The organism is Salinicola peritrichatus, assembly GCF_003206715.1.
Lineage (GTDB): Bacteria > Pseudomonadota > Gammaproteobacteria > Pseudomonadales > Halomonadaceae > Salinicola > Salinicola peritrichatus.
The window spans coordinates 1-48519 of record NZ_PZJU01000081.1 but is presented as its reverse complement, the minus strand read 5'-3'; the positions used below and the strand labels follow the sequence as shown (position 1 = coordinate 48519).

Sequence of the window (48519 nt, the reverse complement as noted above, 5' to 3'; positions counted from 1 at the left end):
ATTAGACCACTACACCTTCTCCGCTACAGCCTTAACTTCATTGGGCGTTGGGTCGTCAATCGCTTCATACCCATCGCCGTCGGCATCGCAACCCACCATGGCTAGGCCACACAGTGCCGCTAGCAGCCATTTGCTCATACTGCCCCTCGCTTCAACTGCTACTAGGGTAAGGAATTACCAAGCTTCATGCACAGGGTTCTATGGCTGGCAGACGTAAACGATAACGCAGGTCACTACCAGTGAAGCGGATAACGACGATGACGAGCCAGATTGTTGACCAAGATGGCAACGAAGAGCATCAGTACGCACCCCGCCCCGACGGGAAAAAAGGCGTCCCCCCATCCCAAATGATGCAGTTCATCGGAGCCGATGACGGCTGTCAGCCGCGACGCGCTTTCGTCCGACCCGGCCCGAAGCCCGTCTTCATCCGGCACCGGCAAGCCAATTCCAACCTCTCGCCAGCTCGGGATACCTGGACGTTAGCTATCATGCCTAGCTACGGGGGATTTCGGAACCGTTATAGTCCTGGGTATCGTCCGGCTGCGACCCAGGCTCGTCAGAGGTATCGCGTTCGTAATTGCGTGCGGCCTCAATTGCCTGCGGCTCGGTGTCGTGCCGAGAGATCTCGCGTTTCCCATCAGGATCCGTGACGTCTACCACGCGCCAGCCAGACACAATAATACTCTCTTGAGTTTCTTCCTTGATGGGTTCGACACGTGCTGTACGGGTCATATAGCCTCCTGCTTGCCATGCAATCTGCTTCTCTGTATAGCTCACAACCACCCGGGTTGCGATGCTCGCCTTCCGTGAAAATGGCGACTTCGACATGACCCAGGCGGCCAAGCCGTTCGATGAGGACCCATAAAACTTCAGGCGCACCGCAGGGAATCAGCAATACATGGAAGCCTTGTGCGTAAATTTCACGGAAGAGGATTTAATGATCGTCAAAAAAGGCAACGGCGACCGGACTCGAAGCTCGCGGCATTCTTTACCCGCTGACCAGACGTGCCTGCCGTGGAGCCAATTGCTCTCCAAGGGGGGGAGAGCCAATAGGAAGAGTATTCAATAGATGCGGATGGTGCCGGCGGTCGGACTCGAACCGACACACTGTCTCCAGCGGCGGATTTTGAATCCGCTGCGTCTACCAATTCCGCCACGCCGGCAGCGGGAACGCATTATACGGACGCGCCGGTTGGCGTCAATCATCACGCTGACTTAATCCGGCGCGTGCTTTATGATGGCGCCCTCGCAACGAACGACACCGGGCGAAGAGCCCACCTCAGCCGATCCGTGACCCATACCATGCAGCGCGCCGACTTCCATTTCGATCTGCCCGACGAGTTGATCGCTCGTTACCCTTCAGAACAGCGCACCGATTGCCGCCTGCTATGCGTCGACGGCGAGGATGGCACGCTCGAGCATGCTCGCTTCCCCGACCTTCTGGATCGGCTGGAGCCCGGCGACGTGGTGGTGTTCAACGACACCCGCGTGATCCCGGCGCGCCTGTTCGGCCACAAGGCGAGCGGCGGCAAGGTCGAGATGCTGCTGGAGCGTCCGCTCGACGCCCACCGCGGTCTGGCACACCTGCGTTCGAGCAAGTCTCCCAAGCCGGGCACCGAACTGATCTTCGAAGGCGACGTGCGTGCCGTGGTGGAAGGTCGCCGCGATGCGCTGTTCGAACTGCGCTTTCTGGGCGAGACGCCACTGATCGAACTGCTCGAGCAACATGGCCACATGCCACTACCCCCTTACATTACCCGTGAGGATGAACTGGCGGACCGGGAGCGCTACCAGACCGTCTATGCGCGTCGCGAAGGTGCCGTTGCCGCGCCCACCGCCGGGCTGCACTTCGATGAGACGATGATGGCGGCCCTGCGCGACAAGGGCATCGAGACGGCGTTCGTCACCTTGCATGTCGGCGCCGGAACCTTCCAGCCGGTGCGCGTCGATAATATCCGCGAACACCCCATGCACAGCGAATGGCTGGAGGTGAACGCAAGCGTCTGCGATCAGGTCAACCGCGCCAAGGCCGCGGGCAAGCGTATCGTCGCCGTCGGCACCACCAGCGTGCGCTGTCTGGAGACCGCCAGCCAGAGCGAAAGCGGCGAACTCATGCCCTACCGCGGCGAAACCGACATTTTCATCTATCCCGGTTATCGCTGGCGCTGCGTCGACGCCTTGGTGACCAACTTCCATCTGCCTGAATCGACGCTGTTGATGCTGGTCTCCTCCTTCGCCGGCTTCGATACCGTAATGCACGCCTACCGCGAGGCCGTGGCTGCGAAGTACCGCTTCTTCAGCTATGGCGACGCGATGTTCTTGACCCGTCGGCCCAGCTGAGCCACCAACGCCTTGCGCGGCTTCGGGCGTGTTACAGGACAAGCGCTTTTCGCGCGGCTTCGGGCGCGTTATAGAGAGACACCATGCGAAACGAATGCTTCATGAAATTCGAGCGACTGGGCCAGGACGGCCGCGCTCGCCGTGGCCGCCTGACCTTCCCTCGCGGCACGGTGGAAACACCGGCCTTCATGCCGGTGGGCACCTACGGCACGGTCAAGGGCATGACGCCGCGGGACGTCGAGGCGATCGGCGCCGAGATCATCCTCGGCAATACCTTTCATCTGTGGCTGCGCCCCGGCACCGAGGTGATCGAGGCCCATGGCGACCTGCACGACTTCGCCCAGTGGCACAAGCCGATCCTGACCGATTCCGGCGGTTTCCAGGTGTTCTCGCTGGGTGCGATGCGCAAGATCACCGAAGCGGGCGTTCACTTCCGCTCGCCGGTGGATGGCGCCAAGGTGTTCATGGGCCCGGAGGAGTCGATGGCGGTGCAGCGCTCGCTGGGTTCCGACATCGTGATGATCTTCGACGAGTGCACGCCCTATCCCGCCACCGAAGCGGAGGCCGAGAAATCGATGGCGCTGTCGCTGCGCTGGGCAGAGCGCTCACGCGCGGCCCATGGCGAGTCTCCCTCGGCGCTGTTCGGTATCGTTCAGGGCGGCATGTATCCCGAACTGCGCGAACGCTCGCTCAAGGGCCTGCTCGAGATCGGCTTCGATGGGCTGGCGATCGGCGGGCTTTCGGTGGGCGAGCCGAAAGATGAGATGCTCGGCGTGCTGGACTATCTGCCGACCTGGATGCCGGAAGACAAGCCGCGTTATCTGATGGGCGTCGGCAAGCCGGAAGATCTGGTCGAAGGCGTGCGCCGCGGTATCGACATGTTCGACTGCGTGATGCCGACGCGCAACGCCCGCAACGGTCATCTGTTCACTGCCGAAGGCACGGTCAAGATCCGCAACGCGGTGCATCGCTTCGACACCCGCCCGCTGGAGGACGAATGCGACTGCTATACCTGTCGCCATTTTTCTCGCGGCTACCTGCATCATCTGGATCGGTGCGGCGAAATGCTTGGATCGATGCTCAACACGATCCACAATCTGCGCTACTACCAACGCCTGATGGCAGGTTTGCGTGGGGCTATCGAAGCGGGTACATTGGCCGACTTCGTAGCACAATTCTATCGGCGGCGCGGACTCCCCGTGCCGCCCGGGGTCGACTGATACGATTCGAACCGGCCGTCGGGCAGAATCACCGACGAGCCGGTCCAGCCAGTCTCATTACGCAACCTTTTGGAGAGTCATCTCATGCTGGACTTTTTCATCCCCGCGGCTCACGCCCAGGATGCGGCAGCTCCTGCCGGTGGTGGTATTGCCCAGATCATCATGCTGGTCGGTTTCGTGTTGATCTTCTACTTCCTGCTGTGGCGTCCGCAGTCCAAGCGCGCCAAGGAGCACAAGAAGCTGATCTCGAACCTGTCCAAGGGTGACGAAATCGTGATCGGTGGCGGGCTGCTCGGCCGCATCACCGAAGTCACCGATGACTTCATCAGCATGGAGATCGCCGAAGGCACCGTGGTCAACGTTCAAAAGAGCGCCGTCGCCTCGGTTCTCCCCAAAGGCACACTGAAGTCGCTGTAACTCTCCCGGCTGTCGATACCAATCGGCAGCCGCTTTTTCCTCCGCGACAGTCATAGCCACGACAGTCATAGAAAGGACAGGGCTTCCATGCTCAATCGTTACCCCCTGTGGAAGTATCTGCTGATACTCATCGTTTTCGTTGTCGGCGTCATTTACGCGTTACCCAATCTTTATCCGCAGGATCCCGCCGTTCAGATCAGCACCACCAATGGCACCCTGGACAGCCAGCAACTCGACCGAGTGACCCAAGCCCTCGCCGATGATGGCATTGCCGTCAAATCGGCCGCCATGACCGGCAACAACAATGCCCTGATTCGGCTCGACGATGCCGAACAGCAGCTTCCCGCCCGCGATGTGATCGACGACATCCTCGATAACGACTACACCGTGGCGCTCAACCTGGCCGACTCCACGCCTGACTGGCTGACCAGCCTGGGCGCGACGCCGATGAAGCTCGGTCTCGACCTGCGCGGCGGAGTACATTTCCTGCTCGAAGTCGATATGGACGCCGCCGTCCAGCAGCGTCTCGAGGCCACCGCCAGCGCCATCCGCGCCGATCTGCGCGACGAGCGGATCCGTTACCGCAATACCCAGGTCGACGACAATGCGTTGCATATCGAATTCGCCAACGCCGAGGAGCGTGACGCGGCCCGCGACCAGATTCGCCAGAGTTTCACCGAATTTCAGATCCAGAGTCGCGAGGAAGGCCGCCGCGCCTTCCTCGACATGACCCTGACCGAGCAGTCGATTCGGGATATTCAGGACTACGCGGTCAAGCAGAACCTGACCACGATCCGCAACCGCGTCAACGAACTCGGCGTGTCCGAACCGCTGGTTCAGCGCCAGGGACCCAACCGCATCGTGGTCGAACTGCCCGGCGTGCAGGATACCGCCGAAGCCAAGCGCATCGTCGGCGCCACCGCCAATCTCGAATTCCGCCTCGAGGCGCGCCCGGACGCACCGGCTTCCGAGACCGAAACCTTCCCGTTCCGCAACAATCCGCAGCGCACGGCGGACTTGTCGCGTGACGTCATCATCACCGGTGACCGGGTCTCCAGTGCCAGCCAGAGCTTCGACGAGAACGGCCGTCCGCAGGTCAATATCAACCTCGACGGTACCGGCGGCTCGCTGATGAACCAGGCGACCCGGACCAATATCGGCCGCAACATGGCGGTGCTCTATATCGAGCACAACACTCAGACCCGCACGGTGATGGAAGACGGCCAGCAGGTCGAACAGCGCATTCCGACCACCGAGCGCAGCATCATCAGCCTGGCAACGGTCCAGAGCGCTCTGAGCAACCGTTTCCGCATCACCGGCCTGGACTCCCCCACCGAGGCCAGCGAATTGGCATTGCTGTTGCGCTCCGGCTCGCTCGCCGCGCCGATCTATTTCGTTCAGGAGAGCACCATCGGGCCGAGTCTCGGCGCCCAGAACATCGAGCGCGGCATCTTCTCGGTCATCGTTGGCGGCCTGCTGGTGGTGGCCTTCATGCTGATCCGCTACAAGGCCTTCGGTGTGATCGCCAACGTGGCCTTGTGCGTCAACCTGGTCCTGCTGTCGGCCGCGATGTCGCTGCTGGGGGCCACCCTGACGCTGCCCGGCATCGCCGGTATCGTGCTGACACTGGGCATGGCCGTCGATGCCAATGTTCTGATCTACGAGCGCATACGCGAAGAGCTGAGGCGGCACACGCCGGCGCAGCAGGCGATCCATGCCGGTTACGGGCGTGCCTTCACCTCGATCGTCGACGCCAACCTGACCACGCTGCTGGTCGCCGTCGTGCTGTTCTCGATCGGCACCGGGCCGGTCAAAGGCTTCGCCGTGACGCTGTCGCTCGGCATCCTGACCTCGATGTTCACCGGCATCCTGGTGTCGCGTGCCCTCGTCAATCTCTCCATCGGCGGCAAGCCGGTGAAGAAACTCTGGATCTAGGAGACGCGAGCAATGCGCCAATTCGACTTCATGGGCAAGCGTCGCATCGCCTTCATCGTCTCGATCGTGTTGACGATCGTGTCGATCGCGGCCCTCGCCCTTCTCCATCTCAGTCTCGGTCTCGACTTCACCGGCGGCACGGTGGTCGAGCTCCATTACGCCACGGCGCCGTCGCTGGACGACGTACGCGCCCTGCTTGCGGGCCAGGGTTTCGAGAACTTCTCGGTCCAGACCTTCGGCGCCGCCAACGAAATACTGGTGCGCCTGCAGCAGAGCTTCGACAACAACGTTGGCAACCAGGTGGTTTCGGCCTTGAACGCCGGCGGCGCCCAGGTCGACCTGGTCCGCGCCGAGTTCGTCGGCGCCCAGGTCGGCGACCAGCTACGCGACCAGAGCGGTCTTGGCATGCTGGTCGCCATGGCGGGCGTTGCGATCTACGTCGCCTTCCGCTTCCAGTACAAGTTCGCCCTGTGCGCGCTGATCTCGCTGGCTCACGACGTACTGATCGTGCTGGGGCTGTTCGCGCTGTTCCAGTGGGAGTTCGACCTCACCGTGCTGGCCGGCATCATGGCGGTGATCGGCTATTCGTTGAACGACACCATCATCGTCTATGACCGCATTCGCGAGAACATTCGTCTATCTCGCAGCGATGACATGGCGCAGATCTTCAACGACGCCATCAACCAGACGCTGTCGCGGACCTTGGCGACCTCGGGTACCACCTTGCTGGTACTGTTCGCGCTGTTCTTCCTCGGCGGCGACATGATCCACAATTTCTCGATCTCCTTGATCCTGGGCATCGTCGCGGGAACCTTCTCCTCGATCTACGTCGCCGCCGCGTTGCTGCTGGTGTTCAAGCTCGAGCGCCAGGATCTGATTCCGGCCAAGAAAGAGAACGTGGAAGAAGAGCTGCCCTGATTCCGACCAGGCGATTCATCCAGGCTTCTCCATCGCGGGAGGCCTTTTTCGTTGCATGGCGACCTTGGATCAGGAATTGAGCCCAATGCCGTGACGCTTGAGCTTGCGCACCACGCTGGGCTGGCTGATCCCGAGTCGCTCGGCCAGGGCATAGGTGGTGCGATGGGTCGCCGCCAACGAAACCAGAATCTGGCGTTCGCAGGCATCCAGCGCCGCCTTCAACCCTTGCCCCGGGGCGAGCGCATCGGGCTCGGTTTGCGGCGCAACCGTTCCTTGCCCGGCTTCGGATGCTGACGGCCTCGTCATTGTCGGCGCCGACATGGCCGGGGCACCGATGAGTGCCTCGTCGGCGGACAACCAGGCGCGCTCCAGCCAGTTTTCCAATTCCCTGACGTTGCCGGGCCAGTCGTTGCTCATCAGCTCGGACAGTACCCGGGGATGCAGCATCTTTTCGCCGCCGTAGCGCCGGTTGAGCCGCGCCAACTGGCGTTCGGCCAGCCCGGGAATGTCCTCACGGCGCTCGCGCAGCGGTGGCAGCGTGACCGGGATCACGTTGAGACGGTAGTAGAGATCGAGCCGGAAACGCCCCTCCTCGACCCGCTTGGCTAGGTCCTGGTTGGTCGCCACCACCAGCCGGAAATCGACTCGCCTCGTCCTGGTGTCGCCAAGCCGGGTCAGCGAGCCATCCTGAATCACCTTGAGTAGCTTGGACTGCATTGCCAGCGGCAGCTCGCCGATCTCGTCGAGAAACAGCGTGCCCTTGTGTGCCTGTTCCAGCAGGCCGGCCTTGCCCTGTCGGGCCGCGCCGCTGAAGGCGCCGGGCTGATAGCCGAACATTTCGGATTCGAACAGCGACTCCGGAATCGCCGCGCAGTTGACGTCGACGAAGGCGCCGTCGGCCCGCCGGCTCCAGCGATGCAACTGGCGGGCGAAGGCGGTCTTGCCGACGCCGGACTCGCCCAGCATCAGCACGGTGGCGTCGGTGACCGCAACCCGCTCCAGCAACTGGGCGACTTCCCGCATCACCTGGCTGCGCACTTCCAGGTCCTCGAGTCCTGCCGCCGGTTCCGGCGTCGCGCCGCCACGCGCCAGATGCTCGCTGAAGCGCCGCTGCAGCAGCGCGTACTCGTCCTGCAGCAAGCGCACGTCGGTCATGTCCATCGAGCGACTGACGATACACTTGAGCCTGCCCTGCCAGTAGACCGGGTGCGCCTCGGCGACCACCTGGCGCCCGGTGGCGGTGCGTTGCAGCAACTGCGCCGAGCGTCCGGTACGCATCACTTCCATCGACACCGAGGGGGTCAGCACCCCTTGGGACTCCAGCGCCTGGACCGTGGTCGCGCACAGTTCTTCGCGGCTCATGCCGTAGACCGCTGCACTGCTGGGGCTGACCGCCAGGATTCGCCCGCTCTCGTCGACGATGAACAGGTGATCCTGGGCCGTCTGTATCAGTGTCTCCAGAATCCGCTGTTCGAGAGTCTCCTGCACATCGATACGGTTTTGCATCATCGATACCAAAATGAATCATTGTCGGTCCAGTTTGATCCATTAATGGATCGAAAAGAAGCCCGTACGACGATTCCCGCCCCTGAAAGCGCCAGATCACGCGCTGACGGCAGTTGGCACGCTTTCTGCTTTAGTCGTAGAGGCGAGACGCCGACCATGACAACCACAATGACAGGAATCCAAGCCATGGCCGACCAGCCCTTCGAGCTGGAAATCTTCCGTACCCTGTGGGGTTTTCAGGGTCGCTGGCAGCAAGCCTGCGACGAGCTGAGAGCCGCCGGTTTTGACGGCATCGAGGCGCGCCTGCCGGCCGACGCCGGGACGCGAACCGCGCTGGCCGATTTCCTCCAGGCCGAGCGCCTGCCCTACATCTGCATCCTGTTCACCTCCGCTCCGGTGTTGCCACGGCAGAGCGATACTCCCGCCGATCATCTCGACGATTTCGCCCGCCAGTTGGCCTGGTCCCATGAACTCGCACCGCGTTTCGTCAACGTGCTGGCCGGCAACGACCGCTGGCCGCTGTCGAGCCAGGTCGAGTTCTTCGGCCGCGCCCTGGAGATCGCCGCCGACAGCGGCCTTACCTGCGTATTCGAAACCCATCGCGCACGCTCGCTCTACAGTCCGTGGGTGACACTCGAATTGATCCGCCAACTGCCCGAGTTGCGCTTTACCAGTGACATCAGCCACTGGGTGGTTACCTGCGAGCGCCTGCTCGACGATCCGGCGGACGATCTCACCGCGTTCATCGAACGCGTCCACCACATCCAGGCCCGGGTCGGCTACGACCAGGGGCCGCAGGTGCCGCACCCGGCCGCACCGGAGCACGCCGAAGCCCTGGCTTTTCATCAGCGCCACTGGGCCGCGATCTGGGAAGCCCAGCGCGCCCAGGGCCGCGAGATCACTACCCTGACGCCGGAATTCGGCGCCGATGGCTACCTGCATCATCTGCCTTTCACCGATGTACCCGTCGCTAACCTGTGGCAACTCAACCGCTGGATGGCCGACTGCGAACGCCGCCACTTCGATCGGTGGTCCACTCACCAGCCCCTATCCATGGAGCCATGAGCATGCCTGACAACGACAACATCAAGCGCTTCACCGAGATCCCCGTGATCGACATCGGCGGGCTCTTCAGCGACCGTCTGGAAGACCGCCAAGCGGTCGCCGAGGCGCTGGGCCGCGCCGCCCGCGAGGTCGGCTTCCTGCACATCGTCGGCCATGGTATCGACCCGGCGCTGATCGAAGGGCTACATGAGGCCGCACGGGCCTATTTCGCCCAGCCGCTGGCAGCCAAGATGCGCCAGTACATCGGCGACTCCCGCAGCCACAAGGGCTTCGTCCCGGAAGGCGAGGAAGTCTATTCCAAGAAGACCGACCACAAGGAAGCCTTCGACGTTGGCTTCGAGGTCGCCGAGGATCACCCGCTCTATGTCGCCGGGACGCCGCTGATCGGCCCCAACGAGTGGCCCGATCTGCCCGGTTTTCGGGCAGCGGTCAAAGCCTATTACGACGCCGTCTTCGCCCTCGGCCGCCGGCTGTTTCACGGTTTCGCCCTGGCCTTGGGGCTGCCGGAGACCTATTTCGACGCGCTGGTCACCGCGCCGCCCTCCAAACTGCGCCTGATCCACTACCCGTTCGACGACGAGGCCCGGGACGCACCCGGCATCGGCGCCCATACCGACTACGAATGCTTCACCATTCTCTACTCGCGCAAGCCGGGACTCGAGGTGATGAACGACCTCGGCGAGTGGATCGATGCATCGCCGGTCGCAGGAGGCTTCGTCGTCAACATCGGTGACATGCTGGAGGTGATGACCGACGGCGCCTTCGTCGCCACTGCTCACCGTGTGCGCAGCGTTCAGGAGGAGCGCTACTCCTTCCCGCTGTTCTATGCCTGCGATTACCACACCCAGGTCAAGCCGCTGCCTCAGTTCGCCAGCAGCGAGCCCCACTACGAGGCGATCGCCGTCGGCGATCACATGTGGGGTCAGGCCCTGCAGACCTATCGCTATCTTCAGCGCAAGGTCGAGGCCGGCGAACTGGCATTGCCGGATGGCGCCCGCAAGCCATCCAGCTTCGGCCATCTGAAGCATGCACAAGAGCAAGACTGAAACGTTGCCCACGACAACCCAGAACAAACCCAACAGGAACGACCGACATGACCTTCAACGTCCGCAAGATCGCTGCTTCCACCCTGACCGCCACCGGTCTGTTCGGTCTGATGGCCGTCCAGCCTAGCCAGGCGGTCGAGACGCCGCCAACGCTCAACGAAGGCGTGCTGACGGTGGGCATGGAGATCGCCTATCCGCCCTTCGAATCCTATGACGGCGACAAGGTCGTCGGCTTCGACCCGGATGTCGCCAGCGCGCTGGCCGAGCGCATGGGACTCGAGGTCGACTACTTCGATACTCGCTTCCCCAATCTCATCCTGGGGCTCAACAGCGGCCGTTTCGATACCATCATCTCCGGCATGTACATTCTGCCCGACCGCCTCAAGCAGGCCGACGCCATCCCCTATGCCCAGACCGGAGCCGCGATCATGGTCACCGCCGACAGCAAAGTGATGCCCAAGGAGCCAGAGGATCTCTGCGGCCTGACCGTCGGCCTGCAGCAGGGCACTTCCTGGGTGGCCAAGCTCAACGACCTCTCCACCAGCTACTGCGAGGCCAATGGCAAGGGCGCGATCACCCTGCGCGAATTCCCGACCACGTCCGAAACCTCGCAGGCGCTGCTCTCCGGCAACATCCAGGCGCACATGGAGATCGTCAGCGCCTCGCAGTCGATCGCCGACAAGTCGCGTGGACGCATCGTCATCAGCTCCGAGCACGCGCTCTATCCGGAAACCCTGGGCATCTACGTCAAGAAGGGTAACGAGGCGCTGTTCCAGGCGCTCGAGGCGGCGGTGAACGAATTCAAGCAGACCGACGAGTATCAAGCGCTGCTGGACGAGTACAGCCTCGAGGCCGCCTGATCCGGCGTGTTCGCCCAACCCTGACGCTGTTCATGCGCCCAACGCCGGCGCTTCCGGCACCGCCTGAATGCAGCAGGCGGTAGCCGGCTCCCGGACATTCCGACGCTGCCCGAGGTCGCTGATGCCATTCGACTGGCCCTATTTCTTCTCGCTGTTCTCGGTGGGCGCGTTCTGGCGCGCCTGCCTGACGGTCATCCAGTTGAGCCTGCTCTCCTGGCTCATCGGCATGGCCATCGGTTTTCTGCTGGCCCTGGCCAAGCAGTCCTCCCACGCCTGGCTGCGCTGGCCGGTATCGATCTATGTCTGGTTCTTCCGCAGCGTGCCGTTGCTGGTGCTGCTGATCTTCTTCTACAACCTACCGCAGCTGGTGCCATCGCTGCGCTGGCTGTTGTCGCAATCCTTCTATGCCGGCCTGATCTCGCTGATCCTGACCGAAGCTGCCTACATGGCGGAGATCCATCGTGGCGGGCTGCTGTCGGTGCCCCAAGGCCAGCGCGAAGCCGCCCGGGCGCTCGGTATTCGCCTGATCGGTACCCAGCGCCTGGTGGTGCTGCCACAGGCATTCCGCATCGCCCTGCCGACGCTGACCAATGAGTACATCACCATCGTCAAGCTGACCTCGCTGGTGTCGGTGATCTCGCTGACCGAGATCCTGCTGGTTGGGCAGCGTCTCTACGCCTCCAACTTCCTGGTGCTGGAGACCCTCGCCGCGGTGGCGATCTACTACGTGATGATCGTCACCCTGTTCGGCTGGCTGCTGCAGTGGCTGGAACGCCGGCTCGATCTGCAACGCCGTCGCGCGGCGACACTGACTGACGACGAGGTCGCCGATATCCGCCGCCGGTTGCCGCCACCTCCGACCCCGGCCCGCGCAGTCCAGGTTCCCGGCCAGCCGCCGGCACTGCAACTGCGTGATATCCACAAGCGCTACGGCGACCATGAGGTTTTGAAGGGAATCGATCTCAAGGTGGCCAGTGGCGAGGTCATCGTCATCATCGGCCCCTCCGGCAGTGGCAAGACCTCGCTGATCCGTACTGTCAACGGCCTGGAGACGCTGAACCAGGGCGAGATCGTGCTGTTCGGCGAGAGCTTCCTGCGCGCCGGCGAGCGCCAGTCCGCCGCCTTCCACGCCGGCATCCACCGCATCGGCATGGTGTTCCAGAGCTTCAATCTGTTCCCTCATCGCACCATCGTCGACAACGTGCTGATGGGGCCGCGTTACCACGCTCTCGGCGACGGCGCGGCAGAGCGCCCGGCAGCGCTGGCACTGCTCGACAAGGTCGGCCTGCTGGCCCATGCCAACAAATATCCGCACCAGCTCTCCGGCGGCCAGCAGCAGCGTGTGGCGATCGCCCGGGCATTGGCGATGCGCCCCGAGATCATGCTGTTCGACGAGCCGACCTCGGCGCTCGATCCAGAACTGGTCGGCGACGTGCTCAAGGTGATCCGGGATCTCGCTGACGAGGGCATGACGATGCTGATCGTGACCCACGAGATGGAGTTCGCGATGTCGATCGCCGACCGGGTGGTGTTCATGGAACACGGCCATATCCAGGCCGACGCCTCGCCGGCAACCATTCGCGCCGGTGGCGACGAACGCCTGAAACGCTTTATCGGCCTGTCGCCGGAGCCGCCCCAGGGCTGAGCGCTTACATGGCCGACATCGCAAGAAACGGCATCCCGGATGCCGCTACCCAGCAAAAGAAGGAGCATCTGATATGGATACGCCACACGCTCTCAACCCGCCGCTCAACCAGCCCCTCGGCGGCAATGAGATGCCACGTTTCGGCGGCCCCGCCACCATGATGCGCCTGCCCACGCAGCAGAGCGCCGCCGGGCTGGACGCCTGCTTCGTCGGCATCCCGATGGATATCGGCACCTCCAACCGCCCCGGTACCCGCTTCGGGCCGCGCCAGATCCGCGACGAGTCGCGCATGCTGCGACCCTACAACATGGCCACCCGCGCCGCGCCCTTCGAAAGCCTGCAGATAGCCGACATCGGCGACGTGCCGATCAACACCTTCGATCTCAAGAAGAGTGTCGACATCATCGAGCGCTATTACGACGAACTGCTGACCCATGATGTGATCCCGCTGACCCTGGGCGGCGATCACACCATCGCGCTGCCGATCCTGCGCGCCATGGCCAAGAAGCATGGGCCGGTGGGGCTGATCCATGTCGATGCCCACGCCGACATCAACGAGCACATGTTCGGAGAAGCCATCGCGCATGGAACGCCGTTCCGTCGCGCGGTGGAAGAAGGCCTGCTCGACGGCAACCGCGTGGCCCAGATCGGCCTGCGCGGCACCGGCTACTCCGCCGAGGAGTTCGACTGGGGTCGCGCACAGGGCTTTCGCGTGGTGCCCGCCGAGGAGTGCTGGCACAAGAGCCTGACGCCCTTGATGGCCGAGATTCGAGAAAAGGTCGGCGGTGGCCCGGTCTATCTGAGCTACGACATCGACAGCCTCGACCCGGCCTATGCCCCGGGCACCGGCACGGTGGAGATCGGCGGGCTGACCATTCCCCAGGCGCTGGAGATCATTCGCGGCGCCCACGGGCTCGACATCGTCGGCTGCGACCTGGTCGAAGTCTCGCCGCCCTATGACGCCCACGGCCAGACCGCGGTGGTCGCCGCCAACCTGCTGTTCGAGATGCTTTGCATACTACCAGGGGTGAAGCGCCACGCCTGAGCGACGGCGGTGCGTCGATATGCGCACCGCCAACCGAACCCCCGCTATCGACAATCGTCGCCATCGAACAAGAGGAACAACCATGGCTCACCTCGATACCTCAACGGCTTTCGGCCAGGATGCTCTCGACGATAATGTCGAGCGCAGCCTGGGCCTGTCCGGTACCTTCGCCCTGTGGCTGGGCGCCAACGTCGTCGTCACCACCGTGCTGACCGGCATGCTGCTGGTACCGGCACTCTCCTTCGTCACGGCGATGTGGCTGGTATTTCTAGGCTCAGCCATCGGCATCGTGCCACTGGTACTGATCGGCGTGATGGGCTCCCGCACCGGCATGACCACCATGGTGCTGGCGCGCGCCGCCTTCGGTCGCATGGGCGCCGGTGTTCCGGCCTGGGTCAATCTACTGGCGCTGATCGCCTGGAGCTGGATCCAGGCACGTCTGGCCGGCATGAGTCTCGACTACGCAGTGAACTATCTCACCAGCTACTCCAATGTGGCGTTGTTCACGGTGATCTGCGAAACCCTCGTGGTGGCGATCGCGTTGCGCGGCCATCTAGGCATCGAACGCGCCGAGAAGTGGGCGGCGATTCTGATGCTGGCTCTGGCGGTGGTAGTGCTCTATGCCCTTGGGCGCTACTACGACCTCCCCAGCCTGCTCGAGGTAGCGCCACAAGGCGACATGACCCCGGGTGGCGCCTTCGATATCGTCATCGCCACCGCCTTCTCCTGGATCCCGCTGGCCGCCGACTACAACCGCCATTGCAAGAGCAATCGAGTGGCCATGATCGGTACTTGGAGTGGTTATGTTGCCGCCACCATGATTGCCATGGGGCTGGGTGCCGCGGTGGCCGGGCTATCGGTTGCCCACGGCATGACTGCCACCTACGACCCAACCCAGTTGCTCAGCCAGTTCGGCTTCGGCCTGCCCGCCGCCCTGGTGATCTTCTTCTCGGTGCTTACCACCAATGTCATGTGCGTCTATAGCGCCACGCTCTCCTACATGAGCGCACGACGCCGTTCAACCTTCTGGAAACCGGCACTGGTGATCGGCGTGATCACCGTATTCGGATCGCTGATTCCCGGCATTCTCGATAGTTTCCAGACCTTCCTGCTGATCATCGGTAGCGTCTTCATCCCGGCCTTCGCGCTGATGATCGTCGACTACTACCTGCTCGGCGACCGCCATGCTCGCTACACTTCCGAGTCGCTACTCGGCGAGCAGTCAGCACTCCCCGGGATCAATTGGCAGGCGGTAGCGGCCTATGCTATCGGCGCCGTGCTGGCCTACTACTGGAACTGGGTCGCGCCGCTGTCGATCGGCGCTTCGCTGCCTGTGTTCGTACTCACCGGCGCACTCTACTGGGTGGTGGCACGGGCCAGCCATGCAACCCGTCGCACCGCTACCGGGAACCGGGCATGATCCGTTTCTGTCACCGACCGCTTGAGGAGTTCCCTTGCAACGTTTGATCCAGCAGTTTATCGACAACCGGTGGGTCGCGAGCCATGGATCACGCTGCCTGCCGGTCCTGGACCCTTACCGCCAATGGCAGATCGCGGAGGTTACCGCCGGCGCCCCCGCCGATGTCGAGGCCGCCGTCACGGCCGCCCGTCGTGCACTGCCCGCCTGGCAGGCCCTCGGCGGCGAGGCGCGCGCCAGCTATCTCGAGGCCTTCGCCAGCGCACTGTCCGAGCGACGCGAGACGCTGATGCATCTGTCATCCATCAACAACGGCAAGACACTGGCCGAAGCCGCCATCGACCTGGACGACGCCATCGCCTGCTACCGTTACTATGCCGGACAAGCGCGAGCGCTCGAAGCCCGCCAAGGGCGCCTGGTGGAACACGACGTGGACGGTGTCGCGGCGCGTATCTACGAAGACCCGGCAGGCGTGGTCGGGCTGATCACGCCCTGGAATTTCCCGCTGGTGACCAGCGCCTGGAAGATTGCTCCGGCGTTGGCCGCCGGTTGTACCGTGGTGTTCAAGCCTTCGGAAGTGGTGCCACTGCCGGAGCTGGCGCTGACCGAGATCGCGCTGGAGATCGGATTGCCACCGGGGGTGTTCAATCTGGTGCTCGGTGATGGCGAAGGCATTGGCGCCCCGCTGTGCGCCCATGCTGGTATCAACAAGCTATCGTTCACCGGCAGCAACGCCGTGGGCGAGCGTGTCATGCAGGCCGCTGCCGAGGGGAGTCGTGGCGTTTCGCTGGAGCTCGGCGGAAAGTCGCCGATCCTGGTGCTGGACGACGCCGAGATCGACCAGGCCGCCGACTGGGTGATGGCGGGCATCTACTTCAATAGCGGGCAGATTTGCTCGGCGACCTCGCGACTGATCGTCCATCATTCGTTGGCCGAGCCTCTCTATGCGGCTCTCGGTCAACGGATCGACGCCTTGCGCCTGGGCGACCCCCTAGCCGATGACACCGACATGGGGCCGATGACCAGCGTCCGCCAGCGCGAAAACGTGGAACGTTATCTCGCCATCGCCACCGAGGAAGGCTTGACCGCCGTTCGCGATGCCCGGCATCGCAAGTTGCCCGCGCAGGGCGAGTTCGTCGCCCCCACGCTCTACCGCGACGTGCCCCACGATAGCCGGCTGTGGCGCGAGGAGATCTTCGGGCCTGTCCTCTGCGCACGCAGCGTGGTCAGCGAGGAGGAAGCCATCGAACTGGCCAACGACTCCGACTTCGGGCTCGCTGCCACCGTGATCTCGGGCGACACCGAACGCGCCCGCCGTGTCGGCCGGGCGCTACGGGCCGGCAGCGTGTGGTTCAACAGCGAACAGGTGGTGATGCCGGAGGCCAGTTGGGGCGGTTTCGGGCGCAGCAGCATCGGACGCGAACTCGGCCCCTGGGGACTCTCCGCTTACCTGGAAATGAAGCACTTGATTGGACCGGCCTGAGCATCGTCGACCAACGCAAAACGCCCTGCCGGCAGCGAGCCGACAGGGCGTTTGAAGTTCAGCGCGGAGACGTCGTTCAGAGCCCGCTCACGATCTCGCGAGCTAGAGTCAAACTAGGCGAAAACGGCTTAGGACACGGAGTTTACATCGGGGTAAATGAGTATTCCTCAGTCGTTTTATTCGCGTTGCTCACCCTACGGGCCAGCCTTCGGCTGTTGTCTCCGCTGCGCTCCGGCTCAACAACGTTTGGCCGACGCGCAGCAGATTGTGAGCAGGCTCTCAGACGCCGGCCTTGAGCTGCTGCGCCAGCACCTTGTACAGACGCGGACCGGCGGCCATCAGCGTGCCGCCCGCTTCGATGCTGGGCGAACCGTCGATGGCACCGGAGAGCGCGCCGGCCTCCTTGAGCAGCAGCGAGCCGACCAGGCGATCCTGCTCCTCGAGGCCGAGCACGAAGGCGGCATCGGTACGTCCGGCGGCGAACTCGACCAGATCCAGCAGCGTACAGCCGCTGCCGACCAGGGTATCGATCTGCGGGCCGAGGCGCTCGACCACGCGGAGGTATTGCGGCAGCCAGCGTGCACGGTACTCCTCGCCGGGCCAGGCGAGCGCGATACGCGCGCCGTTGACACCGGTCGCCTTGGAGACGCGCATGCGCTTGCCGTTGCCCTGGGCGCCACGGCCACGGCTGACGAGGAATTCGTCGTCGCTGAACGGCGAGACGATCACCGCATGTTCGGGACGCCCCTTGACCAGACAGACCATCGAGAGGGCGAACTGACGACTCCCCACGCCGAGGTTGGACTCGCCGTGGAAGGGCTCGATGTGCCATACGGTATCGTGTTCGTCGCCCTTGCCTTCGCGGTAAGGCGTGAAACGACCGGAGACGCCGTGTTGCGGATAACCGCGCGAGAGCTGATGCACGATCAGCGTTTCCGCGTTGCGCGCGGTGTCCTGGAGCAGGCTGGCGGTGGCCTGCTCGTCGTGACTGACCTCGAGACGGTCACGGATACGAACGAACTGCTCTGCGGCGCTGCGAGCGGCGCGCAGCGCGAATTGAACCATCGGGTGCATGGATCGGGCCCTAGGGAAGTCGAAAGCTGTTAAAGAACGCCGCGCAGTCTAGCAGAAGCCTGTCTGGCCAGCCATGCTAGACTACGCGTTTTCCCGCTTTCGCCAGACGCTTTCAGCAGACCAGCAGACGCTCATGCTCGACCGTATCCGTATCGTATTCATCGGCACCAGCCATCCCGGCAACATCGGCGGTGCCGCCCGCGCCATGCGCAACATGGGCCTGGACGACCTCGCGCTGGTGTCGCCGCGCTGCGAACCGCACGACAGCGAGGCCTACGCCCGCGCCTCCGGCGCCGACACCATCGTCGATCGTGCCGCTATCTTCGAAACGCTGGAGGACGCTGTCGGTGACTGCACGCTGGTGGTCGGCGCCAGTGCCCGCTCGCGCCATCTGCCCTGGCCGCTGATCGCCCCGCGCCCGCTGGCTCAAAGCCTGCCGCAACTGCTGGCGGCCGAACAGTCCCGCGTGGCGCTGGTGTTCGGACGCGAGGACACCGGCCTGACCAATGCCGAGCTGCAGCGCTGCCATCGCCACGTGCATATCCCGACCAACCCCGAGTTCAGTTCGCTCAATCTCGCCGCCGCGGTCCAGGTACTGGCCTATGAGTGTCGCCAGGCCTTCCTCGAGGCCGCAGAGAGCCCCTCCACGGCGGAAAATGACGATTCCCGGCCGTTTGGCGTGACCTGGGACAATCCCCCCGCGACCCACGCCGACATGGAACGCTTCTTCGCCCATCTGGAAAGCACGCTGACCACCCTCGAGTTCCACGACCCGGACAACCCGCGCCAGTTGATGGCGCGCCTGCGCCGGCTGTTCATGCGTGCCCATCTCGACACCATGGAGATGAATATCCTGCGCGGCATCCTGGGCACCATCGACAAACGACTCGGGGACAGATCCTGAACCGCCACGTCATGGCATAGACACATGAATGACATAGGCAGAGAGATAGCGTCTCTCCCACGCTGCTGTCGCCGCGGCGGAATGGTTGACCACGATACTCGGTTTTTCCATAATGCCGGCAACCTCGCGACCGCCGAACTCCGCCGATGCGTCTGACCACCAAGGGCCGCTATGCTGTCACTGCCATGCTCGATCTGGCGCTCAATGCCGATCAGGGGCCGGTTTGTCTGGCGGATATCTCCAAGCGCCAGGACATTTCGCTCTCTTATCTCGAGCAGTTGTTCGCACGCCTGCGCCGGGCCAAGCTGGTGACCAGCGTGCGCGGTCCCGGCGGTGGCTACCGGCTGGGACGTGAGCCGGCGGCGATCTCGGTCGCCGGGGTCATCGACGCGGTCAACGAATCGGTGGATGCGACTCGTTGTCACGGCCAGGCGGACTGTCAGCAGGGCAGCAAGTGCATCACGCATCATCTGTGGTGCGATCTTTCCGACGAAATCCAGCGTTTCCTGAGCGATATCAGCCTGCAGGAACTGGTGCGGCGGGAAGAGGTTCGCACCATCGCCCAGCGTCAGCGCAAAGCCGAACTCCCCACGCTCGAGGATGATCCCGCCACCATCACGGTATCGTCGCACTGAGCAGCTACGCTATAGGATGAGCCACGTCATAGAGTGGCGCAGCGCCTCCTATTTCGATCGACTTTCAGAGACCTTTACGTGCCATGAGCGCTCCAATCTATCTCGATTACGCCGCCACGACGCCCGCCGATCCTCGAGTGGTCGAGCAGATGGTGCGTCATCTGACACTCGATGGCGTCTACGCCAATCCGGCCTCGCGCAGCCACATGCCCGGCTGGCTGGCCGAGCAGGCGGTCGAAAACGCCCGGCGTCAGGTCGCCGACCTGATCGGCGCCGATCCGCGCGAGATCGTCTGGACCTCGGGCGCCACCGAGGCGGACAATCTTGCCCTGACCGGCTTCATGCGTGCCAATCGTGCCCGCGGGCGCCACCTGGTGACCTCGATCATCGAGCACAAGGCGATCGTGGATACCGCCATCGCCCTGGAAGCCGAGGGTTTCGAGGTGACCTGGCTGACACCGGGACCCGACGGGCGCGTCACGCCCGAGCAACTGCGCGAGGCGATGCGCGAGGACACCGTGCTGGTATCGCTGATGGCGGTCAACAACGAGCTCGGCAGCGTCAACGATCTCACCGCGCTCTCCGCCGTCGCGCATGAATTCGGCGCTCGTTTTCATACCGATGCGGTGCAGGCTGCCGGCCGGCTGGCGCTCGATGTCGAGGCCATGGGTATCGATCTGATGTCGGTTTCAGGACACAAGGTCTATGGTCCCAAGGGCATCGGCGTGCTCTACGTGCGCCGCGATCCCGATCTGCGTATCGAAGCGCTGATCCACGGCGGTGGCCACGAGCGCGGCATGCGCTCGGGGACGCTAGCGACGCATCAGATCGTCGGCATGGGCGAAGCGTTCGCGCTGGCCCTCGATCAGCGCGAGGCCGACGGCGAGCACGCCCATGCTTTGCGGCAGCGTTTTCTGGATGGCCTGTCGGCTTGCGACGGTATCCACATCCATTCGCCGCTCGAGCAGGCCGTGCCCAATATCGTCAATCTGGCCTTCGATGGCGTGGATGGTGAATCGCTGCTGATAGCACTGCGCGGACTGGCGGTTTCCACCGGTTCCGCCTGCAACTCCGCCAGCGTCGAGCCTTCCTACGTGCTCAAGGGAATCGGCGTACCCCATTCGCAGGCGCTGGCGTCGATCCGCTTTAGTTTCGGCCGTTTCACCACCATTGAAGAGATAGACGGCGCGGTCGAGGAAATCCGCCGCGCGCTGAGCGGATTGCGCCAACCGGCCGAGGCCACCATGAATCATCGTTGAGATGAAGGCTCCATTGCCCTTCATCCACGGCAGGGAGAAATGCCATGCAAAACATCACCATCAGTGAAGCCGCCGCCAATCAGATCCGTCACGTGCTCGAGGAGCGCGGCAGCGGCCTGGGGCTACGCGTCGCGGTCAAGCCCAGCGGCTGTTCCGGCTACAGTTACGTGCTCGACATCGCCGACGAGGCGCGCGAGGACGATGTCGCTTTCGAGGAGCGCGGCGTGAAGGTGCTGGTCGACAAGGATGCCCTGGCGATCCTCGACGGCACCGAGGTCGACTACGTCAGCGAAGGGCTCAATCGCTTCTTCCGCTTCAATAACCCCAACGTGACCGACGAATGCGGCTGCGGCGAGAGCTTTAGCGTCTGATAAGCTTCAGCGTCTGAACGCAGCCCCACGGCTTCGCCGCGCGAGATGCGTCGGCTGCGGGCTTGCGCTACAATGGCGCGATTTTTCGGCCGGGGCCGATCCTACTCGGCACCGGCCAGCGATGACTCCGGACGACGCGCCACTCCTTCGTGGCGCGTCGTCTCGCATCACCCGTTCGAATTCCGACTGCCAATCGCAGTCGTTTCACCATTATCAGCCAGGAGACCGAAGTCATGGCCACCGAGCGCACGCTTTCCATCATCAAACCCGATGCCGTTGCCAAAAACGTGATCGGCGATATCTACAGCCGCTTCGAGAAAGCCGGTCTGCGCATCGTCGCGGCCAAGATGCTGCACCTCTCCAAGGAGCAGGCCGAAGGCTTCTATGCCGAGCACAAAGAGCGCGGCTTCTTCAACGACCTGGTCGCTTTCATGACCTCCGGTCCGGTGATGGTTCAGGTCCTCGAAGGTGAAAGCGCCATCGCCAAGAACCGCGAACTGATGGGCGCGACCAACCCGCAGGAAGCCGCGCCGGGCACCATCCGCGCCGACTTCGCGTCGTCCATCGACGCCAACGCCGTGCACGGCTCCGACGCGCCCGAATCCGCCGCGCGCGAGGTCAGCTATTTCTTCAGCGACGACGAAATCTGCCCGCGCGGCTGATGCGTCATCCGACCGGCCAATCCGGCCGGTCGGGGCCTTCCTTCCACTCACAGATACCCATCCTCGAGCCGACTCCGTTGCCATGAGCGTTGCCACCGCCACTCCCCGCACCAATCTCCTGGGGCTCTCTCGCGAGCAGATGGAGGCGTTTTTCGTCTCCTTGGGCGAGAAGAAGTTTCGCGCCGCCCAGGTCATGAAGTGGATTCATCAGGAAGGTTGTGACGATTTCGAGTCGATGACCAACCTCTCCAAGCCGCTGCGCGCGCGTCTGGCCGAACACGCCGAGATCCGCGGGCCGGGCGTGGTCTATGAAGGCACCTCCAGCGACGGCACGCGCAAATGGGTACTGGAAGTGGAGGATGGCAGCTACGTCGAGACGGTATTGATTCCCGCCGACAACGGTACCCGGCGCACGCTGTGCGTGTCGTCGCAGGTGGGCTGTTCGCTCGATTGCAGCTTCTGCTCCACCGGCAAGCAGGGCTTCCAGCGCAATCTGACCAGTGCCGAGATCATCGGCCAGGTCTGGGTCGCCCAGCAGCGCGCCGGTGGCCGCATGAGCGCCGCCGATGGACGCAAGGCGATCACCAACGTGGTGATGATGGGCATGGGCGAGCCCCTGCTCAACTACGACAACGTAGTGCCGTCGATGAAGCTGATGCTCGACGACAACGCCTACGGCCTGTCCAAGCGACGCGTCACGCTGTCGACCTCCGGCGTGGTGCCGATGATCGACAAGCTCGGCGACGAACTCGACGTCAGCCTGGCGATCTCGCTGCACGCCGCCAACGACGAGCTGCGCAACGAGCTGGTCCCGCTCAACCGCAAGTACAACATCCGCAAGCTGCTCGATGCCTGCCAGCGCTATCTCGAGAAGTGCGGCGACACCCGCCACATCACCATCGAGTACACCCTGATCAAGGACGTCAACGATCAGCAGGAACATGCCCGGCAACTGGCGACACTGCTCGATGAGCTGCCCTGCAAGGTCAACCTGATTCCGTTCAATCCGTTCCCGCATTCGGGTTACGAAAAGCCGTCGCGCAATCAGGTCATGCGTTTCCAGCGCTGGCTCTATGAACTGGGTTACACCGCTCCCGTGCGCACGACCCGTGGCGACGACATCGATGCGGCCTGCGGCCAGCTGGTCGGGCGCGTCAAGGACCGGACCCGGCGGCATGAACGCTACATTCAATCTATCCAGCTCGATGCCGATTGAACCAGAGGATGGCAGGACACTTACCGAGGCTGATGTTGAGCCGCCATGTCTCGCGGCGGTTGCCTTGACTTCAACCCGGCGCGGCGCTTTGATGGGAGCCCCAAAACCGCTTCATTTTCAGCCGTTCGGGGTTCGATCGGCCAAACATCGACAGCCCAAGCCCTGGGAGAGCCGTACATGACCCGCCAACCCCGTCCCTACCCGATACGTGCGCTGTGTATCGCTATGGGCATGGCGTGTCTGCTGAGCGGCTGTGCCACGCCCGTGGCCTCCAACGGGCCGTCCCGAAGCGATCCCGAAGACGCGGCGGCAGCGTATACGCGTCTCGGCAAGGCCTATCTCGCCGAGAACAACCTGCCACGCGCCCAGCAGGCGCTGGAACATGCCCTCGAGCTCGATGCCAAGGACAGCGACGCGCTCGAGGGATTGGCGCTGCTGTATCAGCGTCAGAACGAACTCGATCTGGCCGAGACTTTCTTCCAACGAGCACTGCAAGCGGATCCCGCAGCGACCCGGATTCGCAACAATTATGCCGCCCTGCTCTATCAGCGCGAGCGCTACGCGCAGGCCTGCGAGCAGTTGGAACTCGCCAGCCGGGACATCACCTATACCAATAGAGCCCAGCTGTTCGCGAATCTGGGCCAGTGTAAAACGGCCACGGGCGACACGAGTGCGGCTCGAGCGCACTATCAGCGGGCACTCGATATCGATCCGCGCAATGCGCGCAGCCTGCTGGCCCTGGCACGAATCGATCATACGCAGGGTAACGACCAACGCGCCTGGGAGCGTCTACAGCGCTATTTCACCGTGGCTGGCACGAATCCCGAGAGCCTGCGCCTGGCGAGCGAGATCGCCGCGGCTCAGGGAGACTCGACGCGTGCCGCCTTTTACCGTCAACAGCTTGGCGCTCCCAAGGTGAACTGACCCTAGAATTCAGAAGGATTTTCGCTCATGAGCGAAATGGACCAGCAGCAGCCGAAGCATCAAGAAGCACCACGGACGCCAAACGAACCGGCAGGCGTCATGTTACGTCGCGAACGCGAGCGTCAGGGCCTGAGTCTCGAAGACGTCGCGCTGCAGCTCAATCTGCGCCCGACGGTCGTCGCCGGACTCGAGGAGGACCGCTTCGACCAGGTGCCGATCGCCGCCTATCGGCGCGGCTACGTGCGCGCCTATGCGCGCCTGATGGGGATGGACGAGACGGCCGTCGTCAACGCCTATGATGCCACCCATGGCCGGGCGGACATCGAACGCAAACTGGTGCCGGTCAACACCGCCAAGCCCCCCTCCCGGGTGGGTGCGTGGCTATTCCGGCTCTTTACCCTGCTGGTGATCATCGGTCTGGTCGCGCTGACCCTGTTGTGGTGGCAAAGCCGTGAAGGCAACGATGTCTTCGGTGGTGGCGACGATGCCCCCGTCGCCGTCGACTCGTTCAACGACGACGACACCACCGGCAGCGACGACAACGGCCTGGAACCCAATGCCGACACCGTCCTACCTCCGGTGCCGACCCGACAGAATACGCCGCAGGTCGACAACGAAGCCTCCTTGCCGGCCGACGACACCGCCTCCGACGCTGCCAACAGCGACGGCGTCTCGGCCTCGGCGGAAACCTCGACGCCCGATGCCGACGAGCGACAGGCCCAACAAGTCGCCACCCTGGCGAATACTGTCGAGCCATCTTCCGAGACGCCGCCGAACACCGATTCGGCAACCTCCGATTCGGCTGCCGCGAGCGATGACACGACCTTGTCGCTGACCTTCAGCGAAGAGTCATGGACCGAAATCTATGATGCCAACGACGATCGGATCTTCAGCGGCCTGCAGCCCGCCGGCAGTCAGGCAACCGCGGAAGGCGAGCCGCCCTTCCGCCTGACCATCGGCAACGCCAGCGGCGTGACGCTGGACTACCGCGGCGAGCCGATCGACCTGAGTCAATACACGGGCGGCAACAACGTTGCCCGCTTCACATTGGGAGACTGAGAGCGCCATGCATACGCCATCTCCGATCACCCGCCGTCCCTCTCGACAGATCCATGTCGGTAACGTGCCTGTCGGCGGCGGTGCGCCCATCGCCGTGCAGAGCATGACCAATACCGACACCAACGATGTCGCTGCCACCGTCGCGCAGATCCAGCGTCTGCAGCTGGCCGGCGCCGACATCGTGCGCGTCTCGGTGCCCGACATGGATGCCGCCGAAGCCTTCGGCAAGATCAAGCGTCAGGTCAGCGTCCCGCTGGTCGCCGACATTCACTTCGACTACAAGATCGCGTTGCGCGTCGCCGAACTCGGCGTCGATTGTCTGCGCATCAACCCCGGCAACATCGGCCGCGAGGATCGCGTGCGCGCCGTGGTCGATGCCGCGCGCCATCACGGCATTCCGATCCGCATCGGCGTCAACGCCGGCTCGCTCGAGAAGGATCTGCAGAAGAAGTACGGCGAACCGACGCCGGAAGCGCTGGTCGAATCGGCCATGCGCCACATCGATCACCTCGACCGCCTCGACTTTCCCGATTTCAAGGTCAGCGTCAAGGCCAGCGACGTCTTCATGGCCGTCGCCGCCTATCGCCTGCTGGCCAAGCAGATCGAGCAACCGCTGCACCTCGGCATCACCGAGGCCGGCGGCCTGCGCTCGGGTACGGTCAAGTCGTCGATCGGGCTGGGCATGCTGCTGATGGACGGCATCGGCGACACCATCCGTGTCTCGCTCGCCGCCGATCCGGTCGAAGAGGTCAAGGTCGGCTATGACATGCTCAAGAGCCTGCGGCTGCGCTCGAAAGGCATCAATTTCATCGCCTGCCCCAGCTGTTCGCGCCAGAATTTCGACGTCATCGGCACCATGAACGCGCTCGAGGAGCGCCTCGACGACATCATGACGCCGCTCGACGTTTCGGTGATCGGCTGCGTGGTCAACGGCCCCGGTGAAGCCAAGGAAACCGACATCGGTCTCACCGGTGGCAGTCCGGCCAACCTGGTCTACATCGACGGCAAACCGGCCAGCAAGCTGCGCAACGATCATCTGATCGACGATCTCGAGGCGTTGATCCGCGAAAAGGCGCGCGAGAAAGAGAATCGCGACGACGCCGTCATCGCCCGCGAGGCTTGATGACGCCTCGGCACCCGCATCCAGAGTAACCGACGAACGCCCGGGCCGCCCGCCCGTGGCGCTTCGCTATAGGCAGGAGTGTCAGTTGAGCAACAAGATACAAGCCATTCGCGGCATGAACGATCTGCTGCCGGATCAATCGCCGGTGTGGCAATACGTCGAGCGCCAGTTGCGCTCGCTGATGGATCGCTACGATTACCGCGAGATCCGTACCCCGATCGTCGAACAGACCGCGCTGTTCGCACGCTCTATCGGCGAGGCTACCGACGTGGTCGAGAAGGAGATGTACACCTTCGACGACCGTAACGGCGAGAGCCTGACACTGCGCCCCGAGAACACCGCCGCGGTGGTACGCGCAGCCATGCAGCATGGCCTGCTGCACAACCAGACGCAGCGACTGTGGTACATGGGGCCGATGTTCCGCTACGAGCGCCCGCAGAAGGGGCGTTATCGTCAGTTCCATCAGATCGGGATCGAAGCCTACGGCATGACCGGGCCGGACATCGACGCCGAGATCATCCTCCTCTCCGCCCGCCTGTGGCGCCAACTCGGCATGGCCGAGCACGTCACGCTCGAGCTCAACTCGCTGGGTTCGCCGGAGGCCCGCGCGGCTTACCGGCAAGCGCTGGTAGCCTATTTCGAGACCCATCGCGAGGTGCTCGACGAGGATTCCCGGCGCCGCCTGATCAGCAATCCGCTGCGCATTCTCGACTCCAAGAACCCGGAGATGGCCGACATGCTGGCCGGCGCTCCGCAGTTGCTGGATCATCTCGACGAGGCGTCCCGCGATCACTTCGAGCAGCTCAAGGCCACGCTGGACGCCGCCGGCATCGGCTATCGCATCAACCCGCGGCTGGTGCGCGGTCTCGACTACTACTCGCGTACCGTGTTCGAGTGGACCACCACCGCACTCGGCAGCCAGGGCACGGTCTGCGGTGGCGGTCGCTACGACGGCCTGGTCGAACAGCTTGGCGGCAAGCCGACGCCCGGCGTCGGTTTCGCCATCGGCCTCGAACGCCTCATGCTGCTGCTGGAAACCCTCGAGCTGATTCCCGAGGAAGCCAAGGGCGGCGCCGATGCCTACCTGCTGGCCATGGGCGAAGCGGCCGAGCGTGAAGCCCTGCTGCTCGGCGAGCGCCTGCGCGACGCTCTGCCCGCGCTGCGTCTTCAGGTACACTGCGGCGGCGGCAGCTTCAAGAGTCAGATTCGGCGCGCCGATCGCAGTGGCGCCAAGGTCGCGCTGATTCTCGGCGAGGACGAAATCGCCAATGGCCGCCTGACGCTGAAACCGCTGCGTGACGATGGCGACCAGCAGACGCTAGCGCTGGACGACGCCATCGCCTGGCTCGCACGGCTTTTATAGCGACCCGATTACAGCGCCCCGAAGCCGGCGCTAACCGCGTAGCTCGTAGCGGCTTTTTACAGCGCCCCGAAGCCGGCGCCAGTCGTAAGCAATAGTGCAAGGAGACCGCCCGTGGCGGAGCTGAGAACCGAAGAAGAGCAGTTGGATGCGATCAAGCAGTGGTGGAAATCCAACGGCACCGCCCTGCTGGTCGGCGTGGCCATTGCCGTGGCCGGCGTGTTTGGCTGGCAGGCGTGGCAACGCTATCAGAATACTCAGGCCGCCGAAGCCTCGGTGACCTATCAGCAACTGATCGCCATCGCCGGCAGTGACAACATCGACGACAACGCCCGTCAGCAGGCGTTCACCTTCGCCGACAAGTTGCAGAGCGATCACGGCGGCTCACTGTACGGCGATCTGGCCGGGCTCATCGAAGCCAGGCTGGCCGTCGACAGCAGCGACAACGAGCGTGCCCGGCAAGCCCTGAACGAGATCGTCGAGAATAGCGACCGCCCCTATATACAAGGTCTCGCCCGCCTCGATCTGGCTCGGCTGCAGATCGCCGACGGCGATCCCGACGCGGCGTTGAAGACGCTCGACCAGACGATACCCAGTGCGCTCGAGGCGCAGCGACAGGACGTTCGCGGTGACGCTTTCGCCGCCCTTGAACGCCCCGACGATGCGCGCGAAGCCTACCAGCAGGCCCAGACTCTGGCGCAGGACGCGGACCAGACGATCTACGGCCTTCAGCTCAAGCTTGACGATCTCGGTGTGGAGGACGCCACCTGATGAAATTGATCCGCCTACTCCTGCCCCTCGGGTTGACCACGACGCTGCTGGCCGGCTGCGCCGGTAGCGTCGAGCCGCAGTATCCCCCCAAGGAGCTCAAGGACTTCACACCGAAGGTCGAGCTCGACGAGCGCTGGGACCAGAGCATCGGCGAAGGCCTGGGACGTGCGCAGTATCCGCTGACGCCGATCGTCGACGACGGCACCATTTACGCCGTCGACCAGACCGGCGATCTGCGCGCGATCGACACCGACAGCGGCGACACCGAATGGGAAGTCGAACTGGGTACGCCGATCTCCAGCGGCATCGGTGCGGATACCAGCCGTCTCTATATCGGCACCCGCAACGGCGAAGTGCTGGCGGTGGATCGCGAGGACGGCAGCATCGACTGGCGCTCGCGGGTCTCCAGCGAAGTACTGGCGCCGCCGCAGGTCAACAGCCAGCTGGTCGTGGTACAGAGCGTCGATGGCGCCGTGACCGCCCTCGACCGGCTCGACGGCAACGAACAGTGGGTTTACACCAGCGCGCAGCCGGCGCTGACGCTACGCGGCACCGGCGCGCCGAGGGTGATCGAACCGGTCTCGTTCGCCGGATTCGCCAATGGCCGCCTGGTCACGCTGGACAACCGCAGCGGTCAGACCCTGTGGGACATGCGTGTCGCCGTGCCCAAGGGGCGCACCGAGGTCGACCAGTTGGTGGACCTCGACGGCCAGCCGGTACTGACCCAGGACGGCCGCCTGTTCGTGACCAGTTACAACGGTCGCCTGCTGGCGCTGGAGGCGACTTCCGGCAAGATCCTGTGGGAGCGTGAGGAGTCGAGCTATCTGACGCCGCTGGTGGTGGGCAACTATCTGTTCACGGTCAACGATGCCAGCCATGTTCTCGCCATCGAAGCCGATACCGGCCGCGTGATGTGGGATTCCGATACCCTGGAAGGTCGCTGGCTGACCGCGCCCTCGTTCGTCGACGGCAACATCGCCGTGGGCGACTACGAGGGCTATGTGCATCTGCTCGACGCCTCCACCGGCGAGATGAGTGGCCGCGTCCATGTCGATGACAGCGGCCTGACGCTGCCGCTGCTGACCGGCAACCAGCGGCTCTATGCGCTGACCAACGACGGCACCCTGGTTGCCTACGACCTGAAGGATGTCGCCGACTGATCGCCAGTCTTCGACAGCGACACGCTTCTCATCGGCCCCGCTCCGGCGGGGCTGATGGCGTTTACGGGAATGTTCGGACTTCCCCGCTTTCGCATGCTAGAATGCCGCGCTACTATCTCCGGTCACATCGGGCGTCGGCCACATCGGGCCTATCGCCGCACTCTTCGATCGTCTCCCTTGCCACCGCCTTTTTCTGCGAATCGCCATGACCCCCGTTATCGCCCTGGTTGGCCGACCCAACGTCGGCAAGTCGACACTTTTCAACCGCCTGACCCGCTCCCGCGATGCGTTGGTGGCCGATTTCCCCGGCCTGACTCGTGACCGCAAGTACGGCAATGGCCAGTTGGGCGATAAAGCCTATACCGTCATCGATACCGGCGGTATCAGCGGCGACGAACACGGCATCGACGCCGCCATGGCGGAGCAGTCGCTGACCGCCATCGACGAGGCCGATATCGTGCTGTTCATGGTCGATGGTCGCGCCGGCCTGACCAGCGCCGATGAGGCGATCGCCAATCATCTGCGGGTCAATCAGAAGAAGACCTATCTGGTGGTCAACAAGACCGACGGACTCGACGAGCACGCCGCGATGGCCGATTTCTGGGCTCTCGGCCTGGGCGACCCGCGCCCGATCGCCGCCGCCCATGGGCGCAACGTCACCGCGCTGATCGACGAGGTCCTGGCCCCCTTCCCCGAGCGCGACCCGCATGCCGGGCCGGCCGGCGACTACCCAGGCGTGCACATCGGCGTGATCGGCCGCCCCAACGTGGGCAAGTCGACGCTGGTCAACCGCATGCTGGGCGAGGACCGGGTGGTGGTGTTCGACGAAGCCGGCACCACCCGCGACGCCATCGAGATTCCCTTCGAGCGCCGCGGCAAGCCCTACGTGCTGGTCGACACCGCGGGCATCCGGCGGCGCAAGAACGTCAGCCTGACCGCCGAGAAGTTCTCGATCATCAAGACCCTGGAAGCGATCAAGGAGTGCCATGTCGCGATCATGGTGCTCGACGCCCGCAGCGGCCTGGTGGAGCAGGATCTGCACCTGCTCGATTACGTGCTCAGCAGCGGTCGCGCGCTGGTGCTGGCGGTCAACAAGTGGGACGGCCTGGAAAGCGAAGTGCGCGAGAAGATGCGTGCCGACATCAAGCGCCGCCTGGGCTTCGCCGATTACGCCGATCTGCACTTCATTTCGGCACTGCACGGCACCGGCGTCGGCGATCTCTACAAGTCGGTCGACAAGGCCTTCGACAGCGCCAACAGCCACTGGTCGACCAACCGCCTGACCACGATCCTGCAGGACGCGGTCAGCGAGCACCAGCCACCGCTGATCCACGGCCGCCGGATCAAGCTGCGCATGGCCCACCAGGGCGGCAGCAACCCACCGATCATCGTCGTGCATGGCAACCAGACCGCGTCGCTGCCGGAAGCCTACAAGCGTTATCTCACCAACACCTTCCGCAAGGTGCTCAAGGTACGCGGCACGCCGATCCGCTTCGAATTCCGCTCCGGCCACAATCCCTACGACAGCAACGCCGGCGCCAGCGACCGCGAGAAGGCCCGCGCCCGCCAGCTCGATCGCACCCGCGAGGCACGCAAGAACCGCCGCTAGCGATCTTGGTTCGAGATCGCGCGAGACCCCACCCAATGGCAGGCAAACTGCCATGCCGCACGACCGCTGCGCACGCCCCGCAGCGTGGCGTAGCGAATTGCCTCGGCTCTCGCGGCCTCGCTCCAGGCCGATTCGCCGGCAAGATGCACCACCCAGTGACGACAGGTCTCGAGATAGGACTGCTGATCGAACGGATGAAAGGCCAGCCACAGGCCGAAACGGTCCGACAGCGAGATCTTCTCTTCCACCGCGTCGCCGTGATGCAGCTCGCCTTCCACCAGCCTCGTTTCCTGGTTGTCGGACATCGATTCCGGCAGCAGGTGACGGCGATTGGAAGTCGCATAGAGCAGCACGTTTTCCGGCGGGCCGGTCAAGGTGCCGTCGAGCACGCTCTTGAGCGCCTTGTAGGCATCGTCGCTGCCCTCAAAGGAGAGGTCGTCGCAGTAGACGACGAAACGCTGGGACTGATCGCGCAGGCGCTGAACCAGCACCGGCAGCGCTACCAGGTCGTGGCGGTCGACCTGGATCAGGCGCAAGCCCTCATCGGCCAGGGTATTGAGCAGCGCGCGGACCATCGACGATTTGCCACTGCCGCGCGCCCCCCACAGCAGCGCATGGTTGGCGGGATGCCCTTGCAGAAAGGCGCGAGTGTTCTCGAGCAGCGCGCGCTTCTGGCGTTCGACGCCGATCAGATCCTCCAGCCGTACCGCGTCGCGGGGCGAAACCGGCACCAGTTGCCCGCCGAGCGGATGCGACTGCCACAGGGCTGCGATGTCACGATTCCAGTCCACGGCTGCCGGCTGGTCGGGCAGCCAGGCTTCGACACGGTCCAGCAGGCGATTCAGGCGTTGAGCCAGATCTCCATCCATCTTCGATTCTCCTCGGGTTGACGCATGATGCACTCGGCGATGACAGGAATGGCGAATAGCCGGAATGGCGTATCTTGGGCTCCTTGAACCGGCGGGTCCAGCATTGCACCTTCGCCTCATGCACGGCACGCTTGATACCCAGCGGAAAACCCCGACCACGAGACACAACGATCCGGAGACCACCATGTCAGGAAGACCCTCCCGCCGCGTGCTCGGCATCCTCGGCGCGGCCGCGCTGCTCAGTGCTTGCAGCACTTCGCCGTTGGGCCGCAACCAGCTGGCTTTCTATTCCGATGACGAGTTGGCGCAAATGGGCCAGCAGAGCTTCGAACAGTACCAGCAGGAGTTGCCTAGCGTCAGCGGCGCCCAGGCGAACTACGTACAGTGCGTGGCCAAGGCCATCACTGCCGAGGTGCCTGCCAGCGAGGGTATCGGAGAGTGGCAGGTGAAGCTGTTCAAGGACGACACCGCCAACGCCTTCGCCCTGCCGGGGGGTTATATCGGCGTCAATACCGGTTTGCTGGACGTCGCCACCAACCAGGACCAGCTCGCCGCGGTCATCGGTCACGAGGTAGGGCACGTGCTGGCGCATCACGCCAACGAGCGCGTCTCGACACAGGCCGCAACGCAAAGCGGTCTCTCGGTGCTACAGACCGTGGCCGGACTGCAGGGGGCCGGTGGTGAACAGGTCATGGGCCTGCTCGGCGCCGGTGCGCAGTACGGCGTGATCCTGCCCTTCTCGCGCAAGCAGGAATCGGAAGCGGATCTGGTCGGGCTGGACCTGATGGCCGATGCCGGCTTCGATCCGCGCGCGAGCCTCGACCTATGGGAAAACATGGCCGCCAACAGCCAGGGCGAGCCGCCGGCGTGGATGTCCACCCACCCCAGCAACAGCCAGCGCATGGCAGGCTTGCGCGATCGCCTCGACGAAGCCGTGCCGCGCTACGAGCAGGCCAGGGCCGAGGGCAAGCAGCCCAACTGCAAGGCTTAAATGCCTCTGCTTGCCAGCATTTTCAGGACAGGTTGCTGGCAGGTAGCACCGATGGGCTTGAATCCGCCACCCTAATGACGCCTTCCAGACGGCGCTGGACGACGATCGCCCGTGCCGGGTCTTGCAACAGGGATGTTGCAAGAGGCGCGTTGGGCAGGATGCCCTTTCGCGCCGACCCGAGCGCGGGCGATTGGCGTTCAGGGTTTCGCCGTCTGTGGCGTCAAAAAGGGGAGCGCGAGGGGCTTGCCCCTCGCAATCACGAGCAAGAGGGTCGTTGAGACTCAGTCAGTAGTAAGCTGATTCTGCTGGAATTCGTTGCCTTGCCGAACCCCAAGTTACAACTCCCGCCGCAATATCTCCCGCAGCGGCGCCGTCTCGGGTCGCACCTGACGCCAGAGCCAGAACGACTCGGCGGCCTGCTCGATCAGCATGCCGAGCCCGTCGACGGTACGTGCCCCCCTTTCGGCCGCCCAACGCAGGAAAACGGTCGGTTCGGCGGCGTACATCATGTCGTAGGCGAGGCCATCAGCGGCAAACAGGTCGTCCGGCAACGGCGGCAAATCGCCAGTTAGGCTGGCGCTGGTGGCGTTGATCACCAGATCGAACGGCCCCGCCACATCATCGAAGCCGCATCCGGACACCTCGCCCTTTCCGGCAAACAGCACGGCCAGCTCCTCGGCCTTGGCGACGGTGCGATTGGCGATCGTCAGCGAGCCGGCACCGGCTTCCAGCAGCGGCTCGATCACGCCCCGCGACGCACCGCCAGCGCCGAGCAGCAGCACACGGGCACTCCGCAGCGGCGCGGCGTGGGCTTCCAGGTCACGCACCAATCCCACGCCATCGGTGGTGTCGCCATAAAGCCTGCCATCACGACCGACCATCAGCGTGTTGACCGCCCCGGCCAGTCTGGCCCGTGGGGAGAGAACCTCCGCCAGCGCGAACGCCTCCTGCTTGAACGGCACGGTGACGTTGGCACCCTTGCCGCCCGCTGCGACGAAGGCACGCCAGGCGCCGGCGAAATCCGACCTGGGTGCCTCGATCGCTTCGTAGCGCAGCGATTCGCCGGTCTGCTCGGCGAAGGCGGCATGAATGCGCGGCGATTTCGAGTGGCCGATGGGATTGCCGAAAACGGCGTAACGGTCGGTCATGTCGGCAGTGGCTCCTGGGCTGTGTTCAACCAGTCGCGGGGTTGGAGATAAGCATTCAAGCGCGCCTCAATGCTGTCGGCTTGCGGCGCCCACTGATATTGCCAGCGCGCCAGTGGCGGCATCGACATCAGAATCGACTCGGTGCGTCCACCGCTCTGCAGGCCGAACAGAGTACCGCGATCCCACACCAGGTTGAACTCGACGTAGCGCCCGCGCCGGTAGGCCTGGAAATCCCGCTCGCGCTCGCCGTAGGCATGATCGCGGCGACGCTCGGCGATCGGCCGATAGGCATCGAGAAAACTGTCGCCGACGGCCTGCTGGAACGCGAAGCAGCGCTCGAACGGCCACTCGTTGAGGTCGTCGAAGAACAGCCCGCCGACACCGCGGGCCTCGTTACGATGCTTGAGATAGAAATAGTCGTCGCACCACGCCTTGAAGCGCGGATAGACGTCTTCGCCGAACGGCCCGCAGGCGCGTCTGGCAACGCCGTGCCAGAGCTTGACGTCGTCGAGATAGGGATAGTAAGGCGTCAGATCGTAACCGCCGCCAAACCACCAGACCGGTTCCTCGCCGGCCTTGTCGGCGAGGAAGAAGCGCACGTTGCCATGCACCGTGGGCACGTGCGGATTGCGTGGATGCAGCACCCAGGAGACGCCGACGGCATGAAAGCTGCGCCCGGCGAGTTCGGGACGGGCGGCACTGGCCGATGCCGGCAGTTGCTCGCCGTAGACATGGGAGAAGTTGACCCCGCCCTTCTCGAACAGCGCACCCTCTTCGATCACCCGCGAGCGACCGCCGCCGCCTTCCGGTCGGTCCCAGACGTCTTCGCGGAACCGCTGCTCGCCATCCAGCGCCGCGAGTCCGTCGCACAGCGTGTCCTGTAGCGTGAGCAGATAAGCCTTGACGCGTTCGAGATGGGGATGTGCCACGGTCGGACTCCTTCTAACGATGGACGGGGCTGCAGTGCGCATTCAGGCGCGCAGGATTCGGTTGGTCATCAGATCGCGAATGGTGCTGGGCCGGTCGCGTCCGCCCAGCGGCCCCTCGACGATGGCGTCGATGGCATCGCCGAAGGTTTCGCGAACCGCGTCGGCGCTCATCGCCGGCGCCTCGCCGGCGCGATTGGCCGAGGTCGAGACCAGCGGGCCGCCCCAGCTTCCGCACAGTTCCTGCACCAGCGGATGGTCGCTGACGCGCACGGCAAGCGTCGGATGGCTGCCGCGCAGCAGCGGTTTGGCGCGCCCGTTGTCGGGCACCAGCCAGGTATTGGGGCCCGGCCAACTGGCATCGAGACGCGCCATCGATGCCTCGTCGAGGCCCTCGAGCCATGGGCCGAGCTGCTCGATCGTCCCGGCGATCAGGATCAAGCCCTTGTCGCTGGCGCGCCCCTTGAGCGCGATCAGCGCCGCCAGCGCCCGTTCATCGTCCGGATCGCAGCCCAGCCCCCATACGCCCTCGGTGGGGTAAGCAATCACTCCGCCGCGCTCGAGTGCCGCCATGGCGTTCGCCCATTTGTGCATAACCCAGAACCTTCCTGGCGGAGAATCCGCCGTCTCACGATGGACGAATTCTATCACGCCGCCTGGACCGCGAGCCGTGCCCAAGCGTCGCACCCGCTGGCGCGCACCGGACTGGCGAAGCCGAGCGTCGCCGGCCATAGTGACTCGTCGGGAACATTCATCGACAGAGACTCGACAATGAAACGTTCATTGCTATCCCCCTTGCCACTGATCTGTGCCATCGGACTCACCGCCTGCGCCCAGCAGCCCGCGCAACCGCCCGAGCCGCAAGCGTCGCTTGCCGATGAGTTGGTGATGGCGACGCTCTGGATGCAGTCTTCCGGCGAATACGCCGCACTCAGCCATCAAGCGTTCAATCTCGCACGCATGAATCTCGACCGGGCACTGGCCGCACCGGAAGGCAGCGATCGACGCCCGCCGGCGATCATCGTCGACGTCGACGAAACCGTGCTGGACAACACACCCTACGAGGCATGGCTGATCGCCAATGACGAGAACTACGCCAGCGACAGCTGGGCTGCATGGGTCGACAAGGCCAGCGCCGTGGCGATGCCGGGCGCCAAGGCATTTCTCGATCATGCGGCCTCGCGGGGAGTCGAAGTGTTCTACGTCACCAACCGGGACGACGATCAGCGCGATGCCACCTTGCGCAATCTCGCCCGGGTGGGCTTTCCCGACGCCGACAGCGAGCATCTCATGCCGCGCACCGACGCCAGCGACAAGACAGCCCGCCGCCAGCAGGTGGCGCAATCGCACTGGATCATTTTGCTGATGGGCGACAACCTGGGCGACTTCTCCAGCGGTTTCGATCGCGCAACCGCCCAGGCGCGGCGGGCCGCGGTCAATGCCCAGGCCAACGCCTTCGGCAGCCGCTACATCATGCTGCCCAACCCGGCCTATGGTGACTGGGAAGGCGCGCTCTATGGCGGCGACTGGAGCCTCAGCGACGAGGAAAAATCCCGCGCCCGCCGCAACCATCTGCAAGTCTGGGGCGGACCGGCAACGCACTGAGTCGTCGCAAGCGAATCAAAGCCCCGCCCGGAATGAACTGCGTGGAGACATTCACTGTCCCCGCCGCACCCAGCCGCCGGCGGCTTGCGCCACCTGGCCTTCGAGCTCCAGCTCCAACAGCGCCAGTTGCAGCTCGGCCACCGATTGCCCGGTGATCTCGACCAGCAGATCCAGGGGCGTCGGTGCGTCGCTGAGCGCGGCCAGCAACGGGGAATCCGGTGGCCTAGCGGGCGACACTGTCGTGGAAACTTGCGCCGGGGCCCGGTCGTCGGCGGGAGCGGCCTGCCAGTGGCCGAGTTCGGCGAGCATGTCGTCGACATGGCGCACCAGCGCCGCCTCGCCCTGCTGGATCAATCGCAGGCAGCCGCTCGCTTGTGGATTGTGGATCGACCCGGGCAACGCGAATACTTCACGCCCCTGCTCCAACCCCAGCCGCGCGCTGATCAACGAGCCGCTCTTTTCGGCGGCCTCGACTACCAGCACGCCCAATGACAGACCGGTAATCAGTCGATTGCGGCGCGGAAAGAAACGCGGGTGAGCGCGTGTATTCGCCGGATGTTCGGCAAGCAGCAGGCCATTGCCCGCCAGCAACTCGCGGTAGAGCCCGGCGTGACGCGGCGGATAGACCACATCCACCCCGCAGCCGAGCACACCGATGGTCGCCCCGCCGGCCTTGAGCGCGGCGCGTTGCGCGGCGCCATCGATCCCCAGCGCCATGCCGCTGACCACGCAGAAGCCGCGCTCGACCAGACCCCGGGCGAAATACCCCGCGTTGTCCTGGCCTTCGCGGGTCGGCCGCCGCGTGCCGACCATGGCCATGGCCGGCAACGCCAGCGTCCCAATCTCGCCCTTGGCCCACAATACCGTCGGCGGATCGGGAAGCTGATCGAGCAACGCCGGCCACGCCGGATGGCCGGGATAGAGCAAGTGGTGACGATCGTTCGACGCTTCCCACGCCAGCGCGGCGTCGACCTTGGCGGCGAGCGGGCTGCGCGCGGGGTGATCGAGCCACAGCCGCAGCGGCTGAGCGAGATTCGCCGGCAGCGCGGCCAGCCAGCCCTGAGGCCAACTCGGCTCTCCGGACTCACGCCAATGCCGGAGCAGCGGTGCGAGTTTTCCCGGCCCCAGACCGGGCAGCGCCTGCAGCGCGAGCCAGTCGCGAACGCCCGGCATCATCGGCCGGCTCCGACGCGGCCAGCAGCGCTCAACGGCTGCTCCCGCGGGTCACTACCTCGCGCAGGTCTCGCGGCACGACCAGCCGGTCGCCCACCGCCAGCGTCTGGGACGCTCGCATCACCAGGGCGTAGCTGACATGGTCGAAAACCCGAAACACCATGACCGCACCGGCTTGCGTGTCCGGCAGCGTCACCCAGGCATCGTGCAGATCGTCGCGGACGCGCTCGCCCTGGCGCATGACCTGGAGGACATGGCCGGTTTCGAGCCCGTCGGCACTGCCGCGGTCGATCGCGATCACATCGAAACGGCCGATGAAACGCACGCCCTCCGGCACCGAGAGAATCGTGGCGACCACCGGCGTCTCCGGCGCCCGCGGCATGAACTGCGTCGCGATGCCGCCCTCGTCGAGGGCCAGCAGATAGTCGCCGTTGCGAATTTCCTGGACCGCATCGAGTACCGTGAGTTCGCCCACCTCGCCCACGTTGCGGCGTACCCGCACGTGCCCCAGGCGCTGCAACTCCAGGCCGAGGGACTCGTCGGCTTCGGGGGAGCGATAATCGGTACCCGGACGGTAGACGCCGAGGGTGGTCCCGGCGGCGGGCAGATTGCCGTGGGCATACAGCGTGTCGCCCGGCCCGCTCAGCAGGCGCTGGGCATCGCCGGCAATCACCGTCGGCGCGCCCTCGAGCACGCCGGGGTCGACGATCCGATAGGCCTCGAGAAAGACCTTGATCCTATCCAGCGGCAGGCTTGGCACGGCGTCCCGGGCCGGCGCGCGACGCACGCTGGGCGAAAGTCGCACCGTTTGTCCCCGTGCCCGCTCCAGCGAGATCCGCGGCGCGCCATTTCCGGGTCCGCCGAGCACGATGACGTCGCCCGGGTAGAGCCGCTCGGGCGCCGCCACTTGCGGATTCTGCCGCCATAGCTCGCGCCACTGCCAGGGTTGGTCGAGAAAGCGCGCGGCGATGCCCCACAGCGTATCGCCGGCGCTGACGGTATAGCGCGCCGGCGCGTCGGGCTTGAGCGTGAGTGCGCTTGCCGGCATGGCGATGAGCGCCAGCCATATCAGGCCGGCGCCGAGGAGCGGCGTCCGCCGGGCAGCGCCTGCTCCCGACCGGCGCCCGCTGCGCCGAGACAGGGTTCGAATCATCGCCATCTTCGGTTTCCAACAGGAGATCTCCGTCTAGATCGGCGGCGCGCGGCGAGACTTGAGCGTTCACGTTCCCGGGACGAGCCGGATGCCAACTCAGGCCCTAAGGAAACGCTGAATAAATCAGCGAGCAGGATGAAGNNGACCGGGCTGGCGCTCCAGTACCATGCAACGCAGCGATTCGCCTGCGCAGACATTTATGCAGTGTTTCCCTAACAGTTTCCCCGCCGGCGTCGGCGCACTACAATGGAAGGTCACGTCACTCATGCCGACAGGCACCAAAAACGCTATGGCCATCAGAACCATTCTCGAATATCCCGATCTGCGCCTGCGCACCAAGGCGGCGCCGGTCGAACAGGTCGACGACGAGATCCGCGCCCTGGTCGACGACATGCTCGAAACCATGTACGACGCTTCCGGCATCGGCCTGGCCGCGACCCAGATCGATGTCCACCGGCGCGTGATCGTCATGGACGTCAGCGACGAACGCAATGCGCCGCTGGTGCTGATCAACCCCAGCTACGAGCCGCTGGACGACGAGCGCCAGCCGCTGCAGGAAGGCTGTCTGTCGATCCCCGACTACTACGCCGAGGTGCCGCGTGCGCTGCGCGTCCATCTCAAGGCGACCGATCGTGATGGCAACGCCTACGAACTCGATGCCGACGGTTTGCTGGCCCACTGCATTCAGCACGAGTGCGATCACCTCGAGGGCGTGCTGTTCGTCGACTATCTGTCGCCGCTCAAGCGCGACCGCATACTCAAGAAGATGCAGAAGCGCCACAAGCTGGGGCAGGACGCCTGAATCAGGCTCGAACGCCATGCTGTCAAGGCCGGTCGTCCTCGTGACGCCGGCCTTTCGTCATTCATCAGTGGAATACTCTCGCATGAGTCATAGACAGGATGATCGAGCGCTGCGCATCGTCTTCGCCGGCACCCCCGACTTCGCGGCCGCCAGCCTCGTGGCCCTGCTCGCTTCTCGCCACCGGGTCGTCGGCGTCTATACCCAGCCGGACCGCCCCGCCGGGCGCGGTCGCAAGCTCACGCCCAGCCCGGTCAAGCGGTTGGCGTTGGCGCACGGCCTGCCGGTGGAGACGCCGGTAAGCCTCAAGGATGGCGAGGCCCAGCGGCGACTGGCCGAGTTCGACGCCGATGTCATGGTCGTGGTCGCCTACGGCCTGCTGTTGCCCCAGGCGGTGCTTGACCTGCCGCGCCTCGGCTGCCTCAACGTGCATGCCTCGCTGTTGCCGCGCTGGCGTGGCGCGGCGCCGATTCAGCGGGCAATCGAAGCCGGCGACGACGAGAGCGGTATCACGCTGATGCAGATGAATGCCGGCCTCGATACCGGCGACATGCTGCTGATTCGGCGCACGCCGATCGATGCCGCCACCACCGGCGGTTCGCTGCACGACCGGCTTGCCGAACTCGGCGGCCGCACCCTGGTCGAGGGGCTGGACGCGCTGAGCGAGGACGGGCTCGCGCCGACACCACAGCCGGAGGCGGGCGTCACCTACGCCAGCAAGCTTTCCAAGGCCGAAGCGGAGCTCGACTTCAGCCAGTCGGCGGCGTCCCTGTCGCAGCGCATCCGCGCCTTCAATCCCTGGCCGGTGGCGTGGACGCGCCTCGACGACGATACGCTGCGCCTGTGGTTTGCCGAGCCCGATGCCGCTGCTGTCGACCGGGACGCAATACCCGGCACGCTACTTGAACCCGCCCAGGATGCCCTGCGCGTCGCCTGCGGCGAGAGCGGCCGCGAGGTGCTGCGGATCACCCAGCTACAGATGCCGGGGGGCAAACCGCTCGCCGCGCGGGATCTACTCAACGCCAACCATCCCCGTTTGCGTCCCGGCCAGCGTCTGGGCCGTCGCACCGAGGAGTCCGCACGATGAGTGCCGGCGATTCTCGCACTGTCGCCGCAAGAGCGCTGGCACCGGTCATCAGCGGCCAGGGCTCGCTGTCGGCGCTCGATGCACAACTGGCCGCCAGCGCACTCCCCGAGCGCGATCGCGGCTTCGTCAAGGCGCTCTGTTTCGGTGTCTGCCGCGCCCATCCGCGCCTCGACGCGCTGGCCGCGCGGCTACTGCGTCAACCTTTCAAGCGCCGCGACGCCGATGTGCAGGCGCTGCTGCTGATCGGCCTCTACCAACTGCTGCATATGCGCGTGCCACCCCACGCCGCGGTCAGCGAAACCGCCGGCGCCGCCCGCGCCCTGGGCAAGGCGTGGGCGACGCGCGTGTTGAATGGCTGTCTGCGGCGATTCCAGCGCGAATCGGTCGCGCTGCAGGCCCAGGTCGATCGCGATCCGCCGGTGGCGCTGTGGCATCCGGCCTGGCTGCTGCGCGAGTTGCGCGACGCCTGGCCGGTAGAGTGGCGCACACTCTGCGAGGCCAACAACGAGGCCGGCCCGATGACCTTGCGCGTCAATCGTCGGCGCGGCTCTCGCGGTGACTACCTGAAACGCCTCGACGAGGCAGGCATCGCCGCCACCCCCTGCCGTTTCTCCCCCGACGGTATCCAGCTGGAAAGCCCTTGTGACATCAACCAGTTGCCGGGATTCCAGACGGGTGACGTCAGCGTGCAGGATGAATCGGCCCAGCTCTGCGCCGAGCTGCTGACGCCAGCACTGGAAGGGAGCGCGGGCAAGCGTGTGCTAGACGCCTGCAGCGCCCCTGGCGGCAAGACGGCGCACCTGCTCGAGCGCTTCGACCTCGACCTCACCGCACTGGACATCGATCCGGCACGTCTGGCGCGCGTTGGCGCAACGCTCGAGCGGCTTGGCCTGAATGCCCGACTGCACGCGGCCGACGCCGGCGACCGGGCCGATAACGCTGAGTGGGATGGCCAAACGTTCGATGCCATTCTGCTCGACGCGCCCTGCTCCGGCACCGGCGTCATCCGCCGCCATCCGGATATCAAGCTGCTCCGACGCTACAGCGACATCGCCGAACTGGCCGCGCTGCAGGCGCGACTGCTCGACAATCTATGGACCAGGCTCGCCCCCGGCGGCACCCTGCTCTATGCGACCTGTTCGGTGTTGCCGGCGGAGAATGCGGATCAGATCGCCGCCTTTCTCGCGCGCACCCCGAACGCCGTCGCCGAAACGCCGAGCGACCTCGAGTGGGGCCGGCCGGCCGGCGCCGGTCGCCAGTTGCTGACGCAGCCCGGCGGCCATGATGGGTTCTTTTATGCGCGGCTACGCAAAGGAAACGCTGCATAAATGTCTGCGCTTCCCCAAGCCATGTGACGCGACACCGGACGGTGTGACTTGCGCCCGGCCGAGCAGGCTTCGATACTGAATCGACACTCTTGGTGAGGAAGTGCCGGCCGTGCCCGAGAACGACGTCATCGATCCCACGCTTCGTCAACAACCCCAGCCCGCTGCCCTGGCGCTCGACGGCGTCGCCGTCGAGAGCGCGTTGATCGTGGTCGACGTGCAGCCGGACTTCATGCCCGGCGGCGCGCTGGCCTGTGCCGAGGGCGATGCCATTCTACCCGGGCTCGAGTGGCTGCTGGCACAGCACGCCTTCGGCCATGTGGTGGCAACCCAGGACTGGCACCCCGACGGCCATGTCTCCTTCGCCTCGCAGCATCCGCCGCACCAACCGTTCGAAGCGATCGAGCTTTACGGCCACAGCCAGACGCTGTGGCCCGATCACTGCATCCAGCGCACCGAGGGCGCGGCGCTGCATCCGGCGATCGACTGGTCGCCCTGCGACGTGATCATCCGCAAGGGCACCAATCCCGGCATCGACTCCTACAGCGCCTTTCGCAACAACATTGGCCCGGACGGCCATCGTCCCGCCACCGGCCTCGCCGGCTGGCTGCGCGATCGCGGCGTGACCGATGTCTACGTTTGCGGTCTGGCGCGCGACGTCTGCGTGCTATGGACGGCGGAAGACGCCGTGGCGGCCGGCTTCCGTACGCATTTTCTCTGGCCGCTGACGCGCCCCGTCACCTTCGATACCGATGGCGACACGCGCCAGCGGCTGTCCGAGTTGGGCATCGCCATCGTCGATGCCTGACAGCGACGCCCCACGGAACACAAGGGGGCGGACGATTGCCGGGGCTGACGGCACCGGCATTCATCATCCAAGGAGCTTTCCAAGGAGGTACGGCATGAGCGACCACGTCTACAAGCAGATCGAAATCACCGGCTCGTCACCCAACGGCATCGAGGACGCGGTGCGAAACGCGTTGACGAAGGCCAGCAAGAGCCTGCATGGCATGCGCTGGTTCGAGGTGACCGAAACCCGGGGTCACCTGGAGAACGACCAACTGGCGCACTGGCAGGTCACCCTCAAGGTCGGCATTACGCTGGATTGATCGAACCCATGACCACCGTGGGCGTTGCATCGCCCGCGGTGGTGTCATTCGGCCGTCAGGGTGGGTATGCTACGCGCTGATTTCGGCGTCCTTGGAACACTCAAGGCAACACGATGACATCGACGAGCGGAAACCTGCGTCTAGCATGAAGATCATCATCCTGGGGGCCGGTCAGGTCGGCGGTACACTGGCCGAACATCTGGCCAACGAAGAAAACGACATCACCGTCGTCGACATCAACGAGGAGCGGCTGCGCGAGCTGCAGAACCGCCTCGATATCCGCACCGTGATCGGTACCGCGTCCTATCCCAATATTCTGCGCCAGGCCGGCGGCGAAGACGCCGACATGCTGATCGCGGTGACCAGCTCCGACGAGATCAACATGGTCGCCTGCCAGGTCGCGCATACCCTGTTTCGGACGCCGACCAAGATCGGCCGCGTGCGTTCGACCGCCTATCTGACCCGCAAGAGCCTGTTCTCCAACGACGCCATTCCGGTCGACGTGCTGATCAGCCCGGAACAGGTGGTGACCGACCACATTCGCCGCCTGATCGAATACCCCGGCGCTCTGCAGGTACTCGACTTCGCCGGCGGCCTGGCCCAGCTGGTGGCGGTGAAGGCCTACTACGGCGGCCCGCTGGTCGGCCAGGAACTCGGTTTCCTGCGCCGTCACATGCCGACCATCGACACCCGGGTGGCCGCGATCTACCGTCGCGACCGGCCGATCATTCCGACCGGCGATACCGTCATCGAGGCCGACGACGAGGTCTTTTTCATCGCCGCGCGGCGCGATATCCGCACCGTGATGGGCGAACTGCGCAAGGTCGATCGCGACTTTCGCCGGGTGCTGATCGCCGGCGGCGGCAACATCGGCGAGCGCCTGGCCGAGACGCTCGAGCACAAGCACCAGGTCAAGATCATCGAACATGATCTCCACCGCTGCGGCACGCTCTCCGAAAAGCTCGATCGCACCGTGGTGCTGCACGGCAGCGCCACCAGCAAGCGGCTGATGCTCGAAGAGAACATCGAAGACTGCGACATCTATTGCGCGCTGACCAACGACGACGAGGTCAACATCATGTCGTCGATGCTGGCCAAGCGCCTCGGCGCCAAGAAGGTGCTGACCCTGATCAACAATGCCGCCTACGTCGACCTGGTCCAGGGCGGCGAGATCGATATCGCCATTTCGCCGCAGCAGACCACCATCGGCAGCCTGCTGACCCATGTGCGCCGCGGCGACATCGTCAACGTCCACTCGCTGCGCCGCGGTGCCGCCGAAGCGATCGAGGCCATCGCTCACGGCGACAAGCGCTCCTCCCGCGTGGTCGGCCGCACCATCGGCGAAGTCGATCTGCCCAGCGGCACCAGCATCGGCGCCATCGTGCGCGGCAAGGAAGTGCTGATCGCCCATGACGATGTGATGATCGAGAGCGGCGATCACCTGATCCTGTTCGTGATCGACAAGCGGCGCATCCGCGACGTCGAGCGTCTGTTCCAGGTCGGCTTGACGTTTTTCTGATGACGACCACGTTGCGCCCTCTCTTGCCGCCACAACCGATCGGGGACGCCTCGCCGTGAACCTGTTCGTGATCCTGCGCATCGTCGGGCTGCTGCTGATGCTGTTCAGCCTGACCATGGTCCCGCCGATCGTCATTGCGCGGATCTTTCACGATGGCAACTGGTACGCCTTCGGCGCCGGCATGGCGATTTCGGTCGTTACCGGCGCCCTGCTCTACTGGCCCAATCGTCACGCGCGACGCGAGCTGCGCACCCGCGACGGCTTCCTGATCACGGTGCTGTTCTGGAGCGTGCTGGGATCGTTCGGTGCGATCCCGTTCATGGTTTCCGCGGATCCGTTGATGTCGTTCACCGATGCCGTGTTCGAATCGTTCTCCGGGCTCACCACCACCGGCGCCACGGTGCTCAGCGGCATTGATCACCTGCCAGCCTCGATCCGCTTCTACCGCCAACAACTGCAGTGGCTCGGCGGCATGGGGATCGTCGTGCTCGCGGTGGCGATCCTGCCGACGCTGGGCATCGGCGGCATGCAGCTCTACCGTACCGAAATTCCCGGGCCGTTGAAGGACTCCAAGCTCACCCCGCGGATCACCGAAACGGCCAAGGCACTGTGGTACATCTATGTCATCCTGACGCTGATCTGCGCCCTGGCATACTGGCTCGCCGGAATGAACTGGTTCGACGCCATCGGCCACAGCTTTGCCACTGTCGCCGTCGGCGGCTTCTCGACCTACGACGCCAGCATCGGCTATTTCGATAGCGCGGCCATCGAGCTGATCTGCGTGTTCTTCATGGTCGTGTCGTCGGTCAGTTTCGGCCTGCATTTCGCCGTGTGGCGCGAAAAGCGCCTGTTGCAGTACATCCGCGATCCGGAATTCCGCTTCTTCGTGACCTTTCTGGCTTTGTTGATCGCGATCACCATCGTCACGCTCTTCACCACCGGCACCTACCACGACGCCACCGGGATTCGCCATGGGCTGTTCGAGGCGGTCTCGGTGGCGACCACTTCCGGTTTCAGCGTCGCCGACTTCACGCTGTGGCCCGGCGTGCTCCCCATCATGCTGTTCATGGCGGCCTTTGTCGGCGCCTGCTCCGGCTCGGCCGGCGGTGGCATGAAGGTGATTCGTATCCTGCTGATCCTCAAGCAGGGGATCCGCGAGATCCACCGGCTGATCCATCCCAACGCGATATTCGCGGTCAAGGTGGGGAAGATGCGGATTTCCGAGGGCGTGGCGGAAGCGGTATGGGGCTTTTTCTCGGTCTACCTGATGCTGTTCGTGCTGATGCTGCTGGTGCTGCTGGCAACGGGGCTCGATCAGGTCACGGCGTGGTCCGCCGTGGGCTCGGCGCTCAATAATCTGGGCCCGGGACTCGGCGCCGTTTCCACCGACTACGGTGACATCCCCGATACCGCCAAGTGGGTACTGGTATTGGCAATGATGCTCGGGCGCCTGGAAATATTCACCGTCCTGGTGCTGTTCACTCCCGCATTCTGGCGTCGCTGATCACGAGTTTGTCCGCCGCCACCGCTTTCGCGATAATTCAGCCACCATTCGGCCGCCGGCATGCTCTGCCGGCGCTCCCATCGATAGCGAGACACCATGACCGACTCCAGTCAGGGACCGCGTGAGACCGTCGATCTCGCCGCACACCAGTTAACGCTCCTGGGCACCGCCCACGTTTCCCAAGCCAGTGCCAATGAAGTTCGCGAATTGATTCGTTCCGGCGAATTCGACGCCGTCGCCATCGAACTGTGTACCTCCCGTTATCAAAGCCTGACCCAGCCGGACGCCATGGCGAAGCTGGATCTCTTTCAGGTACTGCGCCAAGGCAAGGCCGGCATGGTCGCCGCCAGCCTGGCGCTGGGAGCGTTTCAGCAGCGCATCGCCGAGCAGTCCGGCATCGAGCCGGGAGCGGAGATGCGCGCAGCGGTCAAGGGCGCCCAGCGCGCCGGCCTGCCGCTCTACCTGATCGATCGCGAGATCGGCGTGACCCTCAAGCGAATCTACCAGAACGTGCCCTGGTACAAGCGCTTCGGGTTGATTTCCGGCCTGCTCGGTAGCGTCCTGTCGCGCCAGAAAGTGTCGAGCGAGGAGATCGAAAAACTCAAGGAAGGCGACGTGCTGGAATCGACCTTCGCCGAATTCGCCGAGCAGTCGCAGACACTCTATGAACCGCTGATCACCGAACGCGACCGCTACATGGCGCTCAAGTTGGTGGAGGAACTTCCCGATGGCCAGGCCCTGCGCGTCCTGGTGGTGATCGGCGCCGGCCACCTCAAGGGCATGAGCGACCATCTTCATTCGCTTGACGCACAGCCACCGGCACGCGACGCCGTGCGCCAGGAACGTGAGAACCTCGAAGCCACTGCGCCACGCTCACGCTGGTGGAAAGCCGTCCCCTGGGTGATCGTAGCGCTGATTCTGACCGGCTTCGCCATCGGCTTCAGCCGCGACACCTCCCTGGGCTGGTCGCTGGTGGCCGAGTGGGTGCTGATCAATGGCGGCTTGTCGGCGCTCGGCACGTTGATCGCGCTGGGGCATCCGCTGACCATCGCCGCGGCCTTCGTCGCCGCCCCGCTCACCTCGCTCAACCCGACCATCGGCGTCGGTTTCGTTACCGCCGGGGTCGAGCTCTACCTGCGTCGGCCCACGGTGGGCGACTTCTCCAGTTTGCGCCGGGATGTCAGCCACTGGCGAGGCTGGTGGCGCAATCGGGTCGCTCGTACGCTGCTGGTGTTCCTGCTCTCGAGCCTGGGCTCCGCCGTCGCGACCTGGGTAGCGGGGCTGCGCATCGCCGGGCAGTTGTTGGGTTGACGAGAGAAACGCCACGCCGCGATTCCGCCCCTTGAATCCCATCGCTTCACCGCCATATTGCCCTCGGACGCGACGTGGAACGCCTTCAATCCTGCATCGTGTTCGGGGCGTCTCACCGCTTTTTCAAAAATTGCTTGCGCAAAGCAAGTCCACCCTTGAAAAGCGATTCGGCGACCCTATTTAACATAATGTCGAGAGACGGCATCAGCGATGCGTCAGCCACTCGACGGCGGATGCCGCCAAGCGGATCCGTCAGGAATCTCAAGCTTCGCTGTAATCAGGAGGTGAGTATCATGAACACGCTGTCACTTTCACCGCTGTTCCGTCGTTCCATCGGCTTCGATCGTCTCAACGATCTGTTCGAGACCGCCATGCAGAGCGACGTACCCAGCTATCCGCCCTATAACGTCGAGAAATACGGCGACAACGACTATCGCATCGCCGTGGCTGCCGCTGGCTTCAGTGAGAGCGAGCTCGACGTCAACGTCGAAAATCGCGTACTGACCATCAGCGCCGGCAAGGGCGAGCGTGACGAGGCCGAAAAGGTGCAGTACCTGCATCAAGGTATCGCCCAGCGCGCCTTCAAGCTCTCGTTCCGTCTCGACGAGAACATCGAAGTCCAGGGCGCTCGTCTGGAAAACGGCCTGTTGATCGTTGACCTGCTCCGTGTGGTGCCGGAAGAACAGCGCCCGCGTCAGATTCCGATCAACGGCAACCAGCGCCGCCTGAGCGACGCCTCCCAGACGGAAAACGCCGAAGCGACGACCGCCGAAGCGGTAACCGTCTAAGGCGAATCCGGCACGCCGCATTCTCGGATGCGGCGGATGACGACAGCAGCGCCCCCGGTGTTCACCCACCGGGGGCGTTGTATTTAGGAAACACTACATAAATGTCTGCGCAGGCGAATCGCTGTGTTGCGCGCTGCTGGAGCGCCAGCCCGGTCAAAATCCTCACCTATACCCCATAGGCTCCGGTT

At 64.5% G+C, this 48519-nt stretch carries 46 protein-coding genes and 1 tRNA gene; 36 read left to right on the top strand and 11 right to left on the bottom strand.

Translation table 11 applies throughout. The features are described from left to right. Positions 1 to 233: 233 nt before the first annotated feature. The 3 genes from DOM57_RS20950 to DOM57_RS20940 form a co-directional block, all read right to left on the bottom strand. Positions 234 to 434 (bottom strand): HPP family protein, encoded by a 201-nt coding sequence (locus DOM57_RS20950; protein WP_239496363.1) that lies wholly within the window; start codon positions 432 to 434, stop codon positions 234 to 236. A 58-nt stretch (positions 435 to 492) separates the two neighbouring features. Beyond that, positions 493 to 732 (bottom strand): hypothetical protein, encoded by a 240-nt coding sequence (locus DOM57_RS20945; RefSeq protein WP_110651594.1) that lies wholly within the window; start codon positions 730 to 732, stop codon positions 493 to 495. Positions 733 to 1076: 344 nt separating this feature from the next. Then, positions 1077 to 1163, bottom strand: a tRNA-Leu gene (locus DOM57_RS20940). A 139-nt stretch (positions 1164 to 1302) separates the two neighbouring features. Between DOM57_RS20940 and queA the strand changes: the two genes are divergently transcribed. From queA to secF, 5 genes are all read left to right on the top strand, one after another. Further along, on the top strand, positions 1303 to 2340 hold the full coding sequence (gene queA / locus DOM57_RS20935) for a tRNA preQ1(34) S-adenosylmethionine ribosyltransferase-isomerase QueA (RefSeq protein WP_110651592.1): 1038 nt from the start codon (positions 1303 to 1305) through the stop codon (positions 2338 to 2340). Between the two features lie 101 nt (positions 2341 to 2441). After that, positions 2442 to 3560 carry a tRNA guanosine(34) transglycosylase Tgt gene (gene tgt / locus DOM57_RS20930; protein WP_110651590.1) on the top strand — a complete coding sequence of 373 codons (1119 nt, stop codon included), beginning with the start codon at positions 2442 to 2444 and terminating at the stop codon, positions 3558 to 3560. Positions 3561 to 3644: 84 nt separating this feature from the next. Continuing rightward, entirely contained in the window at positions 3645 to 3977 is a 333-nt protein-coding gene (gene yajC, locus DOM57_RS20925) for a preprotein translocase subunit YajC (RefSeq protein WP_110651588.1), read from the top strand. A gap of 87 nt (positions 3978 to 4064) precedes the next feature. After that, entirely contained in the window at positions 4065 to 5912 is a 1848-nt protein-coding gene (secD, locus tag DOM57_RS20920) for a protein translocase subunit SecD (RefSeq protein WP_110651586.1), read from the top strand. Positions 5913 to 5924: 12 nt separating this feature from the next. Further along, on the top strand, positions 5925 to 6830 hold the full coding sequence (gene secF, locus DOM57_RS20915) for a protein translocase subunit SecF (protein ID WP_110651584.1): 906 nt from the start codon (positions 5925 to 5927) through the stop codon (positions 6828 to 6830). Positions 6831 to 6899: 69 nt separating this feature from the next. Here the strand turns inward: secF and DOM57_RS20910 are convergent, their stop codons facing one another. Beyond that, complete coding sequence (locus DOM57_RS20910) at positions 6900 to 8336, bottom strand: sigma-54 interaction domain-containing protein (RefSeq protein ID WP_110651606.1); 1437 nt, start codon at positions 8334 to 8336, stop codon at positions 6900 to 6902. Positions 8337 to 8522: 186 nt separating this feature from the next. Here DOM57_RS20910 and DOM57_RS20905 point away from each other — a divergent pair, with 186 nt between their 5' ends. The 7 genes from DOM57_RS20905 to DOM57_RS20875 all read left to right on the top strand — a co-directional run bounded on the left by DOM57_RS20905 (position 8523) and on the right by DOM57_RS20875 (position 16897). Then, a complete protein-coding gene (locus tag DOM57_RS20905; protein WP_110651582.1) occupies positions 8523 to 9401 on the top strand; it encodes a sugar phosphate isomerase/epimerase family protein in 879 nt (292 codons plus the stop codon). Between the two features lie 2 nt (positions 9402 to 9403). Continuing rightward, the gene (locus DOM57_RS20900; RefSeq protein ID WP_110651580.1) at positions 9404 to 10447 is read left to right on the top strand and encodes an isopenicillin N synthase family dioxygenase; all 1044 of its coding nucleotides are present in this window, start codon (positions 9404 to 9406) and stop codon (positions 10445 to 10447) included. Between the two features lie 47 nt (positions 10448 to 10494). Then, entirely contained in the window at positions 10495 to 11307 is an 813-nt protein-coding gene (locus DOM57_RS20895) for an ABC transporter substrate-binding protein (protein WP_110651372.1), read from the top strand. A gap of 121 nt (positions 11308 to 11428) precedes the next feature. After that, on the top strand, positions 11429 to 12952 hold the full coding sequence (locus DOM57_RS20890) for an amino acid ABC transporter permease/ATP-binding protein (RefSeq protein ID WP_110651370.1): 1524 nt from the start codon (positions 11429 to 11431) through the stop codon (positions 12950 to 12952). 73 nt (positions 12953 to 13025) lie between these two features. After that, positions 13026 to 13997: an agmatinase gene (gene speB / locus DOM57_RS20885; RefSeq protein ID WP_110651368.1), complete on the top strand. Its 972-nt coding sequence runs from the start codon at positions 13026 to 13028 to the stop codon at positions 13995 to 13997. 82 nt (positions 13998 to 14079) lie between these two features. Next, complete coding sequence (locus DOM57_RS20880; RefSeq protein WP_110651366.1) at positions 14080 to 15417, top strand: purine-cytosine permease family protein; 1338 nt, start codon at positions 14080 to 14082, stop codon at positions 15415 to 15417. A gap of 34 nt (positions 15418 to 15451) precedes the next feature. Next, positions 15452 to 16897 (top strand): aldehyde dehydrogenase family protein, encoded by a 1446-nt coding sequence (locus DOM57_RS20875; protein WP_110651364.1) that lies wholly within the window; start codon positions 15452 to 15454, stop codon positions 16895 to 16897. A gap of 279 nt (positions 16898 to 17176) precedes the next feature. On the opposite strand, the gene DOM57_RS20870 is transcribed toward DOM57_RS20875, so the two are convergent. Continuing rightward, entirely contained in the window at positions 17177 to 17971 is a 795-nt protein-coding gene (locus tag DOM57_RS20870) for an inositol monophosphatase family protein (protein WP_110651362.1), read from the bottom strand. Between the two features lie 133 nt (positions 17972 to 18104). Here DOM57_RS20870 and DOM57_RS20865 point away from each other — a divergent pair, with 133 nt between their 5' ends. The 13 genes from DOM57_RS20865 to der all read left to right on the top strand — a co-directional run bounded on the left by DOM57_RS20865 (position 18105) and on the right by der (position 31024). After that, positions 18105 to 18875: an RNA methyltransferase gene (locus DOM57_RS20865; RefSeq protein WP_110651360.1), complete on the top strand. Its 771-nt coding sequence runs from the start codon at positions 18105 to 18107 to the stop codon at positions 18873 to 18875. A 146-nt stretch (positions 18876 to 19021) separates the two neighbouring features. Continuing rightward, positions 19022 to 19510, top strand: a complete 489-nt coding sequence (gene iscR, locus DOM57_RS20860) for a Fe-S cluster assembly transcriptional regulator IscR (RefSeq protein ID WP_110651358.1) — start codon at positions 19022 to 19024, stop codon at positions 19508 to 19510. Between the two features lie 83 nt (positions 19511 to 19593). Next, complete coding sequence (locus DOM57_RS20855; protein ID WP_110651356.1) at positions 19594 to 20769, top strand: aminotransferase class V-fold PLP-dependent enzyme; 1176 nt, start codon at positions 19594 to 19596, stop codon at positions 20767 to 20769. Between the two features lie 44 nt (positions 20770 to 20813). After that, complete coding sequence (locus DOM57_RS20850) at positions 20814 to 21140, top strand: HesB/IscA family protein (protein WP_110651354.1); 327 nt, start codon at positions 20814 to 20816, stop codon at positions 21138 to 21140. A 233-nt stretch (positions 21141 to 21373) separates the two neighbouring features. Further along, a complete protein-coding gene (gene ndk / locus DOM57_RS20845) occupies positions 21374 to 21802 on the top strand; it encodes a nucleoside-diphosphate kinase (RefSeq protein WP_110651353.1) in 429 nt (142 codons plus the stop codon). A gap of 82 nt (positions 21803 to 21884) precedes the next feature. Beyond that, entirely contained in the window at positions 21885 to 23018 is a 1134-nt protein-coding gene (rlmN, locus tag DOM57_RS20840; protein WP_110651351.1) for a dual-specificity RNA methyltransferase RlmN, read from the top strand. 177 nt (positions 23019 to 23195) lie between these two features. Beyond that, the gene (gene pilW, locus DOM57_RS20835; protein WP_110651349.1) at positions 23196 to 23942 is read left to right on the top strand and encodes a type IV pilus biogenesis/stability protein PilW; all 747 of its coding nucleotides are present in this window, start codon (positions 23196 to 23198) and stop codon (positions 23940 to 23942) included. A 27-nt stretch (positions 23943 to 23969) separates the two neighbouring features. Continuing rightward, a complete protein-coding gene (locus DOM57_RS20830; protein ID WP_110651347.1) occupies positions 23970 to 25001 on the top strand; it encodes a RodZ domain-containing protein in 1032 nt (343 codons plus the stop codon). Between the two features lie 7 nt (positions 25002 to 25008). Continuing rightward, the gene (gene ispG / locus DOM57_RS20825; RefSeq protein ID WP_110651345.1) at positions 25009 to 26124 is read left to right on the top strand and encodes a flavodoxin-dependent (E)-4-hydroxy-3-methylbut-2-enyl-diphosphate synthase; all 1116 of its coding nucleotides are present in this window, start codon (positions 25009 to 25011) and stop codon (positions 26122 to 26124) included. Between the two features lie 85 nt (positions 26125 to 26209). Further along, positions 26210 to 27487, top strand: a complete 1278-nt coding sequence (gene hisS, locus DOM57_RS20820; protein WP_110651343.1) for a histidine--tRNA ligase — start codon at positions 26210 to 26212, stop codon at positions 27485 to 27487. Between the two features lie 111 nt (positions 27488 to 27598). Then, positions 27599 to 28255 carry a YfgM family protein gene (locus DOM57_RS20815; protein WP_110651341.1) on the top strand — a complete coding sequence of 219 codons (657 nt, stop codon included), beginning with the start codon at positions 27599 to 27601 and terminating at the stop codon, positions 28253 to 28255. Then, entirely contained in the window at positions 28255 to 29415 is a 1161-nt protein-coding gene (bamB, locus tag DOM57_RS20810) for an outer membrane protein assembly factor BamB (RefSeq protein WP_110651339.1), read from the top strand. Before DOM57_RS20815 ends, bamB begins: the two co-directional genes overlap by 1 nt. A gap of 205 nt (positions 29416 to 29620) precedes the next feature. Next, the gene (der, locus tag DOM57_RS20805) at positions 29621 to 31024 is read left to right on the top strand and encodes a ribosome biogenesis GTPase Der (protein WP_110651337.1); all 1404 of its coding nucleotides are present in this window, start codon (positions 29621 to 29623) and stop codon (positions 31022 to 31024) included. On the opposite strand, the gene DOM57_RS20800 is transcribed toward der, so the two are convergent. Continuing rightward, positions 31021 to 31893, bottom strand: coding sequence for an ATP-binding protein (locus tag DOM57_RS20800; RefSeq protein ID WP_110651335.1), 873 nt, complete (start codon positions 31891 to 31893; stop codon positions 31021 to 31023). The two genes, der and DOM57_RS20800, sit on opposite strands and share 4 nt — an antisense overlap. A 184-nt stretch (positions 31894 to 32077) precedes the next feature. Here DOM57_RS20800 and DOM57_RS20795 point away from each other — a divergent pair, with 184 nt between their 5' ends. After that, positions 32078 to 32884: a M48 family metallopeptidase gene (locus DOM57_RS20795; protein WP_239496362.1), complete on the top strand. Its 807-nt coding sequence runs from the start codon at positions 32078 to 32080 to the stop codon at positions 32882 to 32884. Between the two features lie 335 nt (positions 32885 to 33219). On the opposite strand, the gene aroE is transcribed toward DOM57_RS20795, so the two are convergent. The 3 genes from aroE to tsaC are packed head-to-tail and all read right to left on the bottom strand — an operon-like array spanning position 33220 to position 35552. After that, positions 33220 to 34032, bottom strand: coding sequence for a shikimate dehydrogenase (gene aroE / locus DOM57_RS20790; protein ID WP_110651331.1), 813 nt, complete (start codon positions 34030 to 34032; stop codon positions 33220 to 33222). Then, positions 34029 to 34961 carry an oxygen-dependent coproporphyrinogen oxidase gene (gene hemF, locus DOM57_RS20785; RefSeq protein ID WP_110651329.1) on the bottom strand — a complete coding sequence of 311 codons (933 nt, stop codon included), beginning with the start codon at positions 34959 to 34961 and terminating at the stop codon, positions 34029 to 34031. Before hemF ends, aroE begins: the two co-directional genes overlap by 4 nt. Before the next feature lie 42 nt (positions 34962 to 35003). Continuing rightward, positions 35004 to 35552 (bottom strand): L-threonylcarbamoyladenylate synthase type 1 TsaC, encoded by a 549-nt coding sequence (gene tsaC / locus DOM57_RS20780; protein WP_110651327.1) that lies wholly within the window; start codon positions 35550 to 35552, stop codon positions 35004 to 35006. A 177-nt stretch (positions 35553 to 35729) separates the two neighbouring features. Between tsaC and DOM57_RS20775 the strand changes: the two genes are divergently transcribed. After that, the gene (locus DOM57_RS20775; protein ID WP_162619622.1) at positions 35730 to 36563 is read left to right on the top strand and encodes a 5'-nucleotidase, lipoprotein e(P4) family; all 834 of its coding nucleotides are present in this window, start codon (positions 35730 to 35732) and stop codon (positions 36561 to 36563) included. Positions 36564 to 36614: 51 nt separating this feature from the next. On the opposite strand, the gene dprA is transcribed toward DOM57_RS20775, so the two are convergent. Beyond that, entirely contained in the window at positions 36615 to 37739 is a 1125-nt protein-coding gene (gene dprA / locus DOM57_RS20770) for a DNA-processing protein DprA (RefSeq protein ID WP_420820244.1), read from the bottom strand. Positions 37740 to 37767: 28 nt separating this feature from the next. Further along, complete coding sequence (locus tag DOM57_RS20765) at positions 37768 to 38895, bottom strand: LysM peptidoglycan-binding domain-containing protein (RefSeq protein WP_239496361.1); 1128 nt, start codon at positions 38893 to 38895, stop codon at positions 37768 to 37770. A gap of 283 nt (positions 38896 to 39178) precedes the next feature. Between DOM57_RS20765 and def the strand changes: the two genes are divergently transcribed. The 9 genes from def to DOM57_RS20720 all read left to right on the top strand — a co-directional run bounded on the left by def (position 39179) and on the right by DOM57_RS20720 (position 48331). Next, positions 39179 to 39691, top strand: a complete 513-nt coding sequence (gene def, locus DOM57_RS20760) for a peptide deformylase (RefSeq protein WP_110651600.1) — start codon at positions 39179 to 39181, stop codon at positions 39689 to 39691. A gap of 82 nt (positions 39692 to 39773) precedes the next feature. Beyond that, positions 39774 to 40775: a methionyl-tRNA formyltransferase gene (gene fmt, locus DOM57_RS20755; protein WP_110651323.1), complete on the top strand. Its 1002-nt coding sequence runs from the start codon at positions 39774 to 39776 to the stop codon at positions 40773 to 40775. After that, positions 40772 to 42103: a 16S rRNA (cytosine(967)-C(5))-methyltransferase RsmB gene (gene rsmB, locus DOM57_RS20750; RefSeq protein WP_110651321.1), complete on the top strand. Its 1332-nt coding sequence runs from the start codon at positions 40772 to 40774 to the stop codon at positions 42101 to 42103. The genes fmt and rsmB overlap by 4 nt, the downstream gene beginning before the upstream one ends. A 109-nt stretch (positions 42104 to 42212) precedes the next feature. Continuing rightward, positions 42213 to 42908 (top strand): nicotinamidase, encoded by a 696-nt coding sequence (locus DOM57_RS20745; protein ID WP_239496360.1) that lies wholly within the window; start codon positions 42213 to 42215, stop codon positions 42906 to 42908. 94 nt (positions 42909 to 43002) lie between these two features. Next, positions 43003 to 43209, top strand: a complete 207-nt coding sequence (locus DOM57_RS20740) for a dodecin (RefSeq protein ID WP_110651319.1) — start codon at positions 43003 to 43005, stop codon at positions 43207 to 43209. A gap of 145 nt (positions 43210 to 43354) precedes the next feature. Then, positions 43355 to 44728, top strand: coding sequence for a Trk system potassium transporter TrkA (gene trkA, locus DOM57_RS20735; RefSeq protein WP_110651317.1), 1374 nt, complete (start codon positions 43355 to 43357; stop codon positions 44726 to 44728). Positions 44729 to 44783: 55 nt separating this feature from the next. After that, positions 44784 to 46232 carry a TrkH family potassium uptake protein gene (locus tag DOM57_RS20730; protein WP_110651316.1) on the top strand — a complete coding sequence of 483 codons (1449 nt, stop codon included), beginning with the start codon at positions 44784 to 44786 and terminating at the stop codon, positions 46230 to 46232. 96 nt (positions 46233 to 46328) lie between these two features. Further along, positions 46329 to 47543, top strand: a complete 1215-nt coding sequence (locus tag DOM57_RS20725) for a TraB/GumN family protein (RefSeq protein WP_110651314.1) — start codon at positions 46329 to 46331, stop codon at positions 47541 to 47543. 293 nt (positions 47544 to 47836) lie between these two features. After that, a complete protein-coding gene (locus DOM57_RS20720; RefSeq protein WP_110651312.1) occupies positions 47837 to 48331 on the top strand; it encodes an Hsp20 family protein in 495 nt (164 codons plus the stop codon). Positions 48332 to 48519: the final 188 nt, after the last annotated feature.

Excerpts from the sequence above, each read along its gene's own strand:
- yajC (WP_110651588.1), top strand. The coding sequence starts at position 3,645 with ATGCTGGACTTTTTCATCCCCGCGGCTCACGCCCAGGATGCGGCAGCT.
- DOM57_RS20800 (WP_110651335.1), bottom strand. The coding sequence starts at position 31,893 with ATGGATGGAGATCTGGCTCAACGCCTGAATCGCCTGCTGGACCGTGTC.
- DOM57_RS20890 (WP_110651370.1), top strand. The coding sequence starts at position 11,429 with ATGCCATTCGACTGGCCCTATTTCTTCTCGCTGTTCTCGGTGGGCGCG.
- DOM57_RS20720 (WP_110651312.1), top strand. The coding sequence starts at position 47,837 with ATGAACACGCTGTCACTTTCACCGCTGTTCCGTCGTTCCATCGGCTTC.
- fmt (WP_110651323.1), top strand. The coding sequence starts at position 39,774 with ATGAGTCATAGACAGGATGATCGAGCGCTGCGCATCGTCTTCGCCGGC.
- secF (WP_110651584.1), top strand. The coding sequence starts at position 5,925 with ATGCGCCAATTCGACTTCATGGGCAAGCGTCGCATCGCCTTCATCGTC.
- trkA (WP_110651317.1), top strand. The coding sequence starts at position 43,355 with ATGAAGATCATCATCCTGGGGGCCGGTCAGGTCGGCGGTACACTGGCC.
- DOM57_RS20905 (WP_110651582.1), top strand. The coding sequence starts at position 8,523 with ATGGCCGACCAGCCCTTCGAGCTGGAAATCTTCCGTACCCTGTGGGGT.
- DOM57_RS20850 (WP_110651354.1), top strand. The coding sequence starts at position 20,814 with ATGCAAAACATCACCATCAGTGAAGCCGCCGCCAATCAGATCCGTCAC.
- DOM57_RS20765 (WP_239496361.1), bottom strand. The coding sequence starts at position 38,895 with ATGGCGATGATTCGAACCCTGTCTCGGCGCAGCGGGCGCCGGTCGGGA.
- speB (WP_110651368.1), top strand. The coding sequence starts at position 13,026 with ATGGATACGCCACACGCTCTCAACCCGCCGCTCAACCAGCCCCTCGGC.
- DOM57_RS20740 (WP_110651319.1), top strand. The coding sequence starts at position 43,003 with ATGAGCGACCACGTCTACAAGCAGATCGAAATCACCGGCTCGTCACCC.
- def (WP_110651600.1), top strand. The coding sequence starts at position 39,179 with ATGGCCATCAGAACCATTCTCGAATATCCCGATCTGCGCCTGCGCACC.
- DOM57_RS20865 (WP_110651360.1), top strand. The coding sequence starts at position 18,105 with ATGCTCGACCGTATCCGTATCGTATTCATCGGCACCAGCCATCCCGGC.
- queA (WP_110651592.1), top strand. The coding sequence starts at position 1,303 with ATGCAGCGCGCCGACTTCCATTTCGATCTGCCCGACGAGTTGATCGCT.
- tgt (WP_110651590.1), top strand. The coding sequence starts at position 2,442 with ATGAAATTCGAGCGACTGGGCCAGGACGGCCGCGCTCGCCGTGGCCGC.
- DOM57_RS20795 (WP_239496362.1), top strand. The coding sequence starts at position 32,078 with ATGTCAGGAAGACCCTCCCGCCGCGTGCTCGGCATCCTCGGCGCGGCC.
- rsmB (WP_110651321.1), top strand. The coding sequence starts at position 40,772 with ATGAGTGCCGGCGATTCTCGCACTGTCGCCGCAAGAGCGCTGGCACCG.
- DOM57_RS20870 (WP_110651362.1), bottom strand. The coding sequence starts at position 17,971 with ATGCACCCGATGGTTCAATTCGCGCTGCGCGCCGCTCGCAGCGCCGCA.
- rlmN (WP_110651351.1), top strand. The coding sequence starts at position 21,885 with ATGAGCGTTGCCACCGCCACTCCCCGCACCAATCTCCTGGGGCTCTCT.
- pilW (WP_110651349.1), top strand. The coding sequence starts at position 23,196 with ATGACCCGCCAACCCCGTCCCTACCCGATACGTGCGCTGTGTATCGCT.
- secD (WP_110651586.1), top strand. The coding sequence starts at position 4,065 with ATGCTCAATCGTTACCCCCTGTGGAAGTATCTGCTGATACTCATCGTT.
- tsaC (WP_110651327.1), bottom strand. The coding sequence starts at position 35,552 with ATGCACAAATGGGCGAACGCCATGGCGGCACTCGAGCGCGGCGGAGTG.
- ispG (WP_110651345.1), top strand. The coding sequence starts at position 25,009 with ATGCATACGCCATCTCCGATCACCCGCCGTCCCTCTCGACAGATCCAT.
- der (WP_110651337.1), top strand. The coding sequence starts at position 29,621 with ATGACCCCCGTTATCGCCCTGGTTGGCCGACCCAACGTCGGCAAGTCG.
- DOM57_RS20900 (WP_110651580.1), top strand. The coding sequence starts at position 9,404 with ATGCCTGACAACGACAACATCAAGCGCTTCACCGAGATCCCCGTGATC.
- ndk (WP_110651353.1), top strand. The coding sequence starts at position 21,374 with ATGGCCACCGAGCGCACGCTTTCCATCATCAAACCCGATGCCGTTGCC.
- DOM57_RS20945 (WP_110651594.1), bottom strand. The coding sequence starts at position 732 with ATGACCCGTACAGCACGTGTCGAACCCATCAAGGAAGAAACTCAAGAG.
- DOM57_RS20775 (WP_162619622.1), top strand. The coding sequence starts at position 35,730 with ATGAAACGTTCATTGCTATCCCCCTTGCCACTGATCTGTGCCATCGGA.
- DOM57_RS20910 (WP_110651606.1), bottom strand. The coding sequence starts at position 8,336 with ATGCAAAACCGTATCGATGTGCAGGAGACTCTCGAACAGCGGATTCTG.
- aroE (WP_110651331.1), bottom strand. The coding sequence starts at position 34,032 with ATGACCGACCGTTACGCCGTTTTCGGCAATCCCATCGGCCACTCGAAA.
- DOM57_RS20830 (WP_110651347.1), top strand. The coding sequence starts at position 23,970 with ATGAGCGAAATGGACCAGCAGCAGCCGAAGCATCAAGAAGCACCACGG.
- bamB (WP_110651339.1), top strand. The coding sequence starts at position 28,255 with ATGAAATTGATCCGCCTACTCCTGCCCCTCGGGTTGACCACGACGCTG.
- DOM57_RS20895 (WP_110651372.1), top strand. The coding sequence starts at position 10,495 with ATGACCTTCAACGTCCGCAAGATCGCTGCTTCCACCCTGACCGCCACC.
- DOM57_RS20725 (WP_110651314.1), top strand. The coding sequence starts at position 46,329 with ATGACCGACTCCAGTCAGGGACCGCGTGAGACCGTCGATCTCGCCGCA.
- dprA (WP_420820244.1), bottom strand. The coding sequence starts at position 37,739 with ATGATGCCGGGCGTTCGCGACTGGCTCGCGCTGCAGGCGCTGCCCGGT.
- DOM57_RS20855 (WP_110651356.1), top strand. The coding sequence starts at position 19,594 with ATGAGCGCTCCAATCTATCTCGATTACGCCGCCACGACGCCCGCCGAT.
- iscR (WP_110651358.1), top strand. The coding sequence starts at position 19,022 with ATGCGTCTGACCACCAAGGGCCGCTATGCTGTCACTGCCATGCTCGAT.
- DOM57_RS20880 (WP_110651366.1), top strand. The coding sequence starts at position 14,080 with ATGGCTCACCTCGATACCTCAACGGCTTTCGGCCAGGATGCTCTCGAC.